General features: G+C 63.5%; 52 protein-coding genes and 2 pseudogenes (1 of these 54 only partly in view). 26 read left to right on the plus strand and 28 right to left on the minus strand.

Annotated elements, in window-relative coordinates:
• Window positions 1-92: 92 nt before the first annotated feature.
• Window positions 93-551: pseudogene (locus GV368_RS03925) on the minus strand (L,D-transpeptidase family protein); the annotation flags it as partial.
• Entirely contained in the window at window positions 551-1,042 is a 492-nt protein-coding gene (tadA, locus tag GV368_RS03930; protein WP_221929140.1) for a tRNA adenosine(34) deaminase TadA, read from the minus strand. The gene tadA and the pseudogene GV368_RS03925, both read right to left, overlap by 1 nt.
• Window positions 1,043-1,133: 91 nt before the next feature.
• Between tadA and GV368_RS03935 the strand changes: the two genes are divergently transcribed.
• From GV368_RS03935 to GV368_RS10985, 9 genes are all read left to right on the plus strand, one after another.
• On the plus strand, window positions 1,134-2,570 hold the full coding sequence (locus GV368_RS03935) for a putative nucleotidyltransferase substrate binding domain-containing protein (RefSeq protein ID WP_169115573.1): 1,437 nt from the start codon (window positions 1,134-1,136) through the stop codon (window positions 2,568-2,570).
• A 198-nt stretch (window positions 2,571-2,768) separates the two neighbouring features.
• The gene (locus GV368_RS03940; RefSeq protein WP_169115574.1) at window positions 2,769-6,782 is read left to right on the plus strand and encodes an LAGLIDADG family homing endonuclease; all 4,014 of its coding nucleotides are present in this window, start codon (window positions 2,769-2,771) and stop codon (window positions 6,780-6,782) included.
• A gap of 345 nt (window positions 6,783-7,127) precedes the next feature.
• Window positions 7,128-10,199, plus strand: a complete 3,072-nt coding sequence (locus GV368_RS03945) for an ATP-binding protein (RefSeq protein ID WP_169115575.1) — start codon at window positions 7,128-7,130, stop codon at window positions 10,197-10,199.
• A 14-nt stretch (window positions 10,200-10,213) separates the two neighbouring features.
• Window positions 10,214-10,924, plus strand: coding sequence for a hypothetical protein (locus GV368_RS03950; protein ID WP_169115576.1), 711 nt, complete (start codon window positions 10,214-10,216; stop codon window positions 10,922-10,924).
• Window positions 10,921-11,586, plus strand: coding sequence for a hypothetical protein (locus tag GV368_RS03955; RefSeq protein ID WP_169115577.1), 666 nt, complete (start codon window positions 10,921-10,923; stop codon window positions 11,584-11,586). Before GV368_RS03950 ends, GV368_RS03955 begins: the two co-directional genes overlap by 4 nt.
• Window positions 11,587-11,595: 9 nt before the next feature.
• On the plus strand, window positions 11,596-12,462 hold the full coding sequence (locus GV368_RS03960) for a hypothetical protein (RefSeq protein ID WP_169115578.1): 867 nt from the start codon (window positions 11,596-11,598) through the stop codon (window positions 12,460-12,462).
• 3 nt (window positions 12,463-12,465) lie between these two features.
• Window positions 12,466-15,312, plus strand: a complete 2,847-nt coding sequence (locus GV368_RS03965) for a hypothetical protein (RefSeq protein WP_169115579.1) — start codon at window positions 12,466-12,468, stop codon at window positions 15,310-15,312.
• Window positions 15,313-15,324: 12 nt separating this feature from the next.
• Complete coding sequence (locus GV368_RS03970; RefSeq protein WP_169115580.1) at window positions 15,325-16,230, plus strand: coiled-coil domain-containing protein; 906 nt, start codon at window positions 15,325-15,327, stop codon at window positions 16,228-16,230.
• 19 nt (window positions 16,231-16,249) lie between these two features.
• Complete coding sequence (locus GV368_RS10985) at window positions 16,250-16,567, plus strand: hypothetical protein (RefSeq protein WP_178086734.1); 318 nt, start codon at window positions 16,250-16,252, stop codon at window positions 16,565-16,567.
• Window positions 16,568-16,586: 19 nt separating this feature from the next.
• Here the strand turns inward: GV368_RS10985 and GV368_RS03980 are convergent, their stop codons facing one another.
• Both GV368_RS03980 and GV368_RS03985 read right to left on the minus strand, forming a co-directional pair.
• Window positions 16,587-16,928 (minus strand): helix-turn-helix domain-containing protein, encoded by a 342-nt coding sequence (locus GV368_RS03980; RefSeq protein ID WP_169115581.1) that lies wholly within the window; start codon window positions 16,926-16,928, stop codon window positions 16,587-16,589.
• 4 nt (window positions 16,929-16,932) lie between these two features.
• Entirely contained in the window at window positions 16,933-17,298 is a 366-nt protein-coding gene (locus GV368_RS03985; RefSeq protein WP_169115582.1) for a type II toxin-antitoxin system RelE/ParE family toxin, read from the minus strand.
• A 220-nt stretch (window positions 17,299-17,518) separates the two neighbouring features.
• Here GV368_RS03985 and GV368_RS03990 point away from each other — a divergent pair, with 220 nt between their 5' ends.
• The 3 genes from GV368_RS03990 (at window position 17,519) to GV368_RS04000 (ending at window position 19,022) form a co-directional block, all read left to right on the plus strand.
• Window positions 17,519-17,752, plus strand: a complete 234-nt coding sequence (locus tag GV368_RS03990; RefSeq protein ID WP_169115583.1) for a hypothetical protein — start codon at window positions 17,519-17,521, stop codon at window positions 17,750-17,752.
• 77 nt (window positions 17,753-17,829) lie between these two features.
• On the plus strand, window positions 17,830-18,039 hold the full coding sequence (locus GV368_RS03995) for an FmdB family zinc ribbon protein (protein WP_169115584.1): 210 nt from the start codon (window positions 17,830-17,832) through the stop codon (window positions 18,037-18,039).
• Window positions 18,040-18,041: 2 nt separating this feature from the next.
• Window positions 18,042-19,022: a helix-turn-helix transcriptional regulator gene (locus tag GV368_RS04000; RefSeq protein WP_169115585.1), complete on the plus strand. Its 981-nt coding sequence runs from the start codon at window positions 18,042-18,044 to the stop codon at window positions 19,020-19,022.
• Window positions 19,023-19,026: 4 nt separating this feature from the next.
• Here the strand turns inward: GV368_RS04000 and GV368_RS04005 are convergent, their stop codons facing one another.
• Window positions 19,027-19,422, minus strand: a complete 396-nt coding sequence (locus tag GV368_RS04005) for a hypothetical protein (protein WP_169115586.1) — start codon at window positions 19,420-19,422, stop codon at window positions 19,027-19,029.
• Between the two features lie 25 nt (window positions 19,423-19,447).
• Here GV368_RS04005 and GV368_RS04010 point away from each other — a divergent pair, with 25 nt between their 5' ends.
• A complete protein-coding gene (locus GV368_RS04010; RefSeq protein ID WP_169115587.1) occupies window positions 19,448-21,217 on the plus strand; it encodes a hypothetical protein in 1,770 nt (589 codons plus the stop codon).
• A gap of 184 nt (window positions 21,218-21,401) precedes the next feature.
• Here GV368_RS04010 and GV368_RS04015 read toward each other — a convergent pair whose 3' ends face one another.
• From GV368_RS04015 to GV368_RS04045, 7 genes are read right to left on the minus strand one after another with little or no spacing between them, the layout of a single operon-like run.
• A complete protein-coding gene (locus GV368_RS04015) occupies window positions 21,402-23,096 on the minus strand; it encodes a nuclease-related domain-containing DEAD/DEAH box helicase (protein WP_169115588.1) in 1,695 nt (564 codons plus the stop codon).
• Window positions 23,097-23,123: 27 nt separating this feature from the next.
• Window positions 23,124-23,780 carry an adenylate kinase gene (adk, locus tag GV368_RS04020; protein ID WP_169115589.1) on the minus strand — a complete coding sequence of 219 codons (657 nt, stop codon included), beginning with the start codon at window positions 23,778-23,780 and terminating at the stop codon, window positions 23,124-23,126.
• Window positions 23,781-23,828: 48 nt separating this feature from the next.
• Entirely contained in the window at window positions 23,829-24,599 is a 771-nt protein-coding gene (gene kdsB, locus GV368_RS04025) for a 3-deoxy-manno-octulosonate cytidylyltransferase (RefSeq protein ID WP_169115590.1), read from the minus strand.
• Window positions 24,596-24,784 carry a Trm112 family protein gene (locus tag GV368_RS04030; protein ID WP_142803450.1) on the minus strand — a complete coding sequence of 63 codons (189 nt, stop codon included), beginning with the start codon at window positions 24,782-24,784 and terminating at the stop codon, window positions 24,596-24,598. Before GV368_RS04030 ends, kdsB begins: the two co-directional genes overlap by 4 nt.
• Window positions 24,717-25,733: a tetraacyldisaccharide 4'-kinase gene (gene lpxK, locus GV368_RS04035; RefSeq protein WP_206673263.1), complete on the minus strand. Its 1,017-nt coding sequence runs from the start codon at window positions 25,731-25,733 to the stop codon at window positions 24,717-24,719. Before lpxK ends, GV368_RS04030 begins: the two co-directional genes overlap by 68 nt.
• Window positions 25,734-25,768: 35 nt before the next feature.
• Complete coding sequence (locus tag GV368_RS04040; RefSeq protein ID WP_142803452.1) at window positions 25,769-26,197, minus strand: ExbD/TolR family protein; 429 nt, start codon at window positions 26,195-26,197, stop codon at window positions 25,769-25,771.
• A complete protein-coding gene (locus tag GV368_RS04045; protein WP_169115673.1) occupies window positions 26,194-26,811 on the minus strand; it encodes a MotA/TolQ/ExbB proton channel family protein in 618 nt (205 codons plus the stop codon). The genes GV368_RS04040 and GV368_RS04045 overlap by 4 nt, the downstream gene beginning before the upstream one ends.
• Window positions 26,812-27,157: 346 nt before the next feature.
• On the opposite strand from GV368_RS04045, the gene xseA reads away from it, so the two are divergent.
• The 4 genes from xseA to tal all read left to right on the plus strand — a co-directional run bounded on the left by xseA (window position 27,158) and on the right by tal (window position 31,077).
• Window positions 27,158-28,513, plus strand: a complete 1,356-nt coding sequence (gene xseA, locus GV368_RS04050) for an exodeoxyribonuclease VII large subunit (protein ID WP_169115592.1) — start codon at window positions 27,158-27,160, stop codon at window positions 28,511-28,513.
• Window positions 28,514-28,578: 65 nt separating this feature from the next.
• Window positions 28,579-29,166, plus strand: coding sequence for a superoxide dismutase (locus tag GV368_RS04055; protein ID WP_169115593.1), 588 nt, complete (start codon window positions 28,579-28,581; stop codon window positions 29,164-29,166).
• A gap of 4 nt (window positions 29,167-29,170) precedes the next feature.
• Entirely contained in the window at window positions 29,171-29,998 is an 828-nt protein-coding gene (locus GV368_RS04060) for a pseudouridine synthase (protein WP_169115675.1), read from the plus strand.
• A complete protein-coding gene (tal, locus tag GV368_RS04065) occupies window positions 29,995-31,077 on the plus strand; it encodes a transaldolase (RefSeq protein WP_178086735.1) in 1,083 nt (360 codons plus the stop codon). The genes GV368_RS04060 and tal overlap by 4 nt, the downstream gene beginning before the upstream one ends.
• Before the next feature lie 53 nt (window positions 31,078-31,130).
• On the opposite strand, the pseudogene GV368_RS04070 reads toward tal, so the two are convergent.
• The 5 genes and pseudogenes from GV368_RS04070 to GV368_RS04090 form a co-directional block, all read right to left on the minus strand.
• Window positions 31,131-33,001 (minus strand): annotated as a pseudogene (locus GV368_RS04070) (chemotaxis protein CheA).
• Window positions 33,002-33,052: 51 nt separating this feature from the next.
• On the minus strand, window positions 33,053-33,913 hold the full coding sequence (cheZ, locus tag GV368_RS04075; RefSeq protein ID WP_206673266.1) for a protein phosphatase CheZ: 861 nt from the start codon (window positions 33,911-33,913) through the stop codon (window positions 33,053-33,055).
• Window positions 33,910-34,323: a chemotaxis response regulator CheY gene (gene cheY / locus GV368_RS04080; protein ID WP_055423744.1), complete on the minus strand. Its 414-nt coding sequence runs from the start codon at window positions 34,321-34,323 to the stop codon at window positions 33,910-33,912. The genes cheZ and cheY overlap by 4 nt, the downstream gene beginning before the upstream one ends.
• 22 nt (window positions 34,324-34,345) lie before the next feature.
• Complete coding sequence (locus GV368_RS04085) at window positions 34,346-35,311, minus strand: chemotaxis protein (protein ID WP_169115677.1); 966 nt, start codon at window positions 35,309-35,311, stop codon at window positions 34,346-34,348.
• Window positions 35,312-35,333: 22 nt separating this feature from the next.
• On the minus strand, window positions 35,334-36,308 hold the full coding sequence (locus GV368_RS04090) for a chemotaxis protein (RefSeq protein ID WP_169115594.1): 975 nt from the start codon (window positions 36,306-36,308) through the stop codon (window positions 35,334-35,336).
• Window positions 36,309-36,443: 135 nt separating this feature from the next.
• Between GV368_RS04090 and GV368_RS11620 the strand changes: the two genes are divergently transcribed.
• Window positions 36,444-37,604, plus strand: coding sequence for a methyl-accepting chemotaxis protein (locus GV368_RS11620; protein ID WP_142803455.1), 1,161 nt, complete (start codon window positions 36,444-36,446; stop codon window positions 37,602-37,604).
• A 10-nt stretch (window positions 37,605-37,614) separates the two neighbouring features.
• On the opposite strand, the gene GV368_RS10990 is transcribed toward GV368_RS11620, so the two are convergent.
• The 7 genes from GV368_RS10990 to GV368_RS04130 form a co-directional block, all read right to left on the minus strand.
• The gene (locus tag GV368_RS10990) at window positions 37,615-39,261 is read right to left on the minus strand and encodes a chemotaxis protein CheB (RefSeq protein ID WP_142803456.1); all 1,647 of its coding nucleotides are present in this window, start codon (window positions 39,259-39,261) and stop codon (window positions 37,615-37,617) included.
• Window positions 39,258-40,331 carry a flagellar motor protein MotB gene (locus tag GV368_RS04105; protein ID WP_142803457.1) on the minus strand — a complete coding sequence of 358 codons (1,074 nt, stop codon included), beginning with the start codon at window positions 40,329-40,331 and terminating at the stop codon, window positions 39,258-39,260. The genes GV368_RS10990 and GV368_RS04105 overlap by 4 nt, the downstream gene beginning before the upstream one ends.
• A gap of 12 nt (window positions 40,332-40,343) precedes the next feature.
• Window positions 40,344-41,195 (minus strand): flagellar motor stator protein MotA, encoded by an 852-nt coding sequence (gene motA / locus GV368_RS04110; RefSeq protein ID WP_142803458.1) that lies wholly within the window; start codon window positions 41,193-41,195, stop codon window positions 40,344-40,346.
• Between the two features lie 129 nt (window positions 41,196-41,324).
• Window positions 41,325-41,897 (minus strand): flagellar transcriptional regulator FlhC, encoded by a 573-nt coding sequence (gene flhC / locus GV368_RS04115; protein WP_169115595.1) that lies wholly within the window; start codon window positions 41,895-41,897, stop codon window positions 41,325-41,327.
• Window positions 41,884-42,228 carry a flagellar transcriptional regulator FlhD gene (locus tag GV368_RS04120; protein ID WP_169115596.1) on the minus strand — a complete coding sequence of 115 codons (345 nt, stop codon included), beginning with the start codon at window positions 42,226-42,228 and terminating at the stop codon, window positions 41,884-41,886. Before GV368_RS04120 ends, flhC begins: the two co-directional genes overlap by 14 nt.
• Before the next feature lie 124 nt (window positions 42,229-42,352).
• Window positions 42,353-43,996: an acyl-CoA synthetase gene (locus GV368_RS04125; protein WP_169115597.1), complete on the minus strand. Its 1,644-nt coding sequence runs from the start codon at window positions 43,994-43,996 to the stop codon at window positions 42,353-42,355.
• Window positions 43,977-45,506 carry a Ppx/GppA phosphatase family protein gene (locus tag GV368_RS04130; RefSeq protein ID WP_206673268.1) on the minus strand — a complete coding sequence of 510 codons (1,530 nt, stop codon included), beginning with the start codon at window positions 45,504-45,506 and terminating at the stop codon, window positions 43,977-43,979. Before GV368_RS04130 ends, GV368_RS04125 begins: the two co-directional genes overlap by 20 nt.
• 119 nt (window positions 45,507-45,625) lie before the next feature.
• Between GV368_RS04130 and ppk1 the strand changes: the two genes are divergently transcribed.
• Window positions 45,626-47,713, plus strand: a complete 2,088-nt coding sequence (gene ppk1, locus GV368_RS04135) for a polyphosphate kinase 1 (protein WP_169115599.1) — start codon at window positions 45,626-45,628, stop codon at window positions 47,711-47,713.
• An 11-nt stretch (window positions 47,714-47,724) separates the two neighbouring features.
• Here the strand turns inward: ppk1 and GV368_RS04140 are convergent, their stop codons facing one another.
• Window positions 47,725-49,908: a RelA/SpoT family protein gene (locus GV368_RS04140; protein ID WP_169115600.1), complete on the minus strand. Its 2,184-nt coding sequence runs from the start codon at window positions 49,906-49,908 to the stop codon at window positions 47,725-47,727.
• A gap of 46 nt (window positions 49,909-49,954) precedes the next feature.
• Between GV368_RS04140 and GV368_RS04145 the strand changes: the two genes are divergently transcribed.
• The 3 genes from GV368_RS04145 (at window position 49,955) to GV368_RS04155 (ending at window position 52,399) form a co-directional block, all read left to right on the plus strand.
• Entirely contained in the window at window positions 49,955-50,890 is a 936-nt protein-coding gene (locus tag GV368_RS04145) for a DMT family transporter (RefSeq protein ID WP_142803465.1), read from the plus strand.
• A gap of 2 nt (window positions 50,891-50,892) precedes the next feature.
• Entirely contained in the window at window positions 50,893-51,687 is a 795-nt protein-coding gene (locus GV368_RS04150) for a M90 family metallopeptidase (protein ID WP_169115601.1), read from the plus strand.
• A gap of 262 nt (window positions 51,688-51,949) precedes the next feature.
• Window positions 51,950-52,399, plus strand: coding sequence for a host attachment protein (locus tag GV368_RS04155; protein WP_169115602.1), 450 nt, complete (start codon window positions 51,950-51,952; stop codon window positions 52,397-52,399).
• A gap of 16 nt (window positions 52,400-52,415) precedes the next feature.
• Here the strand turns inward: GV368_RS04155 and thpR are convergent, their stop codons facing one another.
• From thpR to ispD, 3 genes are read right to left on the minus strand one after another with little or no spacing between them, the layout of a single operon-like run.
• Window positions 52,416-52,952, minus strand: coding sequence for an RNA 2',3'-cyclic phosphodiesterase (gene thpR, locus GV368_RS04160; protein WP_169115603.1), 537 nt, complete (start codon window positions 52,950-52,952; stop codon window positions 52,416-52,418).
• The gene (gene ispF, locus GV368_RS04165; protein WP_169115604.1) at window positions 52,945-53,433 is read right to left on the minus strand and encodes a 2-C-methyl-D-erythritol 2,4-cyclodiphosphate synthase; all 489 of its coding nucleotides are present in this window, start codon (window positions 53,431-53,433) and stop codon (window positions 52,945-52,947) included. The genes thpR and ispF overlap by 8 nt, the downstream gene beginning before the upstream one ends.
• Window positions 53,430-54,122: a 2-C-methyl-D-erythritol 4-phosphate cytidylyltransferase gene (gene ispD, locus GV368_RS04170; protein ID WP_142803470.1), complete on the minus strand. Its 693-nt coding sequence runs from the start codon at window positions 54,120-54,122 to the stop codon at window positions 53,430-53,432. The genes ispF and ispD overlap by 4 nt, the downstream gene beginning before the upstream one ends.
• A 119-nt stretch (window positions 54,123-54,241) precedes the next feature.
• On the opposite strand from ispD, the gene amrB reads away from it, so the two are divergent.
• The 4 genes in view from amrB to GV368_RS04190 are tightly spaced (at most 59 nt apart) and all read left to right on the plus strand, a layout consistent with a single transcriptional unit that may run on beyond the window.
• Window positions 54,242-55,069, plus strand: coding sequence for an AmmeMemoRadiSam system protein B (gene amrB / locus GV368_RS04175; RefSeq protein WP_142803471.1), 828 nt, complete (start codon window positions 54,242-54,244; stop codon window positions 55,067-55,069).
• Complete coding sequence (amrA, locus tag GV368_RS04180; RefSeq protein ID WP_142803472.1) at window positions 55,047-55,637, plus strand: AmmeMemoRadiSam system protein A; 591 nt, start codon at window positions 55,047-55,049, stop codon at window positions 55,635-55,637. The genes amrB and amrA overlap by 23 nt, the downstream gene beginning before the upstream one ends.
• The gene (gene amrS / locus GV368_RS04185) at window positions 55,634-56,707 is read left to right on the plus strand and encodes an AmmeMemoRadiSam system radical SAM enzyme (protein ID WP_169115605.1); all 1,074 of its coding nucleotides are present in this window, start codon (window positions 55,634-55,636) and stop codon (window positions 56,705-56,707) included. The genes amrA and amrS overlap by 4 nt, the downstream gene beginning before the upstream one ends.
• Window positions 56,708-56,766: 59 nt before the next feature.
• Window positions 56,767-57,489: the 5' portion of a dienelactone hydrolase family protein gene (locus GV368_RS04190; RefSeq protein ID WP_169115606.1), read on the plus strand. 18 nt of this gene lie beyond the right edge of the window; the window shows 723 of its 741 coding nt (coding positions 1-723); the start codon lies at window positions 56,767-56,769; its stop codon lies beyond the right edge, outside the window.

The raw sequence follows: 57,489 nt of genomic DNA on the forward strand, positions 1-57,489 counted from the left end.
CTCACAGGAAAGGTTTCGACTTTGGTGACCACGGATTCAGGGAGAAGAGACCTTGCGGACACGACCCCTTCCGCTTCCTGTGCCCGCGCCACGATCCACACTTTCGTCCCCACGGGCACCCGCTCGAAGAGCTCGGCCACGTCGGCATTGCGCATGCGGATGCAGCCGTGCGAGCCGGGGACGCCCAGCGGCACCGGATCCGGAGTACCGTGAATGTAGATGTAGCGGCGCATCGTATCGACTTCACCCAAACGGTTGAATCCACGCTCCTCGCCGCACAGCCACAAAATGCGGGTCAAGATCCAGTCCCGGTCGGGATGCGCCGCCGCCAGTTCCGGCGTCCAGATCTCGCCCGTCGGGCGGCGCCCGACGAACACCGCTCCCAAGGGCGCCCCCGCGCCGATTTTCGCGCGAATCCGGTGCCACCCCAGCGGAGTCTGCAGGCTGCCCCGACGCTGGCCCGCGCCGCGCGCCGCCGTCGACACCGGATAGCTCGCCAGCACTACCCCATCATCCACACACCATAGCCGTTGCGCATCGAGCGCCACGATCAGCAACACCCTCGCTCCTTTTTGCGTATAAGGCGCCGTTCGGCGAAGAAGGCCCGCAGCAGCGCCCCGCACGCCTCGGCAGCCACGCCGCCACGCACCGTCGTATGATGATTGAGCCGCCGCTCACGAAACGGATCGATCACGCTCCCCGCCGCCCCCGTCTTCGGGTCGTGCGCGCCAAAAATCACGCCTGCCAGCCGTGCGTGCAGCATCGCCCCGACGCACATCAGACAAGGCTCCAGCGTCACGTAGAGCACGCAGCCCGGCAGCCGATAGTTGTCGAGCCGCTGGGCCGCCTCGCGCAAGGCCACGATCTCGGCGTGCGCCGTCGGATCCCGGCTCGAAATCGGTCGGTTGAAGCCGCGCCCGATCACCTCGCCTTCGCGTACCACCACCGCACCCACCGGCACTTCGCCCGCAGCCCACGCCTTGCCGGCCTCCGCGAGCGCGAGCGCCATGAAGCGCTCGTCGAGCGTATCACCTTCTTGCAACGCACACCACCTCTCGTGCCACCCGGAAGCGGCAAGTCTACCCTAGGGCAGAGTCTTCCCGGATAGAATGACGGCACGGGAGGAGACGATCATGGTCGGCGAAGAAAGCGCGTTGTTTCAACCAGTGGGGCGCTGGTGCTCGGGTACGGTCCACGCCTGCCCGCCCCAGACCACAGTCGACGTTGCCGCACGCAAAATGCAGGCGCTCGGCATCTCCAGCCTGGTCGTGGCCGAAACCCCCGAACGACCCCTCGGCATCCTCACCGACCGAGATCTCCGCAACCGCGTGGTCGCGGAAAACCTCCTACCTTCCACGCTCACCGTGGACCGGATAATGAGCACCCCCTTGGTCACGGTGGGCGAAGCCGAGCCGCTGCACCGCGCCCTCTACCTCATGGCGCGTCATCGCATCCACCGGCTCGGCGTCACCGACGCCGATGGGCACCTCGTCGGCATCCTCAGTCAGACCGACCTGCTGCGCCTGCAACGCCACTCGCCCCACCAACTCGCGCTCGACATCGAACACGCGGAAGATTTCGCTTCCCTCGCCACCCTACAACGCGAACTACAGCGCCTCGTCGAGGTCCTCGCCCGCGCCGGCACCCCCATCCGCGAGCTCGTCGAAGTGATCGCCTATCTCGAAGACGCGATCGCCCGCCGCGTCTTCGAACTCACCCTGCCCGACCCCGCCCTACAGCATCGGCTCGCCTTCCTCGCCCTGGGCAGCCAGGGACGCGGTGAGCAAACGCTCGCCACCGACCAAGACAACGCCTTCGTCCAGGCCGACGACTGCAGCCCCGAAGAACTCGCCGCCATTGCCGCTTTCGGCGAAACGCTCACTCAACGCCTCCTCGACATCGGCATCCCCCCTTGCCCGGGCGGCATCATGACGCGCAACCCGCAATGGCGGCGTACACAACAGGAATGGTGCGCGCTCATCCGGAACTGGCTGAGCGTCCCCACGCCCGCCAACTTGATGAACGCCAGCATGCTCGCCGACCTCAAGCCGCTCGCGGGCAACGCCGCGCTCGCCACCCCGCTGCGTCAGACCTACTATGAACACGTCCGCACCGACCCCATCGCACTCGCACGTATGGCACAAAACTCGATACGCTTCAGGGTACCGTTGGGATGGTTTGGCCGGATCAAAGCCAATGCCCCCGAAGAAGGGGCGATCGACCTGAAAAAAGCCGGCATCTTCGCCATCACCGACGGGGTGCGAATCCTCGCCATCGAATACCAAGCGCTCGAGGGCAACACGTTCAATCGACTCGAGCGGCTCGCTGCGCTCGACGTAATCCCGAGTGCCGAATCGCGTGAACTCGCCGCCGCTTTCGCCTTCCTCTGCCGACTACGACTGCGCGCCCAACTCGATCACCTCGCCGCCGGACACCCCCCACGCAACACCCTTCCCCTCTCTGCGCTCGGACGACTCGAGCGCGCCGAGCTTCGCAGCGCCCTGGAAACGGTCGAACGCCTCCAGAAACTACTCAAAATGCATTACAGGCTCGACCTTCTCCGCAACTGAAAAAACGCGCCGTAAGCGCTTGTCCACAAGGCGATATCCCCCGCATCTGATGCATTTATCATACTAAATGTTGTGTTCGCAAAACCTCTTTGATACTATATTTTTTACAACCAATTGATTTTATTGAATTTTATTTTTTTGCGTTTACACCATTTCTGGGCTATAGTTCGCTCCAACGAAACGCCCAGGAGCCTTCCGATGAGCCAAGAAAAAACCACGACCAAACCCACCATCGACAACCTCCCGCCGCAGGAGATCTCCACGGAGGTCCTCCTGGAAAAATATGCCAAAGGCGATGAACGCACTGTCTCCGACGTGCGCCGGCGCGTCGCCCGGGCGCTCGCCGCGGTGGAAAAGGAAGAAGAACGCCCCGCCTGGGAAAAGAAATTCCTCTGGGCGCAAGAACACGGATTCATCCCCGCCGGGCGCATCAACAGCGCCGCTGGCACCCAGCTGCAGGCCACGCTGATCAACTGCTTCGTCCAGCCGGTGGGCGACTCCGTCACCGAATCGGTCGACGGCTACCCCGGCATCTACACGGCGCTCGCCCAATCGGCCGAAACCATGCGCCGCGGCGGCGGCGTCGGCTACGACTTCTCCCGCATCCGCCCGCACGGCGCGCTCGTGCGCGGCACCCAGTCGAACGCCTCCGGGCCCGTCTCCTACATGCGCGTCTTCGATCGCTCCTGTGAAACAGTGGAATCGGCCGGCGCGCGGCGCGGCGCACAGATGGGCGTGCTGCGCTGCGACCACCCCGACATCGAAACCTTCATCCACGCCAAGGACCAGGGCGATCTGTCGAACTTCAACATCTCCGTGGCGGTCACCGACGCCTTCATGCGCGCGGTCGAAGCCGACGAGATGGTCGAACTCGTGCACAAGGCCGAGCCCGGCCCCGAAATCAAGGCCGCCGGCGCCTACCAGCGCGAAGACAAACTCTGGGTCTATCGCAAGGTACGCGCGCGCGAGCTCTGGGACCAGATCATGCGCTCGACCTACGACCACGCCGAACCAGGCGTGCTCTTCATCGACCGCATCAACCAGGACAACAACCTCTATTACTGCGAAACGATCGAGGCCACCAATCCTTGTGTCACCGCCGATACCTGGGTGATGACGAGCGAAGGCGCGCGCCAGGTGCACGAACTCATCGGCCGCCCCTTCCTCGCCGTAGTCGACGGCAAGACCTATCCCACCGAATCGGCCGGATTCTTCCCCACCGGCATCAAACCCGTGTTCCGTCTGGAGACCGAAGAAGGGCATCAGCTCCGCCTGACCGCCGACCATCCCGTACGCCGCGTCACACGCAAGACGCGCGAGCGCCTGCAGACCGAATGGGTCAAGGCCGGAGAACTCGCCCCGGGCGATCGGATCGTGCTGCACGATCACCGCCGTCTGCCAGGCTGGAAGGGCGAAGGCAGTTTCGACGAAGGGTACCTCCTCGGGCTGCTCGTGGGCGACGGCGTACTCAAAACGGACAAGGCCGTCCTCAGCGTCTGGGATCCCGCGCTGCGGCTCACCGCCAACGGCGAAGCCCTTCCGTCCGTCGGCGCGGCCGGCATCCTGCAAGCCGCCGAGACCGCGGCGCGCGCCTTGCCGCACCGGGCCGATTTTCAAGGCTGGCAACGCCCCATCCTTGGGCGCGGCGAATTCCGCCTCGCCTCCGGCGCCCTGCGCCGTCTCGCCCTCGAACTCGGCATGACTCCCGGCAACAAGTGCCTCACCGCCGCCGTGGAGCGCCGCTCCAGCGACTTCTACCGCGGCCTGCTGCGCGGCCTCTTCGACGCCGACGGCTCGGTGCAAGGCGCGCAAGACAAAGGCGTGAGCATACGGCTGACCCAAACCGACGAAGAACGGCTGCGCACCGTCCAGCGCATGCTGCTGCGCCTGGGCATCGCCTCGCGTCTGTATCGCAACCGCCGCCCGGCCGGCCTGCGGATTCTGCCCGACGGTCGGGGCAGCGAGCGGGCCTACGACACCCAGGCCCTTCACGAACTCATCATCAGCGGTGACAACGTCGCCCGCTTCGCCGAATCCATCGGCTTTGCCGACACGGAAAAAGCCGCACGGCTGCAGTCCCTGCTCGATGCCTATGTGCGCACGCCCAATCGCGAGCGCTTCACCGCCACCGTCCACCGTCTCGTCCCGGAGGGTGAAGAGCCCGTGTTCGACGTCACGGTGGCCGAGGTCCACGCCTTCGATGCGAACGGCCTCTACGTTCATAACTGCGCGGAGCAACCCCTTCCCCCCTACGGTTGCTGCGATCTCGGTTCGATCAACCTGACGCGCTTCGTGCGTGACCCCTTCACCGACGAAGCACGCTTCGATTTCGAGGCCTTCGGCAAAGTGATCGACGTGGCCGTGCGCATGCTCGACAACGTGCTCGACGTCACCCACTGGCCCCTGCCCGAGCAGCAGCGCGAGGCCATGAGCAAACGGCGCATCGGCCTTGGCTTCACCGGTCTGGGCGACGCGCTCATCATGCTCGGCAAGCGCTACGACGCCGAAGAAGCGCGCCTCACCGCCTCCGAGATCTCGCGCTACATGCGCGACCGGGCCTACGCCGCCTCGGTGGAACTCGCCAAGGAACGCGGCCCCTTCCCCCTCTTCAACCCCGACCTCTACCTCACCGGCGGCAACTTCGCCTCGCGCCTGCCCGCCGAACTCAAGGCGCTCATTCGCAAGCACGGCCTGCGCAATTCGCACCTGCTGTCCATCGCGCCTACCGGCACCATCTCGCTCGCCTTCGCCGACAACGCGAGCAACGGCATCGAGCCGCCCTTCTCCTACACCTACACCCGGCGCAAGCGCATGGCCGACGGCACCTTCAAGGAATACAGCGTCGAAGACCACGCCTGGCGCCTCTACAAGCACCTGGGCGGCGACGTGGAACACCTGCCGCCGGCCTTCGTCACCGCGCTCGAGATCTCGGCCAAGGCCCACGCCGCCATGGTCGCGGCGGTCGCCCCCTACATCGACACCTCCATCTCCAAGACCGTCAACGTCGCCGAAGACTACCCCTACGAAGACTTCCAGGACCTCTACACCTTCGCCTGGAAATCCGGCCTCAAGGGGCTAGCCACCTACCGGCCCAACAACGTCGTCGGCGCCATCCTCACGGTCGAGCCCGCCAAGGAGAAGGCACCCGAGACGAGCGAGCTCGAATTCACCGACGCCAACCGGCGCCTGTCCATCCAGAAACTGCCCGCGCCGGTCCTCTCCAGCCTGCGCTGGCCGGGTCGGCCGAAACTGCCCGACGGCAATCCCGCCTGGACTTACATGCTCGAAACCCCGGAAGGCGAATTCGCGCTCTTCGTCGGCCACATCGACCAGAACGGACACGGCGCCTTCCCCTTCGAAGTCTGGGTCAATGGCGCCGACCAGCCCCGCGGCCTCGGCGCGGTCGCCAAGACGCTCTCCATGGACATGCGCGCCAACGACCGCGGCTGGCTGCAGCTCAAACTCGAAGAGCTCGCCAAGGTCGTGGGCGAGAAATCCTTCGACATGCCCTTCCCGCCGCATGGCGAGCCCAAGCGCTTCCCCAGCGTCGTCTCCGCCTTTGGTCAGGTGGTGCGCTACCGCTGCGAGCGGCTCGGCGCCTTCGAGCACCTCGGCGACACCCCCGTGCTCGACAGCCTCTTCAGCCGCCACGAGCCCAAGACCGGCACGGAAGGCACGCTCTCATGGACGGTGGACATCCAGAACCCGACCACGGGCGACGACTTCATCCTGGGCCTGAAAGAGATCACCCTGCCCTCGCCCGACGGTGCCGGCCCCATGACCCGACCCTACGCCATGTGGCTTGCCGGTCACTATCCGCGCTCGCTCGACGGTCTCACCCGGATCCTGTCGCTCGACATGCGCGTCATCGACCCGGCCTGGATCGGCATGAAGCTGCGCAAGCTCCTCAACTACCCCGAGCCCCTGGGCGACTTCATGGCCTTCGTGCCGGGCGATCGCCGCCAGCAGAACTTCCCCAGCACCGTGGCCTACCTCGCCCGCCTCATCATCCACCGCTACGCCATGCTCGGTATCCTGGATGAACGAGGATTCCCCATCCGCGAAATGGGCCTGCTGGAAGCACCGCGCGACGAGCGCGATCCCAAGCTCATGCAAGGCGCGCGCTGCAACGAATGCGGCAACTACGCCGTGATCCGCAAAGACGGCTGCGACTTCTGCACCGCCTGCGGTGCGGTCGGCACCTGCGGCTGACCTCCCCGCCCCTTCACGGAAAGGAAACGAAACGCCCGGTTAGATGCCGGGCGTTTTTCATTTCCACTGCAAGCCACCTCCATCATCGCGCCGCGTCACGCAATGCGTCACATTCCGTCGTGCCCATTCCCTACAATGGGCTCATCGCACGATAAAGCACGACCATGACGCACGAACCGATCTTCCCTACCTCCTCTCCCGCCCCTCGAACCCGGCCCCCATCCCGAAGCCGAAGCGCCGCGCCGCCGGGGCAAAGCGCTCAGGGAAGTAGAAATCACACCCGTCATGCCTGATAATTCTGTTGCCCGATGTTCGAGCCCCCGAACGAATCGAAGGAGTATTGCCTTGAGCGCATCCGTCCCGATCCAATCCGCCTCCATTCCAGACTGGATCAATAAATCCTTTTCGCCACCCGACTTCTCCCTTTTTACCCCGGAGCCTGTCACCGCAGAGCAAACCCGATTCAAGCTCTTCAAAATCAGCGAAATCAGCGCCGGCGAGGCGGTACACCACCGTTTGGCCATGGGCAACGTGCTCGCCAGCCTCAACAAGGCGCACAGCCGGCTGATTTATCTCGTCTCCGGAACCCCCGAAGGCGTCGAGTTCTACCTCGGCGTAGCCACCGAAAAACGGAACAATGACGAACTGCATGAGCTGGCGAAAATGTTGCACAATGCCTTTTGCGGCAACTTCCTCGGGGCAAACCTCGAACCGCTGCGAGAGGGCGACCCACGCCTCGATAGGGTGTGCAGCGAGACAAAGTATCAAGGCATCGCCACCGGCGTCCCCTCGTTCAACGAGGAAAGCGGCCAGATAGAGGAAGATTTTCAGGGAATCGAGCGCCTGGTCAACAGCATGCTCGGCGAAACCTGGCAGTTGGTCATCGTGGCCGAGCCCTCCTCCGAAGAGGAAAACCGTGACACCCTGTATCGCCTCTATGATCTGGCCACGAAGATTTCCCTCTACCAGAAAGATCAGGTGCAACGATCTGAAAATATTTCCATCGGTCATTCGGAATCCGACCAGACGAGCCACTCCACGACCACCGGAGACAACCGCTCCCAGACGCTCGGAAAAAACGAAGGCGCCTCGAACACACTCGGCTCCGGCACTTCCGAGAGCAGCGGTGAATCGCATTCCTCCTCGGGGCGCAGCACGAGCCAATCGCAAACCAAAAATTGGGGCACGAACGAATCGGTAACCACGGGAACGAGCCGCAGTGACACGCAGGGAAGCTCGAAATCGACCACCGCATCGGTCAATCGAACCGAAGGCATCGCGTACACCCGCGAGCGTAGCAACAAGATCGCCGAAGAGCTGCACAAACACGTTGGGGAACAGCTCATTCCCCGTTTCCAGCAGGGTCTCAGCAAAGGCATGTTTCGCACGGCCCTGTACCTTCGGGCGAACCACAAGGCGACTTACGATCGGCTCAAGAGCAGCGTCCTGTCGATTTTCCAGGGAAATCAACCCACGCTCACGCCCCTGCACGTGCAGGAGGTCTCGCCCACGCTGTCCCCGTTGCGCCTGAACGCCTTGCGCATTCCCCCCGACGCGGGTCTGATCAACGAGCTGGCGCAGAGCATTCCCCACGACCCAGCCAGGCGAACCGTATGGCAAGCCACGTGGCTCACGGCGCGCGAACTCACCCTGATCGCCGGTTTGCCGGCGAAAGAACTGCCCGGTCTCAAGGTCCGCAAAAGCGTCGAATTTGCCCTCAACACCCCGGCCGACGGCCTGGGCAACGACGCCGTGATCCAGCTCGGCAACATCGTCCAGCACGGACGGCCGCTCGAATACAAACAAGTCCGCCTGATCAAGGACGACCTCAACAAGCATGTGTTCATCAGCGGCGTCACCGGCGCGGGCAAAACCACCACCTGCATGAAACTCCTGGTCGACTCCGGTCTTCCCTTCCTCGTCATCGAACCCGCCAAGACGGAATACCGCGCCCTGCATGCCCTCTGCCCCGATCTGGAGACCTATGTGCTCGGGCGTGAAGACCTCACGCCCTTTCGCCTCAACCCGTTCGAACTGGTGTCCCCGCAGGAAAACCTGGCCGGCCACATCGACCTCCTCAAGGCGACGCTCACCGCCGTCTTTCCGATGGAAGCCTCGATGCCCTACATCGTTGCCGAGGCCATCATCAACGCCTACAAAAACAAAGGCTGGGACATTCACAGCGGAGAAAACTTCTTCTACGATGATCCCTGGGCATCCGATGCCCAAGCGTGGCCTACCTTTGCCGAAATGATCGCCGAACTCGACGGGGTGATCCGATCGGCCGGCATGGGCAAGGAATTCGAAGAAAAATACCGCGGCTCCCTCGTATCCCGCCTCAAGGATCTCACCGTGGGCACCAAAGGGCGCATGATCAACACCCGCCGTTCGCTCGACTTCAACCAGTTGCTCGACAAACACGTCGTGATCGAGCTCGACGAAATCAAGGACGAGCAGGACAAAGCGCTTTTCATGGCCCTCATCCTCCAGCGCCTTGCGGAAACCGTCAAGCACCGCCACGCGCGCGATAAAAACTTCCGCCACCTCACCCTCGTCGAAGAAGCGCACCGGCTCCTTGCACGCCCCGAACCGGGCGAATCCGACGCCAAGAAACAAGGTGTGGAAACCTTCGCCAACCTCCTGGCCGAAGTGCGCAAATACAACGAAGGGCTCATCATCGCCGACCAGATTCCCAACAAACTCGTTCCCGACGTCATCAAAAACACCCACACCAAGATCGTGCATCGCCTCTTTGCCGCGGATGATCGCAACACCATCGGCGATGCCATGGGCCTTTCCGACGAACAAAAGGACTTCCTGCCGCTCCTGCAGCCGGGCGAAGCCGTGGTCTATTGCGGCGGCTGGCATGCGGCGGTGCGCGTCAAGGTGAACGCCAATACCGACACCTCGCGCGACGAAATCGGCGAAGACTCCATTCGTGCCAAAGGACGCAAACTCTTGTGGGAACAGCGCGCGAGGCTCTATCCCCGGCTTTCCGCCCATCCTGCCGCGAACGCCATCGACCGGCTCAACCTGCTGACCGAAAAAGGAATCCCCCTCCTCAATGCGATGCTGTCCGCCTTTTACTCCCAACGGACGGCAGATCCGGACCAGAAAAAGGTGGAAGAAGAAAAACGGCACAAGATCCAGCATCATTTTGCCGCGCGCTTTGCCGACCTGAAGGCACGAACCGGGCTCGGCGATTCTGAACTTGCGAGCGCACTCACGGCGCTTTTCTTCGATGTCTCCGGCTATACCAAAAGCCAAGCCACGATGCGCCTCATGGAGAAAATCCTTGCCGAAGCGATCACTGCACTCAGGCAGGACCTGGAAGCTTTCCACGGCATCGTGACCTCACCGGAAGGCAGGGCAATCTTCGAAGGGGAAATCGCAAGGAACGTCATCCTCTCCCTCTGAAAGGAGCAATGAACATGGGGTTTTTCAGTTTCATCGGCGGCGCCCTCAGTAGCGCGGCAAGCTGGATTGGCAATGCCTTGGGCAGCACCGCCAGCTGGGTCGGCAACGCCCTCAGTCGCGGTCTCGAAGCCTGCATCAATATCGGCGGCAGCATTCTTTCAAGAATTACCCGCTTTGCCGGCGATCTGGCGCGTGCCTTGGGACTCTTCAAACCTTACGACCCGGATGCGGAGCAATTTGGCGAGCGTGCCCTGCAAGCCCACGAAGCCGGGATCGTGCCGGAGAATTTTCCCGACTTCGAATCCTATGTCGAGCACCTGCGCCACTTCGAAATCGATCCGGAAAAATCCAAGGAATTGTCGTTCGAGCAAAAAGCCGCCAAGGGGCTGGAAATCGCCGGTCGCCTGATGGAAGAAAAGCTCGGTCTGCGCGAGGGCAGCATGGCGGAAATCTTTGCCCTGCACGCCGCCAACCCCGAGTATTTCAATGTCACCCGCCTGCGCCAGCTGCTCGACGGCGGGCTGGACATCGACGCCATCGCCGCCTACTTCGAAAAACGCATTGGCGGAGCGGAAGCACTGGAAATCGAGGATGCCCTGGTCGATCTCGAACACGCGACCCAGCCGGAGAAAAACCCCGACGAGGTGCGCCAAGAGCTCTGGCGCACGGTGGACACCACCGCGCAGAACCTGGAAAACCTGATCCGCAAAGGAGCAACGCAATGATCCCCGCAGTGATTCCTGTCCTCACCAGCACTTTGGCAGCGCTCGCCAATACCCTTGCCATCCTGGGTCCAATGGCCGGAAACCTGGTCGCGATTCTTCCCAGGCTCCTGCCCTACCTCGAAAAGGGGATAACGATTCTGAACACCGTCGTTACCGTCTTCGAACAGGTGGGTCGGGCGCTCGGCATTTTCAGGCCCGACGAGCACCTCGACGAACTGGGCGAGCGGGCCCTGCAAGCCGCCGAAAAAGGGATCACTCAAGATCGCTTTGCCGACTTCGCCGACTATCTCGACGCCCTTCGCCGCTTCGAGATCGACCCCCGCATCGAGCGCGATCCGCTCAGTCGTGCGCTCGCCGGCCTGGCCATCGCCAGCCACGGCATTCTCGACAAACTCGGTCTGCGGGAAAAGGAAGGCGAACTCGTTCTGCTCGTCACCCGCGCGATCGAATACTTCACGCCGGAAAAGCTCCTGCAACTGTCGCGCAGCGGGGAATTGCTCGCCGGCGCCATCGCCTATTTCACCGGCCGGCTCGGTGGGGTGGAGGCCCTGGAAATCGAAGACCGTCTCTTGGCCCTCGACCAGGAACTTCACCCCGACCAAAGCAAAACCGCTTTGCGGGAGGCGCTTTATACTCTGCAAGATAGATTGCGAACGGAGTAAAAATAGATCATGGATCGAACATCCGCCCTTGTCCCCACCATTGTCCTGCTGCTGCATCGCAAACAGGCCGCCTGGGTCCTCCATGACCCCGATCAGGGATGGGAACCCCGCGAGTTATGGGGCGAACCGGTATTCGACTTGTCGAGCGCCGCAGACCTCACGGCCGTGCTCAGGGAAATCGACGACAAAGTGGGCACAACCAACCACCTTGCCTCCTTTGCCGTGCAGGTGCTCAGCGACGAGGAATCGGCCCCACTGCTGGAACAGCTATCGCCCACCCTCACCAGGCTCCAGGTGAGCAACTGGCAGGTCCTGTGGCTCGAACCGCTGCTCGCCCAGGCCGAACGCCATCGCCCCTCCCCCTGCCATACCCTCCGGGACATTCTGCCCGACTCCGGAAAAGCCCGCGTATGGCGCGACGAAGTGCTGCTGCCGCTCATCGCCGAACGGCTGTGGGGCGAACCGGCGTGGCCGCCTGCGCCCGTAACGCCCCCCAACCCCGACGACAGCGCGCTGCAACGGCGAGTGCGCGAGCTGGAGCAGCGCTGCGCCTCGCTCGAAGCGCAGCGTGGCAGCGGCCCCTTGCCCGAAGGCGAGGCGCTGTTGAGCTTCTTGCCCGCGCTCTACCCGCACGTGTTTTCGACCCTGAGCGGCGCGGACCTCGCGCTCCTCATCGGGCGCGTCGAGCCCTTCGAGATCCCCTCGCCGTACGCGGAACCCTCGACGGAAGTGGTGCGCAAAAAACAGCGCGAATTCCTCGCCCTTCCGCGCGAAGTGCAACGCGCCCTCGTGCAGCTGGTAAGAAGCGTCGCCCCCCAACTCAAACCCCGCCCTGAAATCGCCCACCACATCGAACGCCTATTGAGCGAGGAATGACTGATGACGCCCCTCACCCTGCAAGACCTCACCCCCGAGAGCATCCTGAACACCTTGGCCGACATCGAGACCGAGTTCACCTACGTGATCACCCAGCATCGGTACTGGGAAATCCTGCCGGCTCCCGACCAGCCCCCTGTCGCCGTCTATGACACGGAAAAACACGTGCGCTATGGCGTACAGCCAAGCAAACTGGAATCCCTGTACAAAGAGAACCCCTTTCTCATACTCAAGTCGTGGCAGGGAACAGTACTGGGGACGCTGGAAACCGCCACGGGACTTCTGTGGAGCAATCAGGTAGTCACCTTGGAACTTTCGCGAGATAAAGCCCTTGAGGCACTCGAAAGCGCCACCCACGCCGGTTGTCGAAACTGGCGGTTGCCGACTTACGAGGAGTTCGAAGCGTTTAACACCCGCGAGGGTAATCCCAACCGGACGGAAAATAGGTTACTTCGAACCGCGGATGGGTCAGAGAGTTACTTTTGGCTTTCAGACCCATGGCGCGTAGACGTCAATGGAGAATGGAGGGAAATTGATTTATCTGAATCCGGCTATATTTTTGCCGTCCATGAGGTTTGTAAAGAAGCGCTCGAGCGCAGCGGCTTCTCCGGTCTTGCTCTGCTGCTCATTGAAAAGCAATGGCAGCTCGCCACACCCGACGGTAAGGCATCGTTCCTCACACCACAGCAACAAGAATCGGGCGTGGCTTGGCGCAGCCTCACTCTGCTACAACTCATGCACCTGCTTGCCGAACGCGGCGAATCATTGCGTGTTGACGGGCGCGTTTTTTCCTTTGCGCCTCATCCGGCCTTTGCGCTCCTTTCCGAGATCGATTACCGCCCCAGCCGACTTCCCAAGCTCGAAAAGAAAGATCTGACCGACCCCGAGCGCGGTTTGTGGGAACTCCACGGCGCGCCGCCGGACAAATTACGCCGCTGGCAACTGGTCGCCCGCAACCCGGCACGCGATCTCAAATCCTACCCCGTGGCGATCGACTTCGGCACAGCCAGTACCGTGGTGGCGGTGCAGACCGACACGCAAAACGCACTATTGCGCATCGGCGCACGCGATTACTACGCACCGATCGAGCCGCAGCACTTTGAAAACCCCACCGTGGTCGAATGCCTCGACTTCCCGACTTTCAGGGAAACATGGACGCGCACGGCCTATCGTCCGGCACACGACTGGGACTGGATGCGCGTCGGCCACGAAGCGCTCGCGGCGTGGCGCGACAATCCGGGCGAAACCAAAGTGCTCACTAGCATCCTGCCCAAGCTCAAGCAATGGGCGCTGCGCGGCCCCAGCGCGCCGCGCCTGCGCCTCACCGACCGGTTGCACGGGACGGAAGTCGAGATTCCGCCACTCACCGATCGCCGGCCGGTGCGCGGCGAGCCGCTGCAGGTATCGCCCGACGACCCGTTCGACCCCATCGAGTTCTACGCCTGGCAGCTCGGCATGGCGATCAACTGGCGCGGACGCGGGCTGTTTCTCGAATATTTGCTCACCTTTCCCATCAAGTACGAACGCGCGCAGAAAGAAAAAATCCTCGCCAGTTTCGCGCGCGGGCTGCAGCGCAGTCTGCCGCAGACGCTCATCGACCAGGGCAAAGCGCTCGTCGACTTCCAAGTCAAGGAAATCGCCAGCGAACCGGCGGCCTATGCGGCCGCGGCCTTGCCGCATTTGGGTCTTGCGGCCACCGAGGCAGGGCTCGCCTACGCGGTGTTCGACTTTGGCGGCGGCACGGCCGACTTCGATTACGGCCTGTGGCGTCTTGCCACGCCCGAAGAAGTAGACAAAGGCTACGAGGAAGTATTCGAACACATCGCCTCGGCGGGCGACGCGTTTCTCGGTGGAGAGAACCTGCTCGAGCACCTCGCCTACCAAGTCTTCTGTGCCAACCTCGATCAGCTTCGCGCCAAGCGCATCCACTTCACCCGCCCGCTCGACGCCCAGCCTTTCCCCGGCGATGAAAGCCTGGTGCAGCCCACGCAGGCAGCGCAGACCAACACTGTGTTGGTGGCTAGCCGCTTGCGAAATTTCTGGGAAGGAAAGGACGCCGGGTTCAATGAGCCTCAACTCAAAATTCAGCTTCTCGACGCAAACAACCAAAAGCAAGAAGTGGCGCTGAGGCTCGACGCCGATGCGCTCGACGCCTACCTGCGCACGCGCATTCGTACCGGCGTGCTGGTTTTTCTGCACGAACTCGCACGTGCCTTCCGCACGCTGGAGGTGCCGGAAGTTCATATTTTGCTCGCCGGCAACGCCAGCCACTCGCGCCACGTGCGCGCACTGTTCACAACCGACAGCGAAGACTGGAAAGCGCTTATCACCGAAACTTGGCCCGATAAGGTGCCGTTTTCACTCGTTGTCCATGCGCCGTTGCCGATGGACAAAGAACATGTCTACGCACCTACGGCCAAGACCGGCGTAGCGCTGGGGCTGTTGCGCCTTGCACCCGGCAATGGGGTGCTCCTCATCGATCACGTGCGTGCCCAGCACGACGAGGCGCCTTTTCGCTATTTCGTCGGGCGCCTGCGCCGGGGTGTATTTCAGCCCGTTCTCACACCGGAAAGCCCCTACGGTCAATGGCACGAACTGGGTGCGGTGGCCGACGGGGTCTTCAACCTGCGCTATACGCAAAGCCTGCGCGCCCGCGGCGAGATGCGTGAAGGCGACGGAGAACTCAACCTCTACCGCTATCACCTGCCCGAAGCCGAGCCCGGCCAGCGTTTGTGGGCGCGGCCGGTCGCACCTGGTGTCATTGAGCTCGCCCTCGGGATGGGTGGAGATGCGCCGAGCGACCAAGCGCCGCACATTCGGCTCGACCTCGAGGCTTTGAAATCACGCTGAGGCTGCCGACTGATGGAACCTGACAAAAAACCGCAAAATCGGCTGGATGATCTTCGGAAAGAATGGGAAGAAATGCCCGGAAACTGTAAATGGATTCCATGGCTGACGGCAGGCGATTTGCGCCTGCTGCTCGAACATTATGAGCCGCTGCGCGAACTTATCCGCAACATCGCCACGAATCAGGAGGGGCGTAACGAGCGCCGCGGGGCGATAGAAAGCGGTTCGGCCATCATCGCCATGAATCAGAACGCAGCGGTGGAGGAGCAGCGTGCGAAAGAGAATTGGGAAGCGCTGCAGCGCCAAATGACAGCGTTGACCGAAGAAAACGCTACGCTCAGATCGCGCATCGAACAAAACGAACGAGACCTGAGCGACAAGAATGCGCAGATCTCGGCTTGCCAAGAGAAACTCTCGAGCTATGAAAGCGAGAATCGCAGGCTCGAGGAAGCGCTGAAGAAAAGGGACCAACAACTCGAAAGGCTGCAGAAGGAAAGCAAACCCGCCGAACTCGCCGCATTGAGAAATTGGCTTTCCCGAAATCCTGATGCCGCCCGCCGCCTGGGGCTGCAAGGACTGGGCGACGCATGGGCCGACCTCGCCCGTGCCGTCGCCGTGCTTGCTCAGTGGGGAAGCATCGAGTGCCTGCACGAGATTTTGACCGAAACAGCCAAAAAACACGGCATCACCGACGAAGAAGGCATCGAAATTCTGCACATGGCACTCACTTGGTACAACTACAATTGGCAAAAGAGCCCTTTTCGGTTGGAACGCCCCAGCCCCGACGCAGCCTTCGATTACAATTGCCAGCAGCGCATCCTTGCCACACCCACTGGCGAGACGATCACCCGAGTGCTCGTCCCCGCCATTGTCGACAGCAACGGCAAGGTAATCTGCAAGGCAGTCGTGGAGACGCGATGATCTTTGCCCACTACCCCTCGTGGCCGGAATCCGCCTGTTCCTTGGCAAGATACCCGACGGTTGCCCGGCAATCTATCCGTCAACACATCGTTTGCATCAGACAGAATCGAAGTATGATTGCGCGGTTTTTTTTATGAAAATCGTACGCATGAGGATTGACCCCGAAATTCCCGAATCGCTGAATACAGGGCGCATCGATCCCGAACGGGTGGATGCTACGACGGAGGCCGACATTGCCCGACAGGCCGCTGCCGATGAAGCCGAGGCAATGCAAGACGTCGCCCGTTTCGTCCGTGGCCCTCTGGCACTGAGCCCGGTGGCCAGGCTGAAGGAATGATTCCGTCACGCTCTTCCGGCTAAACGGTGGCCTCTTCGTCGTTGCTGGCCTTGTCCGTCGTCCCCTTTCCCAAGTGTTCGATCACGACGGGAGGTCGGTTGGGAAACTTGGCAACCAGCTCGAGTGTACCCCCCATGCTTTCGATGTAGTGGCGCAAGGTCGACAGCAGCATGTCGCTGCGCCTCTCCAGCCGAGAGATCGTGTCCTGACGTACCCCGAGGGTGGCCGCGAGCTCTTCCTGGGTCTTTTGCAAGGCCAAGCGCAGGTCCTTGAGCGTGGCCAGTTCCTGGGCTCGTGTTTCGATTCGCTGCCGGCGATCTTCCGGCAGAGTGGCCATGATGTCATCCAGTGTCCTTGGCATGAAATCACTCCTTCGTCCTGTCGGCGAGTTCGTCGAGGTGTTCGTCATAGCGCTCATCGGCGATCCGGATCAGTCGTTTGTAGAACCGGCGTTGGTCTGCGCCGCTTTTGTTGCCTGCCACGAGCACGATGGCCTGGCGCAGGGGATCGAAGGCGAAGGCGACGCGCCAGAGCTGCCCTTTCCAGGAGAACCTCAGTTCCTTCATGTTGGGGTGACGAGACCCCTTGAGGGTGTCGACCGTCGGTCGCCCCAGGTTCGGCCCAAACTCGGCCAACAACTTGGCGTGCGCCAAGAGCTCGTCCTGCAGTCCATCACTCAGGGTGCTGAATTCCTCGTCGAAGGCATCGTGAAAGAGGACCGTCCAGGTCATATCATGCACTTGCCGAAGTCATCTTGCAATTATGGCCTAAAAATCATATGGAGCAAAGACCATTTTTGGTGGGTTGCCAGATGTCAGATCCCTGCCGATTCCTTTTTTATGAAACCTTGGCAGTGAGGCCAGACTTGCCTCGGTGTGTTACTTGCTCGATGCGTCACATCCCGTCGCCTCCATTCCCTACAATGGACTCACCTCACGACGGAGCACGACCATGACGCACGAACCGATTTTCCCTGCTTTTTCTTCCACCCTCCCGGCAGACACCCTCACCCGCGCCGCTCTGGCAGGCGCCGGCATCGGCGCATTGCTCGGCGCGGCGGGCTGTGGCAGCGGCGGCCTGATGGGTCGCCTCCTGCAAGGCGCCGCGCAAGGGGCCCTCGTCGGCGCGGCGATCGCGGCCATGGGTACGCTCACCACCGGCCCGCGCGAATCCTGTGGCGACTGAAACGCGGAACGCTCGTTCGCCCCTTGCCGCCGGTATATCGAACCGATACCATGTCCACATAAAAAAAGGAGGAGACCATGCCGGTCCCGCCCCGCCCTTACTCCGTCCGCTGCCTGGAGTGCGGCTGGAAGAAGACTTACGCGCCCACGAGCGACGTCCTGCGTCCCGAGGATCTGCCTCCGACCCTTTGCCCCTTGTGCCGCAGCCCCAAGCTGCAGAGCGAGTCCAAAAGCGATCTCGTCGACAGCATCAGGCAAACCCTCAAGCGCATCCTGGGAGACGGTTGACGATGAGCGCCCCTCGCGCCCCTGCGCTGGACAATGCCCTGCTGCTGCTCGACATCCTGCGCTGCATCCCGCGCAAGCGCTACATCAGCAGCACCCGCATCCACCAGATCCTCGTCGCCCAGGGGCGCGAGGTGAGCCTGCGCACCGTGCAGCGCCACCTCGACACGCTCTCGGCCAGCTTTCCGCTCGAGGTCGACACCCGCTCCCGCCCCTATGGCTACCGCTGGCAGGCCCAGGCCGCCGGGCTCAACCTGCCCCTGCTCACCCCTAGCGAAGCGCTGCTCCTGCAACTCGCCCGGGCCGACCTCGCCGCCCTCTTGCCCACCCGCATCCTCACCGCGCTCGAACCGCTGTGGTCGAGCGCCGCCCTCGAGCTCGGCACCCGCCCCGAAGCCGAAGCGCAGCGCCGCTGGCTGCACAAAGTCACCCGCATTCCCGACAACCAACCCCTGCTGGCGCCCAAAATCGACCCCGACGTGCTCGAGGAAGTCAGCGAAGCCCTCTACGCCGAAGAAACCCTCGCGCTCACCTACCGCAACGCCCGCGACGAAGCGCGCGAGGCGATCGTTTGGCCGCTCGCGCTGGTGCAGCAAAGCGTACGCCTCTACCTCGTCGCCCGCTTCGAGGGCTACGACAACCAGCGCATCCTCGCCCTGAGCCGCATCCAAAAAGCCCACCGCACCGGCGAGCGTTTTCCCTATCCCTCCGACTTCCGTCTGTCCGACTACGTCGCCCAAGGACATTTCGGCATCCATCGCGGCCGCCGCGTGCGCGTGCGTTTCGTCATCGACCCGGCAGTAGGCCGCCACCTCGTCGAAAGCCCGCTCGCCGAAGATCAAACCGTCGAGCCCACCACCAACGGACTTGCGATCACCGCCACCGTAGTCGAAACCGAACTCCTGCACCGCTGGCTGCGCGGCTGGGGCGAAGCGGTCAAGGACGTCGAGATTACGCCCGTGGCAAGTCAAGATTCAGCGTGCTAAAAAATCAGTGATGGAGATCGTCATGCAATGCCCGAAATGCAAATCGGACCGCATCGAAAAAAGAAACATCGCCAAGCGAGTTGGCACGGCTATTGGCCTCGCAGCCGGGGCTGCGGGCGGCGGCGCAACGATAGGTACCGGCGCCACGGTCGGCGCTCAAATCGGTGCAAGGGCCGGCTTGGTCGCAGGGCCAGCCGGCGCACTGGCGGGTGGCGCCGCTGGTGCCCTCATCGGCGCCCTCGCAGGAGCGGTAATCGGAGCAGAAGTTGGCAAAAAAGTCGGTGAAGAAATCGACGAACACATCCTCGACTGTCAGGTCCCGGACGATTGCATCGATCCGCGATCGTCGTGCATTATTCCTGGGTCGTGAGACGATGCGTGAGTTGATCGAATCGCTCAATTTGATTTATTCGAAGGAGAAAAAAATGATTGACGCAATCAAAGAAAAAATAGAAGACATTAAAAAAGGTGATCTATATGCACTTTTATCAATATGCACTCGCGAAGATCTAGATCCATTGGTAGAATTAATAAAAGACAAATTAACAAATTCTTTAGAACAAAATGATGATTATAAAAAACACTATCCAGATCACACAAAATACTACAAAATAATTGGTGACGAAATTAGATTGTTTGGGGGAAACACATTAAAAAACCTGTTTAGAGGAGAAGGGCCATCATATGACGAGATTGTAATTGACGTTTGTAAAAAACTTGATGTTCCGTATGAAAAAGGCAAAACAGTTGACAATGAAAATAACATTTTAACCTTGTTTTTTGAAAAACAATGGAATTTGCTTGACGATAATGAAAAAAAGAAGATAATTTCTGAGGCAAAGAAAAAGGCGTCGATCGGATCAGTAAAGAGTTTTATAAATCAAACCTTGATAACAAGGTTTGTATTTGGACCCCCAGGATGGAGTATGGCTTTATTTAGTTTTTCCGATCCTGCGTTTTCTGTAACTGTGCCTTCTGTTATTCATATTGCCGGCCTTAGAAAGAAATACATGGATTACGCAGAAAAAAATAAAAATCAGGAGATTGATGATAAATATTTATCTGTTCCTCAATATAGAATCCAATCAAATGAAGAATTTATCTTATCAGATTCAACTGAATCGCCTCCAGTACTATCCATGCGGCTAATTCATGAGCCCCACAATGCCAATTGGATTAATGTAGGCAAGGAAGAAAATATTAGTCGCATTAATATGTTAATTCAACAAATACCCGGCCTTGTAACGAAAGGGGAAATTTCGGCAACCAAATACATGGAGGTTGTGATTGATGGACCGCTACTTAAGGCAAAAGGGGTTGATGGATACAGATTAATGACCAAAAAAGATGGATTATTCAATAGTCATGGAATACTTTTAGAGCCTAATAAACTATCCAGCATAGTAAATGCGACTGTATTATTTTCTTTTATATCAATGGCAGTTGCACAAAAACACTTGGCTGATATCGATAAAAAACTTTCAACGATATCAAAAAATATAGAAAAAATAATTGAATTTCAACAAAATGAACGCATTTCTTCTATTAAAAGCTCTATTGACTATTTCAACCAAGTAGCCCGAACGGTGATTCATGGAAAATCACGTGAAAATATTCGCAACCAAATAGAATCATACGAGTCAATTTTGCTTGATAAGCAAAACCATATTGTAACAGATATAGAAAATGAAATTAATAAGATCGAAAATATAAAGACAAAAAATATTTTTGGGTTAAATGATATAATTGAATCCATTAAAGATCATCAAAAAAATTTGGAATACTTATACCGTCAGTTATTTCTTTGTATTCGTGCAAGACTCTACGGATGGAAGCTTCTTTTGTTTTATCCAAACGAGGAGAATTTTTTAAAAGATGACAGAATGCTGTCATTGGAAAATGATATTAATGATTTTTTTGGAGAAGATGGTAGTCTTATACCAAAGATAAAGAAATTAATGGATGAGAAGATAAGATCTTTGTCTGTTTTGATTGCAGATAATAAATCAGTCAATAAACATAAATTGGATTTTTTAAAGTGGAACTATGAGACAATTAAAAATATAACTCAAGAAAAGGAAGGGCTTATCGAATTCTTGAAAACGACACAAACCATCATTGATGTTCAATCAAAACCAATGAATATCTTGGTGAAGCTCAAAAATGGGGAAATAGAAGCTATCTGTCCTGTATAAAACTAACTGCAAGGGGCGTCGGGCAACCAGCTTTCTCGGGATAACCCTTGGTGGAACAGTCCTTTTATGATACTCGGCACTGACTCCACCTGATTTCGCCCGTTTTGCTGTCGGCTTGGCGCCCCAGCTTTTCCTGTCCCGCAGTTGGCCTCAGCGCTCAGGCGTGATTATGGCAGCGCCGGGTTCAGGACTCCTTTTCCAGCTGCGCTTGCACATCGCGCGCCGCCCGTTCGCTGAGCACCACGGCAGCGCGCCATTCGGCGCGGGTGAGCGCGACATAGAGCCGCCGGCGTGCGGATTCGTCGAACTGGGCCCAGTCCGTTTCGGTGAGCAGCACCGCCGGGGCGGAGAGCCCCTTGAAACGCAGGACGGTATCGACGAGGAGTTCGCCCTCGCTCCATTGGGGGGCGCCCTGGGCGTCGAATTGCCCCGTGAAACGGCGCACACGGCAACCCGCGAGCGTGTTCTGCGCGAGGATCGCGCTGTGTCCCCGCCCCTGAAAACTCAATACGGCAACGTCCTGCGGTGCGATCCCGTCGGCGAACCAGCGCTCGAGGACGGTTTCGGTGGCTCGCAGCGGCGCGGCCGGGTCGTCGTCGGGGTAGACCTCGAATTCCGGCGGCTCGCCGGCAAAGGGGTGGCGTGCGAGGAGAGGTTCTCCGGTGAGTTCGAGCAAATTGAGGGTTTCGACCAGGGCCCGCGGCGAGCGGAAGTTCTCGCGGGCGCTGAAGCGGATCGCCTGCGGTAGCTCCGTCTCCCACCACGGGGCCGTGTCGAGGGTGTGGGGATGCACCCGTTGATCGGCATCGAGAAGTACCAACCAGCGGGTATCGGGGGAAACGCTGCGACGCAAAGCCGCGAACCACTCGGGTTTCAAATCGGCGGCTTCGTCGAGAATGAGTCCGTCGAGTCCCTGCGCCCAACTCCGATCCTGCGCGAGCGCCGTGACCGCCGCGTCGAAGGTACGGGAATCGGTGAAGTCGAGATGCTCGGTGGTTTGGCGCTGGCGACGCAAGGCGGAGATGGCTCTTTCGTGGAAGGTGGCGATGTCTGCCGCCGCTTCCGGGATCGAGGCGCGCAGCGCATCGGCGAGCATGCGGTTGAAGCACATGTAACCCCAGCGCGTGCCGCGGCGTCTAGCCTGCTCGAGCCACTGGCGGGCGAGCAGGGTCTTGCCCGAACCGGCGACGGCCTGGATGCACAAGGCGCTCGCCGCCGGCAGTTCGAGCCGGGTGAGCGTGCTCGCCAGCCCTGCCTGCAAGGCGATGGTCGTGCTGCGCAGCGCGCCGGCGAACGCGCGGGGATCGATCGCGAGGCGCAATTCGTCTCGCAGAAAGGCGCTCACTTTGGCGACCCGCTGCGGGTCGATCGGCGTGCTGCGCAACCATTCGCGGAGGAGCGTTCCCAGATGCGGCACGGCGGCGGCATCGACGATGCGGCTGCGCGGGTAATGCGCCGTCTCGGCGTTTGCCGGCACGCTCGCATCGGGAAGCACCAGGGCGTGCGCCACGTACGCGTCGATTCCCGCCTTGCGCAGCTTCTGGATCATCGCCTGATGCTGCAGGCGGCATTGCGAGGCGATATTTTTGCGCCCGGTGCTGGCGTAGTGTTTCACCGGACCTTTGGGGGTCCAGTCGATCTCTCCCGCCTTGATCTCCAGGATCGCCAGATGACCTGCCGGAGAGACGACCACGACATCCCATTCGCCGAGCTGCAAGAAGCCGTTGGCCTCGTTTTGCCAAGGGATGCCGTGGAAGACGTGCCAGTCTTCCGGCAAGTCGTGCACGAGGGCTTCGACGACGTCGAGCTCGCGCTGCTGTCCGGGCAGCAGGCCAGGCATCTGGTCGAGCTGCCACGCGGAAGGATGCCGTTGCGCCATGCGTGACCGATCGCCCCCGCGCCTCCGTCAGCTGGAGAGCGCCTCCAGGATGCGCTGCGTTACTTCGTCCACCGGCCCCAGCCCCGAGACCTTGCGCACCTTGGGCGCGGCAGGGTCGCCGCTCGCCGCCCAGGCTTCGTAATAGGCGATGAGCGGCTTCGTCTGCTCGTGATAGACCGCCAGACGCTTGCGCACCACCTCTTCGCGGTCGTCGTCGCGCTGGATGAGATCTTCCCCGGTGACGTCGTCCTTGCCTGGCACTTTGGGCGGGTTGTAGCGCACGTGATAGGTGCGGCCGGAGGCCGGATGCACCAGGCGGCCGCTCATGCGATCGATGATCTCCTCGTCGGGCACTTCGATCACCAGCACGTAATCGAGCGGAATGCCGCCCTCCTTGAGCGCATCGGCCTGGGCGATCGTGCGCGGAAAGCCGTCGAACAGGTAACCCGCCTGGCAATCGGGTTGCTGCAGGCGCTCGCGCACCAAGCCGATGATGATGTCGTCGGAAACCAGACCTCCTTCGTCCATCACCTTCTTCGCCGCGAGCCCCAGCGGCGTTCCCGCCTTCACCGCGGCGCGCAACATGTCGCCGGTCGAGATCTGCGGAATGCCGAACTTCTCCTTGATGACGGCGGCCTGCGTGCCTTTCCCCGCTCCCGGCGGTCCCAAAAGAATCAAGCGCACGATCCCCTCTCCTTTATGATTGACGACGAAAACGGAAATGGCCAGACTTCATGCGGCCCCAACGATCATCCGGCGCACCCGCTCCAGATCCTGCGGCGTATCGACGCCGGGCGCCGGAGCCGAGGTGATCACTTCCACCTGGATGGCATAGCCGTGATACAGGGCGCGCAACTGCTCCAGCGCCTCGAACCGCTCCAGGGCGCATGGCTCGAGTCGCGCAAAGGCGCGCAAGAACGCCGCACGGTAGGCGTAGAGCCCGACGTGGCGCAAGGCCGGCAAACCCTCGGGCAAACGCGCCGCACGCCCGGCGGCGAAAGCGTCCCGCGCCCACGGCAAGGGCGCGCGGGAAAAATAGAGCGCTCGCCCCGAGGCATCGCACACCACCTTCACCGCGTTCGGGTCGAAGAATTCTTCCGCCGATTCGATCGGATGCGCGAGCGTGGCGATCGCGGCCGACGGCGTGCGCGCGAGCGTCTCGGCCGTGCGCGCGATGACCAAGGGATCGATGAGCGGCTCGTCGCCCTGCACGTTGACGACGATGGCCTCGTCCTCCCACCCCAGGCGCTCGACCACTTCGGCGAGCCGGTCGGTGCCGGAGGCGTGATCGCCGCGCGTGAGGATCGCCTGCCCTCCGGCCTGCTCCACCGCCGCCGCCACCTGTGGCGAGTCGGTTGCCACCCATACCTCGTCGGCCCCGGAGGCAACCGCCCGTTCCCACACCCGCACCACCATCGGTTTGCCGGCGAGATCGACGAGCGGCTTGTTCGGCAGGCGCGTGGACGCGAGCCGCGCCGGGATCACCACGCGAAACCCGCTCACTTGAGCGCCTCGACTTCCTCGGCCGTGATGGGGCGCGCCTCGTCGGCGAGCATCACCGGAATGCCGTCGCGGATCGGATAGGCCAGGCGGTCGGCGCGGCAGACGAGCTCCTGCCGCTCACGATCGTATTTGAGCGGCCCCTTGCACAGCGGGCACACCAGCACGTCCAGCAGACGAGTATCCATTCATTCGCTCCAGAATGCGCTCGACGAGCGCCTCGTCGAGCCGGGCACGCACCATGAGCACCCAATCGTGCGGCCGCGCGTATGGCTGGCATTTTACCGCATCCTTGCTGGTGAAAATCCGCCACTCCTGCGGCGCGCCGAAGTCAAGATCCTCCGCCCCGTATGGGTGGTGATCGGGAAAGGCGTGCGGCACCACCTCGGCGCCCAGGGCACGCAGCGTGGCGAAGAAGCGTTCGGGACGGCCGATGCCGGCCACGGCATGGACCCGTTGCCCGGCAAGCGCCGACAGGGGCAAGCGCCGCGAAGGATCGGCGAGCGAGACGAGCGCCTCGGGTTCGAGCCGCAGCCCATAGAGCGGTACCTCGTCCGGTACGAGGGCGTGCACCTGCTGCGGTTCGTGCGCCACCACCGCATCGACCGTACGCAGGCGCGAGAGCGGCTCGCGCAAGGGGCCGGCCGGCAACAGCCAAGCATTGCCCAGAGCGTTCCGATCGAGCACCACGAGTTCGAAGTCGCGCTCGAGCCGCAGATGCTGGAGACCGTCGTCGGCGAGCACCAGACGTACCTCGGGATGACGGCGCAGCAGCTCGGTCACGGCAGCGCAGCGCGCGCGCCCCACCACCACCGGCACTCCCGTTTCGCGCGCAAGCAGCACCGGTTCGTCGCCGTAGCGGGCCGGGTCTCCCGTGGCCGGCACCAGCGCAGCCCCCTCGACACTACCGCCATAGCCGCGGCTGACGATGCCGCAAGGGATGCCTCGCGCCGAAAGCGCGTGCGCGAGCGCCACCACCACCGGCGTCTTGCCGCTGCCGCCCACGTTGAGATTCCCCACCACCAGCACGAACACGGGGGGACGGCAGCGCCGCAGCCAGCCGCGACGATAGGCCGACGCGCGCAGCCGCACCACGAGGCCGAAAATCAGGGAAAAAGGCAGGAGTGCGCATGCCACGGCGCCGCGGTGCGACCACCATGGCGGCGGCGCCCTCATCGCCCTTCGACGCGCTCGACGGAGAAAGTGAGCTTTTCGAAGCCGGCGCGCTGGGCCGCGCGCATCACGTCGATCACGCGCTGATGCGGCGTCTTCGCGTCCGCTTCGATCACGATGGTAGGCTTCGAGCCGGCCGGGATCATCGCCAGCAGTGCCGCTTCGATGTCCTCCACGCTGCCGAGCCCCACGGCCCGCTCACCGATGAACACGGCCCCGTCGGCGGTGATGGCCACCACCCATTCCTTGGGCATGCTATCGACCGGTAGCGCCTCATCGGCTTCGGGGAGATCGATCTGCAGCTGCGCCGTCCGAGAGAACGTGGTCGTCACACTCAGAAAGATGAGGATCACCAGCACCACGTCGATGAGCGGCACCAGATTCAGGAATGGCTCCTCGCGCAAACCGCCGGCCGTGCGAAACTTCATACTTCGGCTCCGGCCCGCTCACCGTGGGCCACTTCCACCAAACGCACGGCTTCCTGTTCCATCTCCAAGACCAGGGAATCGACGTAGGCCCGGAAATGGCGCCAGAAAATGGTCGCAGGAATGGCGATGATGAGTCCGAGCCCGGTGGTGCTGAGCGCCACCGAGATGCCATGCGCCAGCTGCTGGGGATTGGTACCAGCGGCCGACTGTGAGGCGAAGATCTCGATCATGCCGATGATGGTACCCAACAAACCCAAGAGCGGCGAGACCGCGGCGATGGTCCCCAAAGCCGTGAGATAGCGCTCCAAGCCGTGCGCCACCACCCGACCGGCGTCCTCGATCGCCTCTTTCATCACCTCACGAGAAGAGCGGTAATTGCGCAGCCCGGCCGCGAACACACGCCCGAGCGGCGAATGCCCCTCCAGCCGCAACGCAAGCTCTTGCGGCGATACGCCACGACGCAACTCCTCGAGCACCGAGGCGAGCAGCCCTGGTGGATTGATGCGCGTGCGCCGCAATGTCCAGGTGCGTTCGATCACGATCGCCACCGCAAGGATGGAAGCCAACAACAGCGGCCATATCGGCCACCCCGATGCCTGTATGATCGACCACACGAACCCTGCCCTCTCGGAGATTTGCACGACGAAGGCCGAGACGACGGCCTTTGCTTTCGGCATTATATCTCAGCCCGCCTCGAATGGGACGCCGCGCCGGCCGCACACCTTGTTCCACTCTTCCACAAAGTCTGTGGATAACTTTGTGTATGAAAGTGCGAAACCAGTCATAACCCTTGTCGCGGTAGGAAGAACCTCACTTTGCCACATTTTTCATCAAAAAAATTACATATAAAAATCAATAGGTTACAAAAACATACCGAGAAATCAAGCGCTTCTGTTCCGATGCTACCGTTGCATGACAGAAAGCGTCTCGTTGGGGATGAAACGCAGTACAATCGCGCGCATGAGCCCCGATTCCACCCTCTTCCCGCCACCGACTGAAACCGTCGGCCAGCTCACGCAACGCATCAAAGACTGCCTGGAAACGGGTTTTGCCGAGGTCAACGTCATCGGTGAGATCTCCGGCCTCACCCTCGCCGCCTCCGGGCACTGCTACTTCACGCTCAAGGACGAAGTCGCGGCACTGCGTTGCGTCCTGTGGCGGCGACAGGCGACGGCCTTCGCGCGGCTACTCGCCGAAGGGCACAGCGTGGAGGCGGCCGGCCAGTTGAGCGTCTATGCCCCCCGAGGCGATTACCAGCTGGTGGTGCGCGGTCTCAAGCCGGCCGGTGCCGGCCTGCTGTGGCAGCGTTTCCTGGCCGTCAAGGCCAAGCTCGAGGCCGAAGGGCTCTTCGCCACCGAAAGGAAGCGCCCCCTGCCGCGTCGACCGCGGCGCCTTGCGCTCATCACCTCACCGGCGGGGGACGCCATCCACGACGTGCTGCGCACGCTGCGCCAACGCGCGCCCCTCATCGAGATCGTGCTCTTGCCCACGCTGGTGCAAGGCGCGGAAGCGCCAGCGCAGCTCGTGGCGGCGCTGGCGCGGCTCGCCGAGGTCGCGCCGCGGCTCGGCATCGAAGCGGCGCTGCTCGTGCGCGGCGGCGGCAGCCCCGAGGATCTCATGGCCTACAACGACGAGGCGCTCGCCCGCGCGATCGCCGCAAGCCCCGTGCCCATCGTCAGCGGCGTCGGACATGAAGCCGACGTGAGCATCGCCGACCTGGTAGCCGATATGCGCGCCCCCACCCCCACCGGCGCAGCGATGATCGTGAGCCAAGGCTGGACGGAACTACCGCTCGAACTCGATCTGCTGGCGCGGCGGCTGCAACGGACGCTACGCGAGCGCCTGCTCACCGAAAACCAGCGGCTCGACCGCCTGCAGCTGCGCCTCACCCACCCGGCGGCACGCCTCTCCGAGGCCCGGCGGCGCCTGGAAGCGCTGCACGCGCGGCTCACGGCAGCGCAGCGGCGTACGCTTGCCGAGTCGCGGCTGCGGCTCGATGCGCTCCACCGGCGCCTTGCCGGCGCACGCCCGACCCTTGCCGGTCACCACGCCCGGCTCGACGCGTTCGCCCAGCGCTTGCCGCGCGCGGCGGCGCAGGCGCTGGAAGCCCCTCGCCGTCGCCTGGAGCGGCTCGAAGACCGTCTGCAGGCGCTCGACCCCAAGGCCGTGCTCGCGCGCGGCTACACCCTGGTGAGCGACGCCGGGGGACAAGTGCTCACCAGCGCGGCGCAGCTCGCCCCGGGACAAGACATCCGCCTCGAATTCCACGATGGCCGCGCTGCGGCCGAGGTTGTCGGGGTGGAAAAGTCCGACTAAAATGGTAAAGGTTTTTTGCCCCCTCGCCGGCCCGAACGCCGGCCTTCACGCAAAGGAGAGAGAACATGGAACACAAACTGCCCGAACTGCCCTACGCGAAAAACGCGCTTGCCCCCTACATCTCCGAAGAGACGATGGAATATCACTACGGCAAGCACCACCAAGCCTACGTCACCAACCTCAACAACCTCATCAAGGGCACGGAATACGAGAACATGGACCTCGAGTCCATCGTCAAGAAAGCCCCGGCCGGCGGCCTGTACAACAACGCGGCGCAAACCTGGAACCATACCTTCTTCTGGCATTGCATGAAGCCCAACGGCGGCGGCCAACCCAAAGGAGCCCTGTTCGAGGCCATCAAGGCCAAATGGGGCAGCTTCGACGAATTCAAGAAAGTGTTCCATACGAGCGCCGTGGGCAACTTCGGCTCTGGCTGGACCTGGCTCGTGAAGAAAGCCGACGGCTCGGTCGACGTGGTCAACATGGGCGCGGCCGGCACGCCGCTCACCACGGGCGACACGCCCCTTCTGTGCATCGACGTATGGGAGCACGCCTACTACATCGACTACCGTAACCGCCGCGCCGACTTCGTCACCGCCTTCCTCGACCACCTGGTCAACTGGGAGTTCGCGGAGCGCAACTACGCCGCCTGACGTTCTGGATACGGCCTCACCCGAGCGCGACGCGCCGCGGCTTCTCTACGAGGACGAGCGGCTCGTCGCCGTCTTCAAGCCCTCGGGCTGGCTCGTCCATCCCACCGGGCTCGATCCGCGCGAATCCCGCGTGCTGCTGCGCTGGCTGCGCGATCGCCTCGGCCGGCGCGTCTTTCCCGTGCATCGCCTCGACAAGCCGACCTCCGGGCCGGTGCTCTTCGCCCTCGATCCCTCTGCGGCCGCCACCGTGGCGGCCGATTTCGCCGCCCGGCGCGTGGCGAAGCGCTACCTCGCCGTGGTGCGGGGACATCCTCCCGACACCCTGACGATCGATCGGCCGCTGTCGCGCATCGCCCGCACCGTTGCGGGACCGCGCGATGCCGACAAAGCGGCACGCACTGTGCTGCGGCGTCTGGCGACGAGTGAGCTGCCCTGGCCCAACGACCGCCACCCCACCAGCCGCTACGCGCTCGTGGCCTGCTATCCGGAGGGCGGACGCCAGCACCAGATTCGCCGCCACCTGCGCCACGCCAGCTACCCCCTCATCGGCGACACCACCTACGGTCACGGACTGCACAACCGCCTGTGGCGCGAACGCCTGGGCGTATCCCGCCTGCTGCTCACCTGCTGCGATCTGGCGCTGCGCCACCCCGAGGGAGGCTCGCCGCTCGTGCTGCACGCGCTCGATCCGGATTTCGCCGCCCTCGCCCGCCGGCTCGGCTGGGAAGAGGCGCTTTCCTGCATCGACGAGCCGCAGGAAGATGGTATGCTCACGGCGAAGATCGCCGCTCTGGCCAATGCCCCTGCACTCCTCCCGGAAGACGACGCATGACCCGAACCGTGCTGCATGATCTCCTCGAACTTGGTCAACAGATCTGGCTCGACAGCCTCTCGCGCGACCTCCTCGACGGCGGGCAGCTCGCCCGTCTGCTGGAGGCGGGCGTGAGCGGCATCACCACCAATCCGGCCATCTTCGAAAACGCCATCGCCAAGAGCCCCGCCTATCGTGGAGAAGTCGAGGCGCTGCGCCGCTGCGACCTCGCCCCGTGGGAGCGGCTCGAACGGCTCACCTTCGCCGACGTGCGCCGCGCCTGCGACCTGCTCCTTCCCCTGTGGCAAACATCGGGCGGCGAGCGCGGCTACGTGAGCCTGGAAGTAGACCCCGAGCTCGCGCCCGACGCCGCCGGCACCATCGCCGCCGCCCGGCGGGTGCATGCCGCGATCGAACGTCCCAATCTGCTCGTCAAGATCCCCGGCACCGCCGCGGGGGCCCAGGCCCTGGAGACGCTCGTCGCCGAGGGGATCAACGTCAACGTGACGCTGCTCTTCTCGCGCACGCAGTACCGCCGCGTGGCCGAAGCCTATCGGCGGGGCCTCGAGCAGCGCCAGGCCGCCGGCCGGCCGCTGGCAGCGGTTTTCGGGGTGGCGAGCCTTTTCCTCTCGCGGCTCGACACGGCGGTGGATGCGCTGCTGGCCGAGCGTGCGCCCGAACACCCCGAATGGCAGGGCAAGACCGCGGTGGCCTTCGCCAAGCTCGCCTACCAGGATTTCCTGCGCCATTTCGGCGAGGACGCTCTCGGATCCTTGCGCCGCGCCGGAGCCTGGGCGCAACGGCCGTTGTGGGCGAGTACCAGCACCAAGAACCCTGCTTATCCGGATCTGCTCTACGTGGAACCGCTGGTGGGGCCGGAGACGGTCAATACCCTGCCCGAAGCGACGCTCACGGCGCTGTTCGACCACGGCCAGGCGCGCGGCGCGACGATCCTCGAAGAGGTCGACGCCGCCCAGGCGCACTGGGCGCAGCTCGCCCGCCTCGACATCGACCCCGAGGCGATCGGCGAGGCGTTGCAGCAGCAGGGCCTGGCCCAGTTCGAGGCCGCGCAGCGGCGGCTCCTCGAGCTCCTTGCCTGAAAGGAAAGCGGCGGGCACCGCCCGCCGCTTTCCCATGCAGTGATCCCTTCGTTTCAAGCAGAAACGGGGGCTTTCTTCGCTTCGAGCGACGCCTTGCTCACCCCCCTGGTGCCGGTGCCGGTCTCGAAGAGCTCTTTCATGTCGAGGATCAGTACGATCTGGCCGTTCGAGAGGATGGTCACCCCGGCCACGCCTTTGGGGCGAAAATCCTCCAGCGACTTGATCACCGCGTCCTCGCGGCCCGCGAAGGTGTCGATTCCGAGGATGAAAGAGAATTCGGCCATCTGCATGAGCACGCCATAGGCCGGGGCACGTTCCAGCCTCCAATTGAGGAGATTCGCCAAGGGCAGGATCGGGAGCACTTCCCCGCGCACGAAGAGCGTCGCCCGCCCACCGACTTCGCGCACCTCGTCGAGATGGATCGGCAGGATCTCACGCACCATGGAGAGCGGCACGGCGAAGGGTTGCTCGCCCAGACGCACGAGCAACACCGGCAGGATCGCCAAGGTAAGCGGCAGATTGATGATGAAGGTGGTACCACGACCGACCTCGGAGCGCACGTCGATGGTGCCGTTGAGCTTGGTGATGTTGGTACGCACCACGTCGGTGCCCACACCACGACCGGAGACGTCGGAAATTCGATCGGCCAGAGAAAAACCGGGCAGGAAGATGAGATTGAGGCTTTGACGCTCGTCGAGGCCGTTGGCCTCTTCGGGCGTGATGAGCCCTTTCTCCACCGCCTTGGCGCGGATCTTCTCGGGATCCATGCCGCGGCCGTCGTCGGCGACGATGATGACGATGTGGTCCCCCTCCTGCTTGGCGGCCAGCGTCACCGTCCCCTGTGGCGGCTTGCCCACGGCAATGCGTGCATCGGGCATCTCGATGCCGTGATCGACCGCGTTGCGGATGAGGTGGATGAGCGGATCGGAGAGATCCTCGATCATCGTCTTGTCGATCTCGGTCTCTTCCCCCTGGATGACGAGCTCGACCTCCTTGCCCAGCTGCCGTGCCAGGTCGCGCGCGATGCGGGGATACTTCTGGAAGAGACGCCCGATCGGCTGCATGCGCGTCTTCATGACGGCATTTTGCAGGTCGGAGACGAGGAGGTCGAGCTGATTCACCGCCACGTCGAGCGCATGCAGGGTATCCGGGTCGGTCTTACCCGAGAGGATGTCGCTCCTGAGGGCCGTGAGGCGATTTTTGGTGAGCCCGATCTCACCGGCGAGGTTGAGCACCTGATCGAGCCGGGCGGTATCGACGCGGATGGCCGTTTCGCGCTGCACCGTTTCCTTGCGCGCCAGAGGCGCCACCGGCCGCCGGGCCGCGGCCACGGGTACGGCAGCCCGCCCCTTTCCTTCGTCGGATTTTCCGTTGGCCTCGTCGCCGGGCGGGGCAGCCGATCCCCCGGCGCCCGAGGGCGACTTGGCCGACGATGCGCCCGCGCCGGCCACGACGGCGTGCAGCGTCTCCCAGTCCGGTTCGGCCGCGCCCGCCTGCTGCGCGCCGGCGGGGGGGTCACCCGCTGCCGAGGCGTCACCGCCTCGTTCCAGCTTGCCGGCGATGGCGAGCCGCAGGCGCTCGAGCAGCTGCGGATCGGCCGACGGCGGCTGGACGCTGCGCTCCAGATAGCCGAACATCTCCCGCACCGCTGCCGTGGCTTCGAGAATGACGTCCATCAGCGCGGGCTCAGGTGCAGCTCGCCGTTGCGCAGCTTGTCGAAGAGGTTTTCGGTGAGATGGCACAGGGTGACGAGCTCCTGCGCTCCGAGGAAACCCGCTCCGCCCTTGATGGTGTGAAACCCGCGGAAGATCTCGTTCAAAAGCGCCCGGTCTTCGGGGTTGCGCTCGAGTTCGACGAGCTTGTTGTCGACCCCCGAGAGCAGATCCTCGGCCTCGACGAGAAAATCCTGCAATAGATCCTGCATTCCGGCGAAGTCGCTCACGGCCATCCTCCTTGACTGGTTGCCGGGGCCAGCTCAAAAGCCCAGGCTCTTCAACAAATCGTCCACCTCTTCCTGCGAGGTGATCACTCCTTCCTTGCGCGTATCGATCACCGGCCCGTTCATCAGCGAGACTTCGACCACCTTCTTCGGCCGCGCTTCCTCCGGGATGGCCTCGATGAGGATCTGCAGCAATTCCGTCTCGATGCGGCCGACGATCTCGATCACTTTCTTGATCACCTGGCCGGTGAGATCCTGGAAATCCTGCGCCATCATGATTTCCATGAGCTGCTGGGTCGTCGCGCGCGAGGTGTCGACCGCATCGGCGAGGAAAGCCCGCGTGTCGTGGGCAAGCTCACGGAATTCCTGCGGCGAGAGGCGGTTGGCGAAGAGATCGTCCCAGCGCTTCTTCAGGGTCTCGGCCTTCTCGGTGAGCGACTTCTGCAGGGGGATGGCGATGTCGGTAGCGTTGAGTACGCGCGAGGCGGCCTGTTCGGTCATCTGGGCGATGTAGTGCAGGCGCTGGCGCGCATCGGGCACGGCCTGGGCCGCCTCGGCAATGACCGTCTCGCAGCCCAGCTCCGTGAGCGCCTCGTGCAGCTGGCGTGCCACCTTACCCAGGCGCTGGACGAGTTCGTCGTGCGGCACGAGGGAGGACGCTGGCGCCGGCGCGTGTGCCTCCCGGGTCGCATCTTCTGCGCCGGCGCTGAACTGCTGCGCCACGGCGTCGAAGAGCGCCTGCAGCTCGTCGCTGTCTCCTTGCGCCGGCTCGTCGGGCTCCGACACGCTGCCCGCCGAACCGACGATGCTGTCAAAGAGCGCCTGCAGCTCGTCGTTGTCGCCGCTCGGGCCGGTTTGGCGCTCTGGGGAACGCTCATCAGGCATTTTCTTGCTCATTGCGCCGATCCTCCGGCCGGTTTCTTGCCCATTTTCTCGAAAATTCGGTCGATTTTCTCGGCCAGCACCGCCGCGGTGAAGGGCTTGACGATGTAGCCCGAAGCCCCGGCTTGCGCTGCGGCGATGATGTTCTCTTTCTTCGCCTCGGCGGTGACCATGAGCACCGGCAGGTGCTTGAGCTTGTCGCTGCTGCGGATCTTGCGCAGCAGCGTCAGCCCGTCCATGTTCGGCATGTTCCAGTCGGTGATGACGAAATCGTAGGGCTGCGACTCGAGCTTGTGCAGCGCCGCCACGCCGTCCTCGGCCTCGTCGACGTTGGTGTAGCCCAACTCTTTCAAGAGGTTGCGCAAGATACGACGCATCGTCGAGAAATCATCCACGACCAGGAAGCGCGTCTTGTCGTCCGCCATCGAATATTCTCCGTTGTCGTGTTCAGCGCATCAGCAAGGGCCGTAAGGTCTCGGCCAACATCTGCGCGTCGAATTTTTCCACATAGCCATCGACCCCGACCCGCTCACCCATGGCACGGTTGGCCTGGGACGTGAGCGAGGAATACATGATCACGGGGATGCCATCGAAACGGGGATCGGCCTTGACGTTCTTGGTGAGGACGTAGCCGTCCATCTCGGGCATCTCGGCGTCGGTGAGGATCACGTCGAGCTGGTCGCGCAAAGGCGTTCCCGTCTGCTCGGCGAAGTTGGCCATGCTCTGCAGGCGCTCCCAGGCTTCCATGCCGTTGTTGGCATGCGTATGCTTCACGCCGAGCTTGTCGAGCACTTCGGCGATCTTCTTGCGCGCCACGCTCGAATCGTCGACGAAAAACACGTGCCGACGATGACCGTCGGGAATCGGCAGGATCACGCCGACCACCGCCTCGCCGAAAGTCTTGGCGAGCACCGCCTCGACGTCGATGATCGACACCAATCGCCCGTCGGGCAACTCGGTGATGGAGGTAATCATGCCGTGCACCTGGGAGGAAACGTTTTCCGGCTCACGCACCCGCGACCACTCGACGCGAATGATGCGATCGACCGCCTCGACCAAGAATCCCAAGGTCTTACGGCAGTATTCGGCCACCATCATCGCCGGGGCGATGCGATCGTCCATGGGAGCGAGCTCCATCACCTTGGCGAGCGACACCACCGGGATCACGTTGCCGCGCAGACTCACCAGCCCTTCCACACCGGGTGGTACGTTGGGTGCGCGCGTGATGAAGGGGGTGGCCATGACCTCCCGCACCTTGAAGACGTTGATGCCGAAGGTTTCGGACGTCCCCAGGGAAAAGAGCAGGATCTCGAAGCGGTTCGAGCCGGCGAGCCCCGCGCGCGCCTCGATCTCTTCGAAACGCTCGGACGCCTTCTCGGCATCGGGGTCGACCAGTTCCGGTTCGATCAGCATGGGTTCGGACGGATTGGCCATTTCAGCCCTCCTTGGCGGTTTCCTGACGTTTGGCGAACAGACGCTGCAGCGTCTCGGCGAGTTCGCGCGGATGGAATTTGGGGACGTATTCGTCGACCCCTACCGATTTGCCCAGATACTGGTTCTGCATGCCGGAGAGCGAAGAATGCATCAGCACCGGCACGCCGGCGAAGCGCCGGTCCGATTTGATCTTCTTCGTGAGGATGAATCCGTCCATCTCGGGCATCTCGATGTCGGTGATCACTGCGCTGACGAAATCGGTGATGGGGCGTCCGGTGTTCTTGGCCCGCTCGGCGGCTTTTTCGAGATTCTCCCACGCGATGCGACCGTTGACCGCACCCACGTAGCGCACCCCCATCTTCTGCAGGGTGCGCTCGATCTGCTCACGCGCCACCGTCGAGTCGTCGGCGAAATACACGGTGTATCTGTCGCCATCCGGAAGCGGCTCGATGCCGGCGTACAGATCTTCGGCCTCGTCGTACTTGGTGATGTCGGAGAGCACCTTTTCCACGTCGAGCAGCATCACGAGGCGCCCATCGGGAAGCTCCGTGACCGCAGTCACCAAGCCGCCCGTTTTGGCCGTGAGCATCTCGGGCGGCACGCGGATCTGCGACCAGTCGAGCCGCAGGATGGTATCGACCGACTCGACGAGGAAGCCCTGCACCTTGCCGTTGTACTCGGTGATGATCATGATGTTGCGCTCGCTGCCGGGCTCCACCCCGACGTATTCGCCCAGGTCGACCACCGGCACGAGCACTCCGCGCAGGCTCACCACCCCTTTCACGGCAGGCGGCATGTCGGGCGCGGCGGTGATGGGCGGGGTCTTCATCACCTCGCGCACCTTGAAGACGTTGATGCCGTAGGTCTCGCGCCGCTTGGTGACCTTGCTCACGCCGAGCGTGAAGAGCAGGATCTCGAGCTTGTTGGTGCCGGCGAGCTTGGTGCGCTCGTCGATGCGTTTGAGTAGGTCGGACATCGCGCCACTCCCGTGGAAGTTTCCATAGTTTATATTACGGCATCGCTTTCATGAACTTTAGGAGAATTGCCGCGTTTTTTCGGCCTATTTTTTCCTCAAGTTTTGGCAAGGCATGCCGTAATATACTTCCATGCCATGTCCGGGAGCAAAATCATGCTATTTGGCGACAAAAACCGTCTGCGCGAGCTCGAGTCCCGCATCCAGTCTTTAGACGAAGAGATTCGTCGCAAGGAAAACGAGCTTGCGACGCTGCGTCGCCAGCTCGAAGAAGCCCAGGCCGAAGCGGAGCGTTGCCGTTGGGAAAGCAACTCCATGCGCCGGGTGAGCGAGGAATTCAAGGCGTTTCACGCCTCCCTCGGCCACGTCCAGGGCAGCGTCGCTACCCTGGCGCAGCGCAGCGAGGAAGACCGGCAAACCGCCGAGCAGGCGTTTGCGCGCGCCGAAGTAAGCCGCGAGGCGGCCGAAGCCATCGCCCAGAGCCTGCGCCGCCTCACCGAGCGCTCCCAGAGCGCGGCGCAGAAAGTCGGCGCGCTCGATGCGCGGGCGCAGGAGATCACCGGCATCGTCAACCTCATCCGCGAGATCGCCGACCAGACGAACCTGCTCGCCTTGAACGCGGCCATCGAGGCGGCGCGCGCCGGCGAGCAGGGGCGCGGCTTCGCCGTGGTGGCCGACGAGATCCGCAAACTGGCCGAGCGCACGGCGGTGGCCACTGCCGACATCTCGCGCCTCGTCGAGCAGATCCGCAGCGACAGCGGCTCGAGCCGCGAGGCCATGGGCGAGCTGGCGCACGAATCCAGCCGGCTCAGCGAAGAGGGCGACAAAGCGGTGCAGGAAGTGGGGTCGCTCGAAGGGCTCGTCGAAGCCCTCGAACGCTCGGCCGCGCTGTCGGCGCTGCGCAGCTTCTGCGAGCTCGCCAAGATCGACCACATCCTCTACAAGTTCGCCGTGTACCAAGTGCTGCTCGGGGTGAGCGACAAGCCGGCGGCGGAATTCGCCAGTCATCAAAACTGCCGCCTCGGGCGCTGGTACTACGAAGGGCGCGGCAAGGAGTGCTTCAGCGGCTTTCCTGGCTATCGCGAGATCGAACGGCCGCATCGCGCGGTACACGAGGCGGCCCAGGAAGCTTTTGCGGCGCTGGCGAAAAAGGACGTCGAGCGCATGGTCGAGGCGGCGCACCGCATGGAACTCGCCAGCCAGGAAGTCATGCAGGGGCTCGACCGGCTGGTCGAGGGTGCGGAAAAGAATACCGAGCTGCTTGCCTGCGCCAAAGGCGGGGAGGCGGCGCGCCCCTAGCGCGCGCCGCTCAGTGGCGCGAGCAAAACGCCTGCCGGCCCGACACCGCCCGCACAATCGCCGGCCCGATCTCGGTGAGCGGCAACACTTCGCAGGCGGCGCCCAAGCGCACCGCCTCGCCGGGCATGCCCCAGATGACGGCGCTCGCCTCGTCCTGAGCGATGGTGTGGGCGCCCGCCTCTTTCAAAGCAAGTAGCCCTTGGGCGCCGTCGCGCCCCATACCGGTAAGGAGCACCGCCACCGCCGCCGGCCCCAGCACCTCGGCCGCGCTGAAAAAGAGCACGTCCACGGAGGGACGATGACGGTTGACCGGCTCGGAGCGGTCCAGCCGCAGCACGTAGCCGTTCCCCTGACGTTCGAGGCGCAGGTGCGAATGCCCCGGCGCCACCCAAGCCCGGCCGCGCGTCAGGACTTCCCCGTCGCGCGCTTCGCTCACGCGCAGGGCGCACACTTGATCCAGCCGCTTGGCGAACGAGGCGGTGAAATGCTCCGGCATGTGCTGCACGATGAGCACCGGTGGAGCGTCGGCCGGTAAGGCTTGCAATACCGTCTTGATCGCCTCGGTGCCGCCGGTGGAAGCGCCGATGAGGATCACCGGATCGCCGGGGCGCACCGGCTCAACGCGAGCCTTGCTCGAGCTCGCCTCCGCCCCGACGGTTCCTGTAAATCCACCGGCGCGAGAGGACGAAGGCAACCATGATTCGCCGCGCGCCACGGCCTCCGGCTGCGAACCGATCCGACGCTCTCTTGATACCGCCGCCAATTCCCCGTCAGCCTTGCGACGATAGATCGTGCGCCCCAGCGGCTCGAACGCCTCACTCGCGTAGAGGAGGTTCTCCGAATGCCCCAGATAGAGATAGCCGCCAGGCTGCAAGAGGGGCACGAAGCGCTCGAGGATCATGCGCTGGGTATGCCGGGCGAAGTAGATGAGCACGTTGCGGCAGAAGATCGCATCGAACGGCCCTTGCACCGGCCAAGGATTTTCGACGAAATTGAGCCGGTCGAAGCGCACGAGGGCGCGCAGTTCGGCACGAATCTGCCAGCGGCCGTCAGCGAGAGGAACGAAATAGCGGGAACGCAGGCCGGGATCGATCGCCTCGAGACGCTCAGCGGCATAGATGCCGCGGCGGCCCTCTTCCAGCACTTGTGTATCGAGGTCGGTGGCGAAGATTTCGACGGGAGGATCGAGCCGCCCCCACGCTTCGCAGGCCGTCATGGCAATGGAATAGGCTTCTTCACCGCTCGCACAGCCAGCCGACCACAGGCGGGTCCCTGGGCGCTGCCCGAGCCACGTCCGCAAGTGCTCGAAGTGGTGCGGCTCACGGAAGAAATAGGTCAGATTGGTGGTGAGGGCGTTGATGAAGGCTTCGAGTTCACGCTCGTCGCTGCGCACCCGCGCCAGGTAGTCGGCAAAGCGCTTGAGCCCGAGCGCACGCAGGCGGCGCGACAGGCGCACGTAGACCATGTCGCGCTTGGCTGGCGAGAGCGCAATACCGGCGCGTTCGGCCACCAAAGCCCGGATGGCGGCGAAATCCGCTTCGGTGAACTCGAATTCGCGCGGCAGCGATTCGAGGCGAGTCTGGGCGAGGCGCTCGATGCTGCGCCGCACCTCGGCGATGCGCTGCAGTGCCGAACCGGGAGCCTCTTCGCGGCTCATGGTGAGGTTCCATCAAGCTTGACGGTCGGCGCAGACGGCGGCGGTCCGTACCCCTGCAGGAGCGGCGCTGCATTCTCCCTTGCCCGCCAGGCATCTTCGACTTCTTTCTTCAGCACGATGATGCTGATGCGCCGGTTCTGCGGCGCGTAGGGATCTTCGGGGATGAGGGGGGAGGTATCGGCCATGCCGACGACGCGAAAGATTCGGTTCGGGTCAAGCCCGCCGGCGATGAGCTCGCGGCGGGCGGCGTTGGCCCGCTCGGCGGAAAGTTCCCAGTTCGACATGCCGCGGCCGTCGCCGGCGTAGGGCGTAGCGTCGGTATGGCCGGCGATGCTGATGCGGTTGGGCAGATCGTTGAGCGTGCGCCCCACCGTGCGCAGGAGCCGCCGGGCGTAGTCCTGAACCTGGGCGCTGCCGAGGGCGAACATGGGGCGGTTCTGCGTATCGACGATCTCGATCACCAGCCCGTCGTCGCTGATGCGCATCTGGATCTGATCCTTCATCGCCCGCAGGTTCAGGTCAGCCTCGATGATCGCCTCCAGCATCGCCCGGGTGCGTTCAAGCTGCTGCAGCTCACGCAGTTTCTCCCCCCCCACGCCGGGGCCGCTGCTGCCGCCGCCGCGACCGGGCGCCGGAGACGCTTCGGTGAGCGGCGTGCCGGCCACCCTTCCCTGACCGCCGGCGGCGATCTCCACGTCGGAGCGGCCGTGCAAGGGGGATGCCCCCTCCCCGCCTTCGCGCGTCGCCGTGCTCTTCTCGCTGCGCGTCTCTCCGCGCTTGACCTGTCCCACGCGCCGGCTCAGATCCTCTCCGCCGCCAGGGATGATGCGCTCGGCATCACCGGCGCCCGCCCCACCTTCGCGCGCGACCTTGAGCGGATTCTGGAAAAACTGAGCAATGCCTTCGAGATCCCCCTGGGCGGTGGAGCCGAGCAGCCACAGCAAGAGGAAAAACGCCATCAGGGCGGTGACGAAGTCGGCGTAGGCCACTTTCCACGCCCCGCCGTGCGCAGCGCCGCCGCCCTTCTTGATGCGCTTGATGACGATTGGCTGCTGACTTTCGTCGGTCATCCCGGCGCATCCTTACTTGCGGTTCTTCAGCTCTTCCTCGAGCTGAAGGAAGGTGGGACGATCGCGCGTCCATAGCACCTTGCGCCCGAATTCGATGGCGATCTGCGGCGGATAGCCGCTCATGCTGGCAAGCAGCACCACCTTGGCCACCTGGAAGGGCTTGGCGCCATCCTCGGCCTTCACTTCGAGCTGACCGGCGATGGGCGCGACGAAGCCGTAGGAGAGGAGGATGCCAAGGAAAGTCCCGACCAGGGCGCCGCCGAGCTTCTTGCCCAGCACCGCCGGCGGCTCGCCCACCGAACCGAGCACGTTCACCACCCCCATGACGGCGACGACGATCCCGAAGGCGGGCAAGGCGTCGGCGATCTTGCTCACGATATGCGGCGGCAGATGCGCTTCCCGATGGTGCGTCTCGAGCTCCTGATCCATCAGGGTCTCGATTTCGACCGGATTGAGACTGCCGCTCACCATCATGCGCAGGTAGTCGGTGATGAATTCGACCAGATGATGATCCTTGAGCACGAGCGGGTATTTTCCGAACAGGGCCGAACCCTCGGGGTTGTCCACGTCCTGTTCGATCGACATCAAGCCTTCCTTGCGGATCTTGATCAGGATCTCGTAGAGGAGGGAGAGCAGCTCGAGGTAGAAGGCGCGCGTATAGGGCGAGCCCTTGAGCGCGCCCGAGAGCCGCCCGAGCACGAGCTTGATGGTGGCACCGTCGTTGCTGGCGATGAAGCTGCCGATCATCAGGCCGATGATTGCAACATATTCTGCCGGCACCCACAGTGCCACGAGGCTGCCGTGGATCGCATAGGTACCAAAAGCCGATGCGAGTATGATCACATACCCGAGCAGCAGAAACACGCATCCCCCTTTTCGCTTTGCCGTGAGCCGTAGAACGCTGCGCAAGCAGCCACGCTGCCCCCATCCCCGGGGGGAGTTCTATGTTAGCACGGACTCATGCGCGGCGCTTGGGCATACTCGTGGGGGGGTTCAGGCAGGCTGGGCGCTCAGGCGCTTCTGCCCGCGGGAGATGGCCGTCTTGGCCGACTTGCGGCTGCTGCCGGCGCGCGAGGGCATGTGGCAGATGCCGCAGACGAAGGTCTTGGCCGGCTCGTAGGCGTGGGTGAGGAATTCGCCGCCGCAGCAAGAGCACGGCGTGAGCTGCACCAGCTCGGCCTCGAAGAAGCGCAGCAGCGTCCAGGCGCGGGTGATGCTGAGCACGGGATCGGTGCCGATGGCGTCGATCTGGTCGAGATAGAGGTGGTAGGCGGCGATGAGCGCCTGCACGCCCTCGGCGGCACCGCTTTGCCGCACCCGGCGATGCAGGTTCATGAAGAGGGAGGCGTGCACGTTGGGCTGCCAGGTCATGAACCAGTCGGTGGAAAACGGCAGCATCCCCTTGGGCGGAGAGGCGCGCCGGATCTCTTTATAGAGCTTGAGCAGGCGCTCGCGGCTCAAGGAGGTTTCGGCTTCGAGGAGCTGCATCCGCGCGCCGAGCCGGATGAGCTCGGCCGCCAGGCAGACGTCGGCCGCTTCGCGTTCGATCGACTCAGGTCTCGTCATGATGTTCTCCCGTTCGTTTGGTTTTTTTGCGTGGGCTGCCGTGCGCCAGGATGGCGGCGTGCAGGGTGGCGGTGAGCTCGTCGCGGGCCTTTTCTCCGGCCATGCGCTCGAGCACCGCCGCGTCGAAGCGGAACTGCGGCAGGCCGATCTGAAGACTCGCCATGCGCACGAGCTTCGCCGGGGACAGGGCGGCGATCCAGCGCACCGTTTCAGCCTCCAGACCGAGCTTCACGGCGGCGGCGACCGGATCGCGCTGTACCATACGCTGCGCCAGCACCAGAAAGCTCAGATTCAGGTCGCGAATTTCGTCGGCGAAATCCTCATGCTCCATGATCCCCCCCCCACGCGCGCTTACAAAATAACACGATGTCGCAGAAATGGTGCGCGGAAAAAGGCGCCGAACGTCCCCTTATTCCGCGCTTGTGGTATGCGTGCAACGCGGGGCGGGATCGAGCTCACTCGAACGCTGCGTGCGATCTCGCCTGCTCGCGCAGGAGGTACTTCTGGATCTTGCCGGTCGACGTCTTGGGCACGGGCCCAAAGACGAAGCGCTTGGGCACCTTGAAGCCAGCGAGCAGCCGCCGGCAGTGCTGCACGAGCTCTTCTTCCGTCACTTCCGCGCCCTCGCGCAGCTCGACGAAGGCGCAGGGCACTTCGCCCCACTTCGGATCGGGCGCAGCCACCACCGCCGCGGCCACCACCGCCGGATGTTTATAGAGGGCGTCCTCGACCTCGATCGAGGAGATGTTCTCGCCGCCGGAAATGATGATGTCTTTGGCACGGTCTTTGATCTTGACGTAGCCATCGGGCTGCATCACGCCCAGGTCTCCGGTGTGATACCAGCCGCCGCGAAAAGCCTCTTCCGTAGCCTTGGGATTCTTGAGGTAGCCTTTCATGACGAGGTTGCCGCGGAACATGATCTCGCCCATGGTCTCGCCGTCCCAGGGCACTGGCTGCATGGTGTCGGGGTCCATCACCGTGATCGCTTCCTGGGCGTGGTAGCGCACGCCTTGGCGGCCGTTGAGACGCACCTGCTCTTCGAGCGGCAGCCCCGCCCAATCGTCGTGCTTGGCACATACCGCCGCCGGCCCGTAGGTTTCGGTGAGCCCGTAGACGTGGGTGATGTCGAAGCCGATCTTGGCCATCGCTTCGATCATGGCGGCTGGCGGCGGCGCGGCGGCCACCAGGCCGGAGACCTTGTGCGTGATCCCCTTGCGCCAGCCCTCCGGGGCATTGGCGATCATGGAGTGCACGATGGGCGCGCCGCAGTAGTGGGTTACCTTGTGCTCGGCGATCAGCTCGAGGATGAGGCGCGGATCGACGCGGCGCAGGCAGACGTTGGTGCCGGCGTTGGCGGCCATGGTCCAGGGAAAGCACCAGCCGTTGCAGTGGAACATGGGCAGGGTCCACAGATAGACCGAGTGCGGCGGCATTCCCCAGGAGACGATGTTGCTGAACGCATTGAGATAGGCGCCGCGGTGGTGATAGACCACGCCCTTGGGGTTGCCGGTGGTGCCGGAAGTGTAGTTGAGGGAGATCGCGTCCCATTCGTCCTGGGGGTATTCGAGGACGAAGTCGGGATTGCCCTGGGCGAGGAATTCCTCGTACTCGATCCGACCGAGCCGCTCGCCGGGGCCGGTGTATTCCGGGTCGTCCACGTCGATGACGAAGAGATCGGGGCGATGGGCGATGCGGATCGCCTCTTTCACCATCTTGGAATACTCGCGATCGGTGATGAGCACCTTGGCCTCGCCGTGGTTGAGGATGAAAGCCACGGTTTCGGGGTCGAGCCGGATGTTGATGGTGTTGAGCACCGCGCCGCAGCCGGGCACGCCGAAATGGCACTCGTACATCTCGGGCGTATTGTTGAGGATCACCGCCACCGTGTCGTTCTTCTTCACCCCGAGCTGGCGCAGGGCGGAGGCGAGCCGCCGGGCGCGCTCCTCGACCTGTTTCCAGGTATAGCGGCGCTTGCCATGGATGACGGCGGTGCGCTCGGGGTAGATGTAGGCCGAGCGGGACAGGAAGGTGAGCGGCGTGAGCGGCACGTAGTTGGCCGGGGTCTTGTCCAGCCCCATCTCATAGGGGTTGACCGTCATGTCGTTCTCCTGGGTGGTTGAGTGTTTCGGAAAGCGGGTCGAGGCGCAGCGGCATGCCGACGCTCGCCCATTGCACGGTCTCGTCTTCGAGGGCGGCGCGGGTGAGCGGATGGCGTCGCAGGAAAGCAGCCGGCAATTGTAAGGCATAGCCCTTGCCTTCGCGCCTCGCGCGCAGGCGCTCGAAGCACTTGCCGTCGCGGGCCCGATGCAGCACGGCGGCGATGCGCAGCGCAAAAATGAGATCCCAGTGCGGAGAACCGGGTGGGAGTTCGGCGAGCCGATCGAGCTTGCCGCGATGGCTCAAGACGAGGCGGGCGAGTTGTGCCTGCTCCATGCGGGAAAAACCCGGCATATCGGCGTGCGCGAGGATGTAGGCGCCGTGCTTGTGATGACTGGCGTGGGCAATGGATAGCCCGATTTCATGCAGACGCGCTGCCCACGAGAGCATTCGTCGGTCGGTGTGCTCCTCGAAGGCGAGCTCGGGCCGCAAATCGAGCGCGAGGCCAAGGGCGGTCGTCTCTACACGGCCGGCGTGCAGACGATCCACTCCATAGCGTTCCATGAATCGCTCGACCGAGGATTCGCGGATGTCCTGGTGGTGATGGCGACCGAGCAAATCGTAGAGGACTCCCAGGCGCAAAGCCCCTTCGGAGAATCGCATCGATTCCAGGTCCAACACCTCGAAAGCCGCGGCCATGATCGCCACCGCCCCGGGAAAAACCGGCTGGCGATCGCGTTTTAGCCCTTTGAGCCGGGCGAGTGCGTCGATCGAACCCAGGTCTACCAGGGCCTTGACCAGCTGCTTCAGCCCATTGCGCGTAATTTCGTCTCGACTCCACCCCTGGGCGACGAGCACATCGCGGATCGCCTTGGCCGATCCGCTAGAACCCACGGCCCTCTCCCACCCCAAGGTCCGGAAGGGGTGCGCGATCGCCTCGATCTCCTTGGCGGCCGCGAGCCGCGCCGCGCGAAAGCGCCCCTCGGTGATTTTGCCATCGGGGAAAAAACGCAGGCTATGAGAGACGCAGCCCATGTAGAGACTTTCGAGCAAAATGGGCTGAAAACCGCGGCCGATGATCACCTCGGTCGAGCCACCACCGATGTCGATGACGAAGGTTTGACGCTGGGGATCGGGCACGGCATGCGCCACGCCCAAGTAGATGAGGCGTGCCTCTTCCCTTCCGGAAATGATCTCGATGGCATGGCCAAGCACCCCTTCTCCCTGAAGGACGAATTCAGGGGCGTTGCGTGCCACCCGCAGGGCATTCGTGCCCACGGTGCGCACCGCCTCGGGAGGAAATCCCCGAAGCCGCTCGGCGAATCCAGCCAAAGCCGCCAAGCCGCGGGCGAAGGAGGCTGCATCCAGCCGCTTGTCGGCTCCGAGTCCAGCAGCAAGGCGCACGGAGACTTTGAGGTCATCGACGGGGTAGAGCAGATCCCCGTCTACGCGGGCGATTTCGAGGCGAAAGCTGTTCGAGCCGAGATCGACGGCAGCCAGATGCGAGAACAAACCTGGACCCTCGGGCAATGAAGGAAGGAATTGTAACGCCGATGCGATGGAAGCGGATGCGGGAACGCGATATGATCCAGGTGAAAAGTAATCCACCCGCATCGACCCCGGAGCGACGCATGCCCGCATTCCTCCAGCGACCGCCGAAGACCTTCCCCTCGGAACACTTCTTCAACCGTGACCTGTCGCTATTGCAGTTCCAACGCCGCGTGCTCTCCAATGCCGCCGAAACCTCGATACCGCTGCTCGAGCGTCTGCGTTTTCTGTGCATCGTTTCGAGCAACCTCGACGAATTCTTCGAGATCCGCGTCGCAGGTCTGAAAGAGCAACGGCGCCAGGGAGTGACTCGCCCCGGCATCGACGGCATCCCGATCGAAGATCTGCTCGAGCAGATCAGCGCCGAGGTCCATTCCCTCGTCGCGCGGCAATACGCCTTGCTCAACCATGAAATCCTGCCCGCTCTGGCCAAGGAAGGGATCGTCTTCCTGCGCCGAAACGAGTGGAACGAGGCACAACGGCGCTGGATCGAGGAATACTTCCGCACCCAGGTACAACCACTGCTCACCCCCATCGGGCTCGATCCGGCGCACCCCTTCCCTCGCGTGCTCAACAAGAGCCTCAACTTCGCCATCGAGCTCGAAGGAACCGACGCTTTCGGACGCGCCTCGGGGCGCGCCATCGTGCAGGCCCCACGGGCGCTGCCGCGCGTCATCCGCCTGCCCAAAGAGGTGAGCGAGCACCCCTACACCTTCGTCTTCCTCTCGGCGGTGATCCACGAGCACGTCGATCTGCTCTTCCACGGCATGGAGATCAAGGGTTGCTACCAGTTCCGCGTCACCCGCAACTCCGACCTCTTCCTCGACGAAGAAGAAATCAAAGACCTGCGCGACACGCTCAAGGAAGAGCTGCAGCACCGTCACTTCGGCGACGCGGTACGGCTGGAGGTGGCGGAGAATTGTTCCGAGCAGATGGCGCAGTTCCTGTTGGAGCATTTCCACCTCACGCCCAAAGACCTCTACCGCGTGCCCGGCATCGTCAATCTGGTGCGGCTCATGTCCATCCCCGACCTGGTCGACCGACCGGATCTGAAGTACCGTCCGTTCCAGCCGCGCATCCCGCGCGAACTCTCGCGACCGCTGGACATCTTCCGCGTCCTGCGCCGCCAGGATGTCTTGCTGCACCATCCCTACGAGAGTTTCGAGCCGGTGATCAACTTCCTCAAGGTAGCGGCCGACGATCCCAACGTGATGGCCATCAAGATGACGGTGTACCGCACCGGTACCGACTCGGTGCTGATGGAGCACCTCATTCGCGCCGCACAACGGGGCAAGGAAGTGACGGTGGTGCTGGAGCTGATGGCGCGATTCGACGAGGAAGCCAACATCCAATGGGCGAATCGGCTGCACGACGCCGGGGCACACGTGGTCTATGGCATCTTCGGGTTCAAGACGCACGCCAAGCTCTTGATGATCGTGCGCCGCGAGGAAGGCAAACTGCGTCGCTACTGCCACCTCGGCACCGGCAATTACCATCCCCGCACCAGCCGTCTCTACACCGACTTCGGCCTGATGACGGCCGACGAGGTCATCGGGCAGGACGTCTCCGAGATCTTCGATTCGATCACCGGTCTGGGCAAGCCGGGCAAGCTGCATCATCTGTGGCAGGCGCCCTTCGCCCTGCACGAGAACGTGCTCGCGCACATCCGCGCCGAAGCCGAAGCCGCCCGCGCCGGTCGCAAGGGGCGCATCATCGCCAAGATGAACGCCCTGCTCGAGCCGGAGGTGATCGAGGCCCTCTACGAAGCCTCTCAGGCGGGCGTGGAGATCGATCTCATCGTGCGCGGCGCGTGCGCGCTGCGCCCCGGCGTGAGCGGGCTCTCCGAGCGGATCCGGGTACGCTCCATCGTCGGGCGCTTCCTCGAACACCACCGCATCTTCCATTTCCATGCAGATGGCGAGCAGAAGGTGTACCTCTCTAGCGCCGACTGGATGGAGCGCAATTTCTTCCGCCGCGTCGAGGTGGCCGTTCCAGTGCTCGACCCCAAGCTCAAGCGCCGCGTCATCAAGGAGGGATTGCGCATCTATCTCCTCGACAACGCCCAAGCTTGGGAACTGGACGTCGACGGGCGTTACCGCCTGAAGCACGCCCGGCGGCAGCGTCGGGCGGCGCAGGAGATCCTGCTGCAGGAATTGGCCAAGACCGTATAATGCCCCACCGATCAGCGGCGGCGTACTTCCAGCACGTCGGGTACGGTGCGCAGCGCCGCGATCGCGCTGGCGAGCCGCTCGGCGTCCGGCGTCTCCACGGTGAAGTTCATCCGCGCACGGTGCTGCGTGGTCAAGGTCTGCACGGCCGTGACGTTGAGGCGCAGTACGCTGAAGATTTCGCTCACGTCACGCAGCAACCCTTGGCGGTCGTGCGCCACGACCTGAATCTCGACCGGATAGGCGCGGCGGGCACCAACCCCGGCGGCTTCATTCCATTGCGCGTCCACGAGGCGTTCGGGGTGGCGCAGGCTCAGCTCGAGGAGATCACGACAATCGGCGCGGTGGATCGTCACTCCCCGGCCCCGCGTGATGAAACCGGCGATTTCGTCGGGCGGCATGGGATGGCAGCAGCGCGCCAAAGCCGTCAGAAGGCCGCTTTGCCCGCCCACAAGGACCGCCCCGCTCGCGCGCGCCGACGGTGCCTGGAGCGGAACCGTGACCACTTCGGCCGAGGATTCGACCCCGGCCGGCTGCAGCGCCTGCACGATGGCCCGCGGCCCGACCTCGCCGCGGGCGGCGGCGCGGTAAAGCGACTCGGGCGACTTGAATCCGAGCCGCTCGGCGAGTTTCTCGAGATTGGTGCGGCCGTGCCCCTCGCGCTGCAGTTCCCGCTCCACCAGCGAGCGCCCGCGGGCAAGAAGCTCCGCTTCCTGCTGCAGGGCGAACCAGGCACGAATCTTGGCGCGCGCCGTCTTCGTTTTGACGTAGCCCAGCGCCGGATTGAGCCAGTCGCGCGAAGGACCGCCTTCCTTGGCAGTAATCACTTCCACCGTCTGCCCCGAGCGCAAGGGGGTGTCGAGCGGCACGAGCTGACCGTCGACGCGCGCGCCGCGGCAGCGATGGCCGACGTCGGTGTGGATGCGGTAGGCGAAGTCGACCGGTGTGGCCCCTTGGGGCAGATCGATGACACGACCGGTGGGAGTAAGCACGAAAATGGCATCGTCGTGCACCGCGTGGCGCACGCGATCGGCCCATTCGCTGCTATCAACCACCTCGTCGCGCCAGGCAAGCAGCGAGCGGAGAAGGGCGATCTTCTGGTCGTAGGGCGAGACCTTGGCCGCCCCTTCCTTGTAGCGCCAGTGCGCCGCCACGCCGAATTCCGCATGGCGATGCATCTCGAAAGTGCGGACCTGGACTTCGAGCGGCCGGCCGTCTTCGGCGCGCACGGCGGTGTGCAAGGATTGATAGCCGTTCGGCTTGGGCCGGGCGATGTAGTCGTCGAACTCCCCGGGAATCGGCGGCCACAGTTCGTGTACGCGACTCAAGACGGCATAGCAGTCGACCACCGCCGGTACCAGCACCCGCACCGCGCGCACGTCGTAGACCTGCGAGAAATCGAGCCCTTTCTTGCGCATCTTGTTCCAGATGCTGTAGATGTGCTTGGCGCGGCCATAGACCTCGGCACCGGCGATGCCGAGCGCCGCCACTTCGGCCGAGAGCCGCTGCACCACGCGGACGACGAACGCCTCGCGCTCGAGCCGACGCTCGTCGAGCAGGCGGGCGATGCGCTTGTAGGTCTCGGGTTCGAGGAAGCGAAAAGCGAGGTCCTCGATCTCCCACTTGATCTGCCCCACGCCGAGGCGGTTCGCCAGCGGCGCATAGAGCGCCAGGCTCTCGCGGGCGTAGTCGACTCGCGCCGACGTCTCTTCGCCTGCGCTGGCGAACCAGCGCAGGGTCTGCAGACGGGAGGCCAGACGCAGCAGCACCACGCGGATGTCCTCGACCAGTGCGAGCAACATCTTGCGCAGCGTCTCGGTCTGAGCCGCGTCGTCCGCCCCCGCCGGCAGGCGCAAGCCTTCGAGGCGCTGCAGGCCGCGCAGCAACCGTGGCACGTCGGCATCGAAGCGCGCCGTAACCCATTCGAAATGCTCCGGCGCCCGCACCGGCACGGCGTAGAGCAAACCGGCGATGCGCGAGGCCGGGTCGAGCCGCAGTTCGGCGGCGATGAGCGCCACCGCCACCGCATGATCGAAGACCGGTTCACCGGTAGACAAACGTAGCTCGGCGAACACGCCCCGGGCGAACTCATGGGCCTCGCGCACCGCCTCGGCCTGTTCGACGGACAAACCCTCCGTGAGGGTGGCAAGCGCGAGATCGGGCGCCTGGGCGGCGAGCGTCAGTTGAGTGGCGACCATGATTTCGTGCGAAACTATCCTTGGAACCGTAAGCGGGGAGATTTCGATGCGCGAGCGCCGCGCGCCCTCTTTTGCCGTTGCCCATCCCTACCTCTTGCTTACCCTCGCCGTAGCCTTCTGGTCGAGCAACATGATCGTCGGACGAGCGATCCGCGACGAGGTTCCCCCCGTGACGCTCGCGTTGGGCCGCTGGATCGTTGCCTTCCTCCTGGCTCTGCCCTGGGCATTGCCGCCGCTGCGGCGACAATGGGCGGCGGTACGCCGGCATTGGGCGATCCTGGCGCTTCTGGGGATTCTGGGAGTAGGATGTTATAACACATTCGCCTACCTGGCGCTACGGCACACGAGCGCAACCAACGCGGCGATGCTCAATTCCTTCACGCCGGTGGCGACGATGCTGCTCGCCGCCGCCGTGCTCGGGCATCGCCTCACGCGTCGGCAGATGCTGGGCGTGCTGGTCTCGCTCGCCGGTGTGCTCACCATCGTCGCCCAAGGGCACTGGGGCGTGCTCGCCTCGCTGTCGTTCAACCGCGGCGACCTGTGGATGCTGGGCGCCGTGGCGGTGTGGGGCGTCTATACCGTGGCGCTGCACCGCCGGCCGACGGAGATCGATCCCATGGCACAGCTGGCGGTGTTCATCGCCGTGGGCATCCTCGTGCTGTTGCCTTTCGGACTGTGGGAATGGCGCAATGGTCCGCCGCTGCGCTGGCACCTCGAACCGCTGCTCGCCATCGTCTATGTCGGCATCTTTCCGGGCTTTCTCGGCATGGTGTGCTACAACGCCGGCGTGGCGGTGGTCGGTCCCGGTATCGGCAGCCTCTTCCTGCATCTGATGCCCGCACTCACGCCGCTCTTTGCTTTCATTTTTCTCGGCGAGCGGCCGGCGTGGTATCACGCCGTGGGGATCGTCGCCATCCTCGCAGGGATCCTGCTCGCCACGGGTCGGGTACGCGTACCGCAGAGCCGGAACGAAAGGGCTTGACCATGCCTGCCTGGATCGATGCCTTGCGCCGCCTCTGGCGTTCGCGCCGGGAACATGCCGAACCGGACGAGACTTTCTGGAACGCAGTCGAGAACACTCTCCCTTTTTTACGCAACATCCCTCCGACGGCGCACGAGCGGGTACGTCGCCTCGCCGCCCGTTTCCTCGCCACCAAGACCTTCTACGGGGCGCACGGGCTACCCATCACCGACCTGATCGCCGGCAGCATCGCCTGGCAGGCCGCGCTGGTGGCCCACCGCACGGGCTTGGGCATCTACGACGACTTCGTCGGGGTCATCGTCTATCCCGAACCCTTTCGCGTGCGCCGCCACCTCGCCGACGAGATCGGGCTGGTGCATGAATTCGACGACGAACTCTACGGCGAAACCTGGGAAGGCGGCCCGGTCATCGTGAGCTGGGGCGCGGGCGAAGCGGAAGGGATGCAGGTGGTGCTGCACGAATTCGCCCACCGTTTGGACCTCGCCGACGGGGCGCTCGACGGCGTGCCGCTCCTGCCGCCCTCCCTGCCGCGCGCCCGCTGGGAACGGGTGATGGAAGACGCGCTGCGGCGGCTGCAAGACGAGCTCGATACCGGAAAGTCCCCTCCGCTCGACCCCTATGCCGAAGAAGGGCCGGAAGAATTCTTTCCCGTGGCGACGGAGACTTTCTTCGCTCAACCGGAGGCGCTCGCCGCCTGGGATCCGGCCCTTTTCGCCGCCCTGTGCGAGGTCTATGGGATTATCCCTCTCCATCCGACAGAGCCCCACCATGGCCCGCACACGACGCGATCCCCCTGACCCCTCTCTGGCGTGGAAGGCAATGCGAAAAACCCCTCGCGCACGCTTACCTGGCAAGGCACTCGAAGCGCAAGATGCGACGCTCCATCTGGATAGGCAAGCCAAGCGAGTATCCGGCATCAGAGAAAGCCATCATGCTACCGCGCAGCAGGTTGGTCGAGGCACCCTGGACTTTTACCGCGAAACCGCCTAACCTAACCAAGGAGGACATCGTCCCGCACACGCACCGTTAGATTCATATACCATAAAAAGGAGCCGAAACATGAAAAAAACCTGGGTTCTCGTCGCCAATGCGAGCGTGGCCAAGTTCTACGAATTCCTCGGCTTCAAGTCCGGTGTGCAGCTCATCGAGACCCACGAACACCCCGAAAGCCGCCTGCCCACCCGCGAATTGATCACCGACAACCTTCCTTTTCCCGGAACGGGTAGCGACAAGCCACCGCACACGGGTGAACCCCCCATTCCACCCAAGAAAGTGGAAGCAGCTCGCTTTGCAATCGATATCGCACGCCGGCTGCGGGAGGCTCGCCTTGAGCATCAACTCGAGCAAATCATCCTGATGGGTCCGGCGAACTTCCTGGCGATGGTCAAGGAGCACCTCGACGAGCCCACGCGCAAGATCCTGGTGCGCGACGTGGAGAAGGACTACACCAAGGCCGACGACAAGACCATCGCCGAGAAGGCCGCCGAGGCGCTACTGCCGCCCGCATGAGCCGCATCGAGCCGGTTCAGGAAAATTCGCCCGCCGTCAGATAGCGCAGTCCCTCTGGCCCCGATTCGGAGCGGATCAGGCGAAAACCGGCGGCGGGCCAATGGATCGGCAAGCACACGCCAAGCCCCGAGGCGTCGAATGCTTCGGGGCTTACTTTTCGCGCGAGCGTCACGTGCGGGCGAAACGGCCGATGTTCCACCTTTGCACCCAAAGCGCGCGATTCCCGGGTCAGACGCTCGACGAAACGCGCCCATGCGCCTTGCGGCGGCGGGCCGCTCAAGCACGCCACCCTGGGTTTCGCCCAACACTCGAAACGCTCGAGCACGAGCGGTTCGTCCGGCGGAGCGCCCATCGCCGCGCCCAGTGCGAGAAAGGCACCCAGGCGCTCACGCGGCACCTCCCCGAGAAAAACGAGCGTCAGATGCAGCCGTTCGGGCGGCACGACTTTCACGCCCCTTCGCCCTCGCGCCCAACGGCGCGTCGCTTCGTACCACGCCTGCGCCCAGGTTCGCGGAGGCCACAGTGCGTAGAAAAGCCGTACGTCGTCAGGCACGGCCCCCCTCGCCTTCGAGCAAAACCACCACCTGTGCCGCCACCCCCTCGCCGCGGCCGGTGAAACCGAGCCCCTCGGTGGTCTTGCCCTTCACCTGGATCGCGGCCGGCGGGGCATCGAGCAAGCCGGCGATCGTCGCCTTCATCTGCGGCACCCAAGGGGCGATGCGCGGCCGACGGCAGATCACCACGGCGTCGAGGTTGCCCAGACGCCATCCCGCCGCCCGCACCGCCGCCCAGGCCTGCGCGAGCAGCTCCCGGCTGTCGGCGCCGGCATGGCGCGCATCGCTGTCGGGAAACCACGAGCCGATGTCGCCCAAGCCCGCCGCGCCCAGCACCGCATCGGTGACCGCGTGCAGCAGCACGTCGGCGTCCGAATGCCCGAGCAAGCCCTCGGCGTGGACGATCTCTACCCCACCGATCACGCAGCGCCTGCCCGGCACCAAGGCGTGCACGTCGAACCCCAACCCCACTCGGATCATGCTTCCTCCTGCAGCCTCAGGATCGCCGCGGCGAGCGCCAGATCGCCCGGCCGCGTCACCTTCAGGTTCATCGGATCGCCCTCCACCAGTTTCGGCGCCAAACCCATCGCCTCCACGGCGCTCGCCTCGTCCGTCACTTCGGGATGGCGTTCGAGCGCCATGCGCAATACGGCGAAGCGGAACATCTGCGGCGTCTGGGCGAGCCACAACCCTTCACGCGGCACGGTCGCAGCAACACGGCCGCGGGCATCGGCGCGCTTGACGGTATCGGCGACCGGCACGGCGAGGAGACCACCCACCTCGTCGCACCCCAGCACCTCGGCCAATTGCGTCAGGTATTCCCCGCGCAGGCAGGGGCGCGCCGCATCGTGCACCATCACCCAGTCGTCGGACCTCGCCCCGCGGGCGGAGAGCACGCGCAAGGCATTGCCCACGGTCGCACTGCGCGTGGGGCCGCCGCAGAAGAGCGGCTCGATCTTGGGCCCCAGATCCGACCAATCGTAGCAGCGCCAGTGGGCATCGTCGACCGCCAGCGCCACGAGCACGCGGTCGATCCATTCGGGTTCGGCCAAGCGTGCGAGCGTGTACCACAAGAGCGGCCGCCCGGCGAGATCGGCGTATTGTTTGGGCAAAGCCAAACCGCTGCGCCGCCCCACTCCGGCCGCCGGCACGATGGCCGTCACCCGCATGATCCTTCCTTTTGCACTTTTTCCGCCCCCCTTTGCCGCGCGAACTATAATGAGCCGGTAAAGAATCCGCTAGTACGAACCACCTTCGTTCCTTTGCCGTACCACGCAGGACCAACATCATGGCTGCACGAACCATTCGTCCCCCCGCCGTGAGCGGGCTCTTCTACCCCGCTTCGGCGCGCAGTCTGCAAGCGACGCTAGCCGCACACTTTGCCCGCGCCACGCCTGCCTCGCTGCCGGCAGCGCCAAAAGCCCTGATCGTGCCGCACGCCGGCTACGATTATTCGGGAATCGTCGCCGCCAGCGGCTACAACCAGCTCACCCCTTTTGCATCGCGCATCCGGCGCGTCGTGCTCTTCGGCCCGGCGCATCGCGTTCCCCTGCTCGGATTGGCGCTACCGCAGGCGAGCGCGTTTCGCACACCGCTCGGCGACGTTCCTCTCGACATGCACGCATGGAACGAAGCCTTGAAATTGCCGCAGGTGGAAGTCTCGGATCGGGCCCACGAGCTCGAGCACAGCCTGGAAGTGCAGCTCCCCTTCCTGCAGAGCATTTTACCGAGTTTCACCCTGGTTCCCTTCGTCGTCGGCTGGACCGACCCGGCCCATGTCGCCCGCGTGATGGAGGCGCTCTGGGACGGGCCCGAGACGCTCATCCTCGTGAGCTCCGACCTTTCGCACTACCACCCTTACGACGAGGCGCGTGCCCTCGATCAGGCCACGATCGAGCGCATCCTACAGGGCGATGCGACGATCACGCCGGATGATGCCTGTGGAGCGATCGCCATCGACGGGTTGCTGCTCGCCGCCCGGCGTCGCCAGCTCCAACCCCATGTCATTGCCTATTGCAACAGCGGCGACACTTTTGGCGACCGGGACCGGGTCGTCGGCTACACCAGCATCGCCTTCACCGAGGAGGTTCGCCATGGAGCCGAAGCCATCCATTGAGGTCGACGAGCGGCTCGGGCAGGTGCTGCTCGCCCATGCCCGTGCCGCCATCACCGAGCATCTCACCGGTCGTCGCCTGCCCCGGCCGGAAGATCCGCGGCTCGACGAACCCGGTGCCACCTTCGTCACGCTCACCGAAGAAGGAGAACTGCGGGGCTGCATCGGCTCGGTGCGCGCTCAGCGACCGCTGCGCCAAGACGTCGCCGAGAATGCGATCGCCGCCGCCACACGCGATCCTCGCTTTCCTCCTGTCACGGCCGACGAGCTGCCCCTCATCCGCATCGAGGTGTCGCTGCTCTCGCCGCTCGAATTCCTCGAATTCCGTGACGAGGAAGATCTGTTGGCGCAACTTCGGCCGGGCATCGACGGTCTGATGATTTTCTCGGGGTGCAATTCGGCCACCTTTCTGCCCCAAGTGTGGGAAGAGATCCCCAATCCGCACCATTTTCTCGCCGCCCTCAAGCTCAAAGCGGGGCTCGACCCGCGCCGCCCCGCGCGCAACCTCATGGCCGCACGCTACACGGTGGCCAAATGGAAAGAACCCTTGCCCGCCGGAGCCGTGCAATGAACGCCCCTGCCCGTTTCTACCGTCCGCTGCCCGACGGGCGCCTCGAATGCATCCTGTGCCCGCGCCGCTGCAAACTGCGTGAGGGACAGCACGGCGCTTGCCTCGTGCGCGCCAACCTCGGCGGCCAGATGGTGCTCACCACCTACGGCCGATCGAGCGGCTTCTGCATCGACCCCATCGAGAAGAAACCGCTCAATCACTTCTACCCCGGCACGGCGGTACTCTCCTTCGGCACGGCCGGCTGCAACCTCGCCTGCAAATACTGCCAGAACTGGTCGATTTCGGCGGCCAAGGAGCTCGACGCCAGGCTGGACGACTCCGGCACGCCCGAGGCCATCGTGGCAGCGGCGCTCGCCTACGGCGCCCAGGGACTCGCCTTCACCTACAACGATCCGATCATCTTTGCCGAATACGCGATCGACTGTGCCGAACTCGCCCGCAAGCACCAACTCTATACGGTGGCCGTGACCAACGGCTACATCGAACCCGGCGCCCGGGAGGAATTCTTCGCCGTGATGGATGCGGCCAACGTCGATCTCAAAGGGTTTACCGAGGAATTCTATTTCCGCTACTGTGGCGGCAAACTCCAGCCGGTGCTCGATACCTTGCGTTACCTCGTGCACCACACCGACGTCTGGGTCGAGATCACCACGCTCCTCATCCCCGGCCTCAACGATAGCGAAAACGAGATTCGGGCCTTGTCGCGCTGGGTGCGCGACGAGCTCAAAACCACCGTTCCGCTGCACTTCACCGCCTTCTTCCCCGCCTTCAAGATGCTCGATCGTCCACCCACCCCGCCGCAGACCCTGGTGCGGGCGCGGGCCATCGCCCGCGAAGAAGGGCTCGCCTACGTCTATACCGGCAACGTCCGTGATCGCGAGGGTTCGACGACCTACTGCCCCGACTGCGGTACCCGGCTGATCGAGCGCGACGGCTACGTCATCACCCGCTACGCGCTCACGCCCGAGGGGCACTGTCCCGCTTGCGGCCGGGAGATCGAGGGGCGTTTCGCTCGCGCCCCGGGGCACTTCGGCAACCGGCGCATCCCCATCGTACTCGGCGCCGGGTGAGGGAGCCTGGCATGACATCCCCGTCTCCTTCTCGCACAGAAGCACCCGATGCCCCTGACATGGGATCGCCATCCCCCGCAGGGAACGACGGGTACCGCGAGCGACCATCGCGAACGGCTGCAGGGCAGCGAGAAAATCGCGCCACCTGGGCATTCTGCGTCCAAGCGCTGCGGCTCAAAGTCGGCGAGCGCTCGTGGATCGACGTCTCGTTCGCACTCCCCGAATCGACACGTGCCTTCGTCCTCATCCTCGAGACCGGAAACGATGCTGCCCAAAGCCAGGCATTGGCGCAAGCACTCACGGCACGAGGGTTCGGCACACTGACCGTTTGCCTGCTCACCCCCAACGAATGCGCCGATGCCGAAGAGATCGCCTGGCACGTCAACGACCTCGGCGAGCGCGCCGCCACCGTGCTCGAATGGCTGCACCATCAACCGTTTCGTGGCAACCTGCCTCTGGCTGCGGTGGGCTGGCGCACCGCAGCCGCCGTGTCGATCCGTCTCGCGGCGCGTGAAGACCAAACTTTTTACGCCCTCTCTTGTCCCCTGGGAAGAATCGATCTGGCGGGCGCAGCGCCCCTCGTCAGCTTGACTACGCCAATCTTGCTCATGACCTCCTCTGCCGACGACGACAAACCGAACACTGCCGCATGGCCCCATATCGGAGCACCCAAACGCTGGGAACGCTTGCCTCCCCCACCGCCCAAAGGGCCGTGGCTGGAGGCGATCGCACTCACCTGCGAGTGGTTCGAGCGTCACCTGCCGCACACTCCTTCGACCCAG

Source organism: Tepidiphilus baoligensis (genome assembly GCF_012911495.1).
GTDB classification, from domain to species: Bacteria; Pseudomonadota; Gammaproteobacteria; order Burkholderiales; family Rhodocyclaceae; genus Tepidiphilus; species Tepidiphilus olei.

Bases quoted from the DNA above. Each gene is read 5' to 3' on its own strand.
- GV368_RS04120 (WP_169115596.1), bottom strand. From the start codon at position 42,228: ATGGAGCATGAGGATTTCGCCGACGAAATTCGCGACCTGAATCTGAGC.
- xseA (WP_169115592.1), top strand. From the start codon at position 27,158: ATGAGCCCCGATTCCACCCTCTTCCCGCCACCGACTGAAACCGTCGGC.
- GV368_RS03940 (WP_169115574.1), top strand. From the start codon at position 2,769: ATGAGCCAAGAAAAAACCACGACCAAACCCACCATCGACAACCTCCCG.
- GV368_RS04015 (WP_169115588.1), bottom strand. From the start codon at position 23,096: ATGGCGCAACGGCATCCTTCCGCGTGGCAGCTCGACCAGATGCCTGGC.
- GV368_RS04090 (WP_169115594.1), bottom strand. From the start codon at position 36,308: ATGTCCGACCTACTCAAACGCATCGACGAGCGCACCAAGCTCGCCGGC.
- GV368_RS04030 (WP_142803450.1), bottom strand. From the start codon at position 24,784: ATGGATACTCGTCTGCTGGACGTGCTGGTGTGCCCGCTGTGCAAGGGG.
- cheZ (WP_206673266.1), bottom strand. From the start codon at position 33,913: ATGAGCAAGAAAATGCCTGATGAGCGTTCCCCAGAGCGCCAAACCGGC.
- GV368_RS04085 (WP_169115677.1), bottom strand. From the start codon at position 35,311: ATGCTGATCGAACCGGAACTGGTCGACCCCGATGCCGAGAAGGCGTCC.
- amrA (WP_142803472.1), top strand. From the start codon at position 55,047: ATGGAGCCGAAGCCATCCATTGAGGTCGACGAGCGGCTCGGGCAGGTG.
- GV368_RS03935 (WP_169115573.1), top strand. From the start codon at position 1,134: ATGGTCGGCGAAGAAAGCGCGTTGTTTCAACCAGTGGGGCGCTGGTGC.
- GV368_RS04140 (WP_169115600.1), bottom strand. From the start codon at position 49,908: ATGGTCGCCACTCAACTGACGCTCGCCGCCCAGGCGCCCGATCTCGCG.
- GV368_RS03985 (WP_169115582.1), bottom strand. From the start codon at position 17,298: ATGACCTGGACGGTCCTCTTTCACGATGCCTTCGACGAGGAATTCAGC.
- GV368_RS04010 (WP_169115587.1), top strand. From the start codon at position 19,448: ATGATTGACGCAATCAAAGAAAAAATAGAAGACATTAAAAAAGGTGAT.
- amrB (WP_142803471.1), top strand. From the start codon at position 54,242: ATGGCTGCACGAACCATTCGTCCCCCCGCCGTGAGCGGGCTCTTCTAC.
- amrS (WP_169115605.1), top strand. From the start codon at position 55,634: ATGAACGCCCCTGCCCGTTTCTACCGTCCGCTGCCCGACGGGCGCCTC.
- GV368_RS04040 (WP_142803452.1), bottom strand. From the start codon at position 26,197: ATGAAGTTTCGCACGGCCGGCGGTTTGCGCGAGGAGCCATTCCTGAAT.
- tal (WP_178086735.1), top strand. From the start codon at position 29,995: ATGACCCGAACCGTGCTGCATGATCTCCTCGAACTTGGTCAACAGATC.
- GV368_RS03950 (WP_169115576.1), top strand. From the start codon at position 10,214: ATGGGGTTTTTCAGTTTCATCGGCGGCGCCCTCAGTAGCGCGGCAAGC.
- ispD (WP_142803470.1), bottom strand. From the start codon at position 54,122: ATGCGGGTGACGGCCATCGTGCCGGCGGCCGGAGTGGGGCGGCGCAGC.
- GV368_RS04055 (WP_169115593.1), top strand. From the start codon at position 28,579: ATGGAACACAAACTGCCCGAACTGCCCTACGCGAAAAACGCGCTTGCC.
- GV368_RS04145 (WP_142803465.1), top strand. From the start codon at position 49,955: ATGCGCGAGCGCCGCGCGCCCTCTTTTGCCGTTGCCCATCCCTACCTC.
- ppk1 (WP_169115599.1), top strand. From the start codon at position 45,626: ATGCCCGCATTCCTCCAGCGACCGCCGAAGACCTTCCCCTCGGAACAC.
- GV368_RS03990 (WP_169115583.1), top strand. From the start codon at position 17,519: ATGACGCACGAACCGATTTTCCCTGCTTTTTCTTCCACCCTCCCGGCA.
- ispF (WP_169115604.1), bottom strand. From the start codon at position 53,433: ATGATCCGAGTGGGGTTGGGGTTCGACGTGCACGCCTTGGTGCCGGGC.
- GV368_RS04125 (WP_169115597.1), bottom strand. From the start codon at position 43,996: ATGACGGTCAACCCCTATGAGATGGGGCTGGACAAGACCCCGGCCAAC.
- GV368_RS03970 (WP_169115580.1), top strand. From the start codon at position 15,325: ATGGAACCTGACAAAAAACCGCAAAATCGGCTGGATGATCTTCGGAAA.
- GV368_RS04150 (WP_169115601.1), top strand. From the start codon at position 50,893: ATGCCTGCCTGGATCGATGCCTTGCGCCGCCTCTGGCGTTCGCGCCGG.
- flhC (WP_169115595.1), bottom strand. From the start codon at position 41,897: ATGACGAGACCTGAGTCGATCGAACGCGAAGCGGCCGACGTCTGCCTG.
- cheY (WP_055423744.1), bottom strand. From the start codon at position 34,323: ATGGCGGACGACAAGACGCGCTTCCTGGTCGTGGATGATTTCTCGACG.
- GV368_RS04105 (WP_142803457.1), bottom strand. From the start codon at position 40,331: ATGACCGACGAAAGTCAGCAGCCAATCGTCATCAAGCGCATCAAGAAG.
- GV368_RS03955 (WP_169115577.1), top strand. From the start codon at position 10,921: ATGATCCCCGCAGTGATTCCTGTCCTCACCAGCACTTTGGCAGCGCTC.
- GV368_RS03960 (WP_169115578.1), top strand. From the start codon at position 11,596: ATGGATCGAACATCCGCCCTTGTCCCCACCATTGTCCTGCTGCTGCAT.
- GV368_RS04155 (WP_169115602.1), top strand. From the start codon at position 51,950: ATGAAAAAAACCTGGGTTCTCGTCGCCAATGCGAGCGTGGCCAAGTTC.
- GV368_RS04000 (WP_169115585.1), top strand. From the start codon at position 18,042: ATGAGCGCCCCTCGCGCCCCTGCGCTGGACAATGCCCTGCTGCTGCTC.
- GV368_RS03965 (WP_169115579.1), top strand. From the start codon at position 12,466: ATGACGCCCCTCACCCTGCAAGACCTCACCCCCGAGAGCATCCTGAAC.
- GV368_RS11620 (WP_142803455.1), top strand. From the start codon at position 36,444: ATGTCCGGGAGCAAAATCATGCTATTTGGCGACAAAAACCGTCTGCGC.
- GV368_RS03995 (WP_169115584.1), top strand. From the start codon at position 17,830: ATGCCGGTCCCGCCCCGCCCTTACTCCGTCCGCTGCCTGGAGTGCGGC.
- GV368_RS03980 (WP_169115581.1), bottom strand. From the start codon at position 16,928: ATGCCAAGGACACTGGATGACATCATGGCCACTCTGCCGGAAGATCGC.
- GV368_RS10990 (WP_142803456.1), bottom strand. From the start codon at position 39,261: ATGAGCCGCGAAGAGGCTCCCGGTTCGGCACTGCAGCGCATCGCCGAG.